This is a genomic window from Novosphingobium sp. BL-A-28-Hi1-0D (assembly GCF_055521755.1).
The window spans coordinates 339930-396203 of sequence record NZ_JBVFVV010000002.1; the positions used below are offsets into that span (position 1 = coordinate 339930).

Sequence of the window (56274 nt, forward strand, 5' to 3'; positions counted from 1 at the left end):
CTGGAAGGTTATGGCCTGAACATCGTGGGCGAGCGGGCAATTCCTTCGGCTTGAGCCGGGTGACCGGTACTGGTCGTCTTCAAGCACTTCGTCATTGCGAGCCCGCAAAGCGGAAGAAGCAATCCAGAGCGGCTTGGAGCAACCTCTGAATTGCTTCGCTCCGCTCGCAATGACGTCGGGAGGCGTTCAGCCGGTTGCGCTTGCTGTCATGACCTGACGCCCGTCCGAGGCGAAGGCGGCAAGGTCTATGGCTTCCCCTGCCCCGCGCATGACGAGATGGAGTGGTTCGCCGCAGATTGCAGGTGACAGGCCACGGAAGGCGAAGCTTTTCAGCGCCTTGTCGCCCCGCTCGCGCTGAGCGAGATCGAGCAGCAGCGTGGCGGTCAGCGGGCCGTGGACGACGAGGCCGCGATAGCCCTCTTGCTGCGTGGCATAGGGCTGATCGTAGTGGATGCGGTGGCTATTGAAGGTCAGCGCCGAGTAGCGGAACAGCAGGCGTTCATCAGGCACGATGGTGCGGTGGGCAGACCACGGTGCCGGATCGAAGGTGGCAGCGGCAGGCGGTGGCGGGACCGGCGGGCTTCCCGCTGGCGCGGCATCACGATAGACAACGGTCTGCACTTCCCGGACGGCAAGTTCACCGTCGCACAGCGTTTCATGCGCGATGTCGACGAAAACGAGATTGCCGCTTCCGCCCTCCTTCTCGCTGACCGCCACGACAGTCGACAGGCGTTCGACAGGGGCCGACAGCGTAAGCGGCGCAAGAAACTCGACCTTGCTTGAGGCCCACATGCGGCGCGGGAGCTGCACCGGGGGCAGGAAGCTGTCGGGGCTGTCATCGCGCCGGGGGTGACCGTCGGAGCCAAGCCGGGAGGTCGGCGCATCGGGCGTGCACAGGCACCAGTGGAAGCCTTGCGGCATGGTGTTGCTGGTCGGTGCTTCACGATCAAGCGTCGCGAGCCAGCGAATGGCGAGGCTGGCGTCCGCCCGCTCGGCGCGGCGCTCGGTTCGGCCGATCCATGCGTCCCACATGCCCGTCAATTGCGCCCCTCCAGCAGGCCCCGAGCGATCACTTGCGCCTGTATCTCGGCGGCGCCCTCGAAGATGTTGAGAATGCGCGCGTCGCACAGAACGCGGCTGATCTCGTATTCGAGCGCATAGCCGTTGCCGCCGTGGATCTGCAATGCGGCATCGGCGTTGGACCACGCAGCGCGGGCGGCGAGAAGCTTGGCCATGCCGGCCTCGATATCGCAGCGCTTGCCCGAATCCTTGGCGCGGGCGGCGGCATACGTGAGCTCGCGGGCCATGACGATATCGACGAGGCTCATTGCCAGCTTGTCGGCCACGCGGGGGAAATGGACGATGGCCTTGCCGAACTGCTTGCGGCTGCGCGCATAGTCGAGCCCGAGTTCCAATGCGCGGCGGGCAACGCCGACGGCGCGGGCGGCGGTCTGGATGCGGGCGCCTTCGAAGGTGCGCATCAGCTGCTTGAAGCCTTGCCCTTCCTCGCCGCCGAGCAAGGCATCGGCAGGCGCGGTCATGCCATCAAACTGCAGCGCGTATTCGCGCATGCCACGATAGCCGAGCACTTCGATCTCGCTGCCGGTCATCCCGTGGGCAGGAAAGGAATCGTCTTGAGTGCCGCGCGGCTTGGGAACGAGCAGCATCGAGAGGCCGGCATAGCCCTTCGCTTCCGGCAACGTGCGGGCGAGCAGAGTCATCATGTCCGACCGGGCGGCGTGGGTGATCCAGGTCTTGGCACCGTCGACCACCCATTCGCCAGACGCAGAACGACGCGCGCGGGTCTGGAGCGAGCCAAGGTCGGAGCCGGTATCGGGTTCGGTGAACACGGCGGTGGGCAGGACGTCTCCGCTGGCAATGGCGGGGAGCCACTTTGCTTTCTGGTCAGGCGTGCCGCCGAGTACGATCAGTTCGCCTGCAATCTCGGAGCGCGTACCCAGCGAGCCTGCGCCGATCCATCCGCGCGAAAGCTCCTCGGTGACGACGCACATGACCAGCTTCCCGAGGCCGAGGCCACCGAACTCTTCCGGAATGCAGACGCCGAAGGTGCCGAGATCGGCCATGGCGCGCACGGTCTCGTCCGGGATCAGCGCGTTGGCGAGGTGCCAATGATGCGCGTGGGGCAGGATCTGCGCGTCGGTGAAGCGGCGGAACTGGTCGCGGATGGTGTCGAGGTCGTCATCGCCGAAACTGTCAGACGGCCATAGGCCCGAGGCGAGCGCGGCGGCTATTTCGGCGCGGGTTTCCGCATGGTCGGCATCGATCAGGTGGACGCAGGCTTCGGCCAATATGCGTGCGGCCAGGCAGAGGTCGAGGTCTGCGGGGCGGACGATCTCGTTCTGGCCCATCGGCAATCCGCCGACGACCTGGGCCAGCGTCTCGGAAAAGGCGAGCCGGGCAACGGCGTGGTCGAGTGCTGAATCGCTGCGTGCGGCCCATGCCGATGTGGCCTCCAGCGCGGCGACGCTGGTAGCGATCCAGGCAAATCCGTGGGCGCCTCGCTGGTGCTCGTCGATGCGCGAGCCTTCCAGACGGGCAGCCAGCGCGGCCCTGGCCGCTGCCTGATAGTCTCGCGCCGCGGCCAGTTCGTTATTGAACATCCTGTTCTTTTTCCGGATTGAAGAATATAAGCATTGCTATTATCGCCACGGCATGAAAGTCAACGTGGCCTTCTTGTCATCTGACGTCGGACGTCTGTTCCGCAAGCGTTTTGCCGCGAGCGCGCAGCACTTTGGCGTGACAGGTCCGCAATGGCGGATGCTGGCAGCGATCCAGCGTGATCCCGGCACGAACCAGGGCGCCCTGGCAAGCTGGCTCGAAGTCGAGCCGATCACGGCGGGCCGCATGATCGACCGGCTGGAGAAGATGGACCTTGTCGAGCGGCGGCACGATCCCTCGGATCGCAGGTGCTGGTGCCTGCACCTGACGCCCAAGGGCGAGGATCTCGTCAGACACATGGCACCGTTCGCGCAGCAGGCAATCAGCGAGGCGGTCTCGGGACTTTCCGAAGAGGACCATGCCGTGCTGCTGGCTCTGCTCGAGCGGGTCCGATCCAACCTTTCCAACGATGCAACTCCTGAAGCGAACCTGATCCATGGCTGAGGCTGACCCCTTCCCTCCCGAGAATACGCCCGCCGCAGTATCTCCTGCAGCATTAGCTGCCAGCGAGCATGCCGGAGCGATGCGCTCCAGGCGGATGCGCACGGTACTGATGATCCTCGGGCCGGTTGCTGCCGTGGCAGGCGGCCTGTGGTACTGGTTCGGCAATCCCGGCGTGGTCGAGACCGACAACGCCTATATCAAGCAGGACATCGTTGCCGTGGCGGGCGAGGTCAGCGGGCTCATCACGCAGGTCAAGGTGCGCGACAACCAGCACGTCAAGGCGGGCGACGTGCTGTTCACGATCGATCCTTCGACCTTCACCGCAACCGTCCAGCAGGCCGACGCCCAGATCGCGACTGCGCAGGCCAGAGTGACCGCGCTCAACGCCGACGTTGCCGCCAAGGCTGCAGACCTTGCCGCGGCGGGCGACGATCTGGCACTGGCCCAGGCCAACTTCGCGCGCGAGAAGGCGCTGATGGACAAGGGCTTCAACACTCGCGCGCGGATGGATGCGGCAGAGCATGCCGTGGCGGTGGCGCGCGACAAGATCGTCTCGATCCGCGCCGAAGTGGAGCAGGCGCGGGCCGAACTGGCCAACGGGGCGCAAGTGCCTGGCGTCAATCCCGCCATCGCAGCAGCGCAGGCTAACCGGGCCAAAGCAACGCTCGACATCGAGCGCACGGTGGTACGCGCGCCCGCTGACGGGATCGTCACCCAGGTCTCGCGGCTGCAGGTGGGGCAGATGGTGTTCCCCGGCGTACCGATGCTGTCGATCGTGCGCGACGGCAGTGCGCGGGTGGAGGCGAACTTCAAGGAGACGGACCTGGGCCGCATGCGCCCGGGCCAGCCTGCCGAGATCGAGATCGACGCCTATCCGGGGCTGAAACTGAAAGGCCATGTCGATTCCATCGGTGCGGGCACGGGGTCGGAGTTCTCGGTGCTGCCGGCGCAGAACGCTACGGGCAACTGGGTCAAGGTGATCCAGCGCGTACCGGTGCGCATCGCCATCGACAGCAAGTCCGAGCGGCCGCTGATCGCGGGGCTGAGTTCCGACGTCACGGTTCATGTCGGCAAGTAGCGCGGAAAATCCGCCGCTCGTCTCGCGCAACCGACCGCTGATGCTGGTCGGCGCGATGGCGGCGATGGTCATGTACACCCTCGACACGACGATCGCGAACGTTGCCCTGCCGCACATGACCGCATCGCTCAGTGCCACGCAGGACACGATCACCTGGGTGCTCACAAGCTACGTGCTGGCATCGGCTGTTGCGCTGCCGCTGGCCGGATGGCTGGTCGACAAGTTCGGCATCCGCACGATGATGCTGGCCTCGGTCCTGCTGTTTACCGTTGCATCGATGCTGTGCGGCGCGGCGCAGAGCCTAGAGCAGATGGTGCTCTTCCGCATCCTGCAGGGGCTTGGCGGCGCATTCCTGTCACCACTGGCGCAGACGATAACGCTGGATTCCAGCACGGCGGAGGAGAGGCCCAGAATGATGGGCCTCTATACGCAGGGCGTGATGCTCGGACCGATCACCGGGCCGATCATCGGCGGATTCCTGACCGACAACTACAGCTGGCGCTGGGTGTTCTACGTGAACTTGCCAGTGGGCCTCATATGCTTCGTGCTGCTGCTGCTCTATCTGCCCAAGACACCGACGAAGCGGCGACGCGTGGACATTACCGGTTGGGTGCTGGTGGCGCTCACCGTTTCGGCCCTGCAGCTGATTCTCGACCGTGGGCTGACGCTCGACTGGTTTGCTTCGGCCGAGATCGTGACTTATGCCGTGGTGGCCTTGGCCTGTGCGTGGCTGGCCGTGTTCCACTTGTCGGGCACGGCACATCCGCTTTTTCCCGCCGGGCTGTTCCACGACCGCAATTTCACGGTGGGCCTTGCCTTCATGTTCCTGATCGGGCTCGTCATGATGTCGGTAATGGCGCTGCTGCCGGGGCTGCTCCAGCAGATCTACGGCTATACGCCGCTGCAATCGGGCATGTTGCTGGCGCCACGCGGAATCGGCATGCTGGCGTCGATCACGCTGTTCGGGCGCTTCATGACCAAAGTGGACGCGCGCGCGCTGCTGGCGCTGGGGCTGCTGCTGATGGGCGCATCCATGTGGATGATGACCGGGTGGTCGCTGGAAATGCCGCGCGGGCCGATCATCATGGCGGGGCTGCTCCAGGGGCTCGGCCTCAGCTTCACGTTCATGCCGATGAACCTGATCTCGTTTGCGACCCTGCCTCCGCAGTACCGCACCGATGCCTCGAGCCTTGGAAACCTGATGCGCAACCTTGGTTCCTCGATCGGGATTTCGGCGGCCTCGGTCGAGCTGGCGCGGAACATCCAGGTCAACCATGCCGAACTTGGCGCCCACGTGACGCGCACGCTTGTGCCCTTCGATCTGGACAGGATCACGGCCTATGGCGGGGTGGGCGACACGATGCTGCGGGTGATGGATGGGATGGTCAACCAGCAGGCGGCGATGATCGCCTATATCAATGACTTCTATGTCATGGCCCTGGCTTGCATCTGCGCGATCCCGCTGCTGTTGCTGGTACGCCCGGCCAAGCCGCAACCCAAGCCCCAAGACTGAGAATCGCGAAGGCAAAAAAGGGGGCTGACTTGCGCCAGCCCCTTGGAAAGTTTGGGAGAGGATGCCTGAAAGGCACCCCCTCTATCCACGTTGGCGCCTAATGCTGCAAGTGCGAACGGCGCTAAGTGAGTTGCAAATCATGCATACGATGCCTGTTTGGCTGCAAGCACCGTGTTGCTGAGCAGGCAGGCTATCGTCATTGGCCCCACGCCGCCGGGCACGGGCGTCACCGCCTTGGCGTGATCGAGTTCATGCGTGGCGCAATCACCAACGATCCTGGTGTTGCCATCGTGATCGACCACCCGGGTAATGCCGACATCGATGACCACCGCGCCGGGCTTGACCCAGTAACCGCGCACGAGGTGAGGCGCACCGGCGGCGGCGACGATGACATCGGCCTTGCGCGCGACATCGGGCAGGTCCTTGGTCTCGATGTGCGTGACGGTGACAGTCGCCTCGCGCTCGAGCAGGAGCATCGAGACGGGCTTGCCGACGATGTTCGACTTGCCGATGACCACGACGTTGAGGCCGCGATAATCGTCGATCACGCTGTCGAGCAGGAGCATGACGCCAAGCGGAGTGCAGGGAACGAGGCCTCCGGTGCCGGTGGACAGGCGGCCGACGTTGACCGGGTGGAAGCCGTCGACGTCCTTGCCGGGATCAATCCGGTCGAGCACAAGCGCGGCGTCGATGTGCTTGGGCAGCGGCAGCTGGACAAGGATGCCGTGGATCGCGGGATCGGCATTCAACTCGTCGATCAGGTCAAGCACGGTATCCTGCGGCGTATCGGCTGGCAGCCGGTGCTCGATCGAGCGGATGCCGGCCTTGCGGCACTGGCTGATCTTGCGACCGACATAGACTTCGCTTGCCGGATCGTTGCCGACGAGAATCACGGCAAGGCCGGGTGCCGTGCCGCCGCTGGCGACGATATCCGCCACCTCCTTTGCCGTGCGCGCCAGCACTTGCGCGGCGAGCGCCTTGCCATCGATAATCTGGGCCATTGCCTGTTCCTAAACCGCTAATATTGTATGTGTTGCATACAATATTAGCGGTGAGTGTCGCGGAAGGCAACCGCCTCCGGCACGACATCGGCCAACACATGCGCCAAGGCGCGCGCATTGAGGTCGCGCGCCTTCTCCTCGCTTTCCGCCTCGCTGTAGCAGCGCAGTTCAGGGGCGTTGCCCGAGGGTCGGAAATGGATGATCGCGCCATCGGCAAAGGTCATGCGATAGCCATCGGTCGTGTCGATGCCGGTGGGGAAGCCAGCAATATCGCCAAACAGGCGCGCGATCCGCGCGAGCTGTTCGTCTTCCGGACCGTGCGACAGGAAGGCAATGAGCGCAGCGCTGTTGTCCTGCGGGAAATCGGCGACACGGTCCGAAAAGGTGAAGCGCGGGGGCAGGTCGGCCACGGCATCGGCAAGCGGGCGGTCCTTGGCGTTCAGCACCACGGCGATGATCGGCAGCAGGGCATCGCGCGTCGGCAAGGCGGCCAGATCGCCAACCTTGCTGCCAAGGAGGAAGCCGCCATTGGCTTCATAGCCGCAGACGCGGGCGGCAGGGTCTGCCTCGGCAGCGTCCATCATCGCCCGGATCACATAGGGCGAGCCGATCCGGGTGCGCACCACGGACGGAACCGTGCCGCTGAGTTCCAGCACCCTGTTGGAGCTGACCGGCGTGACCACCACGTCCGCAGCCACGGCGCGGGCGCAGAGCAGGCCGACGATGTCGCCGCGCAGCCAGGTGCCTGCGGCATCGGCGACCAGCGGACGATCGGAATCGCCATCGGTGGAAATGATCGCGTCGACTTTGTTCTGCGCGGCCCACTGCGCGGCAAGATCGATGTCCTCCTGGCGAATGGCTTCGGTATCGACCGGCACGAAGACCGTCTCACGCCCGAAGGGGACGGCCTTGGCACCCAGAGCCTCGACCGCACGGACGAGGACGTCCCGGCCGACTGCAGTGTGCTGATAGACGCCGATCGTCAGCCCGGCGAGCGCATCGGCACCGAAGTGGCGCACGTAGCGCGCGATGTATTCGTCAACCACATCGGTGACGGGGGGCATTTCGACCGGGGCGAGCAGGCTGTCATCATTGCCGAAACGGGCCGGGTCCTGCGCCACGCGCTGGGAGACGATGCCGCCTTCGTCGCTCTTGAGCACTTCGCCATGGGGGCGATAGAACTTGATGCCGTTGCGGTCTGCCGGGATGTGGCTGCCGGTGACCATGATCGAAGGCATGCCTATACCCATGGCGTGGAAGGCCAGCGCGGGCGTCGGCGTGAGGCCGCAGAACACCACCTCGCCGCCGCAATCGCGCACGGCCGTGGCGCAAGCGGCGAGAATCCGGGGCGTGCTGGTGCGCAGGTCTCCCGCAAGGGCGACGCGGTCGCCGGAAGAGAACTCCCCGATCTGGCGAAGATATTGAAGAAACGCCGTTGCATAGGCATGGCAGAGCTTGTCGGTCATGGCCACGGCGAGTCCGCGCACGCCGCTGGTGCCGAACGGGACTCCGCTGTTTGCCATCAACTCGGCTACGGTAGCGCCGCTTTCGATCGACATATCATTCATAAGCAACTGTTTTCCACTTCAAAGTCGATCCGTACCGAGCACCTGCAGCACGAAACCACGATCTTGCTGACAACATCACGCCATAGCCGCTTCGGGACAGCCTTGGCAAAGAGGCGCTGCCCTGCGGACCGAACCGGATGCACCCTTGTCAGTTCCCCAAGTCACGATTTTGCCACTCTATTTCGGTTGTGTGGCACATCCGTGTCCGGGTGGGCCTCTTGCGGTTCAGCAAAAAAAGTTCACACATCATTGCCACAAAGACATCGAAGCGCCCCCACTTGTGCTGCACTTGCGAAGATTGGACTAAACCAAGATCATGGCCGTTGCCCACTCCGAAACGTCAACCGGGGCGAACCATCACCACGTACCGACGTTCCGCGACTTCTTTCGCTGGGCAATTCAGGTACTTGGCCCAGATGCGGCATTTATCCGGCTGGCGCTGCTGTTTGGCGCGGCGATATCGCTGCTGTCGCTGGCGACGCCGATTTCGGTCCAGTTGCTGATCAACTCGGTCGCCAACACTGCCCTGCCCGCTCCACTTCTCACGCTTGCGGCGATTCTCTTTTCTCTGCTCTTGCTGTCGGGCATCCTGAGTGCCTTCCGTGTCCATTTGCTCGCCAAGTTCGAGCGGCGCTTCTTCGCTCGGCTCGTTGCGGAGATCACTTTGCGCGCAGTTCATGCGCAGAACCCGTTCTTCGTCGATTCCCGGCGCGGAGACCTGTTCAACCGGTTCTTTGACATGGGCGTGGTGCAGAAGGCGCTGACAAGCCTGCTGATTGCCGGCTTTACCATTGTTCTGCAGAGCTTTGTCGGTCTGCTGGTGACGAGCTTCTACCACCCGTTCTTCCTGGCCTTCAATCTGGTGCTGGTCCTGCTGGTCCTGGTCATCTGGCGCATATGGGCCAACTCGTCGATCGCGAGCGCCGTGTCGAAGAGCCATGCCAAGCACGCCACTGCGCACTGGCTCGGTACGGTGGGCGGCTCTAACGGCGTCTACAAGTCGAGCCGGCACATGGCCTATGCCATCCGCCGGTCCGAGGACATGACCGCGAACTACGTCGCGGCTCATCGCCGCCACTTCCGCTACACCTTTGGCCAGACGCTGGCGCTGCTGCTGCTTTATGCGCTGGCCAGCGCGGGCCTGCTGGCACTGGGCGGGTGGCTGATCCTCGAAGGCGAGTTGTCGATTGGCCAGTTGGTGGCCGCCGAGCTGATCCTGTCGGGCGTGTTCTACGGCATTGCCCAGCTGGGCACCTATCTCGAGGTTTTCTATGAGCTCGCAGCGAGCCTCGAGGAGTTGAACCTGTTCTGGGAAGTGCCGCAGGAAGGTGCCCCTCTTGCCGGGACAGAAGGCGACGCTGCTCGCCTTGTCGACGGATCGATCCGCCTGCGTCAGGTGGAGCATGGCCCGCATCGCTTTGACTTTGCCGTGCCCGGTGGAGCGCAAGTTGGCGTCCTCGCCGCACCCGGCGTGGAACGTACGCTGGCGACGCTCCTCAAGCGCCTCGAAGTGCCGCGCAGCGGTTTCGTCTCGGTAGGCGGCGCGGACCTTGCAACGTTCGACATGTATCGCCTGCGTTCGGACGTGATCGTGCTGGACCGCCCGACCATCGTCGAGATGTCGGTGCGGGAGTATCTTGCCCTCAGTGCGCCTGACCGGCCCGACGCGATGATCCAGGCGCTGGAGCTGGTCGGTCTCGACCGCCGCGTAGGGGCGCTGGATGGTGGGCTCGACGCTCTGCTCTCAAGCACGGGCTTTCCGCTGACAGTGGGCGAGACGATGACGCTTAAACTGGCAGGCGCCGTGCTGGCGCATCCGCGTGTGCTTATGCTTTCGCCAATCTACGACATGCTGCCGCCCGAACGGCTCGATGGCGTATTCGCAGCGCTGCGCGAGCATGGCACGACGATCCTGCAGTTCACCGCACGACCCGAAGGACTGGTGCGCGACCGGTGGCTGTGGCTTGGCCCGAAGGAACAGCGCGAGGGTACTTGCCTTGAGGATATCGAGCCATTCGCCCGGGGCGATGTCACCGCCCAAGGGGAGCGCTGAGCCATGGCCATGACTCCTGGTAATTCCGTGCGGCACGACCTTTCCGCCTTCCCGACGCTGGCCAGCCTCAAAGTGCCGCGCACCACCCGCACGCTGGGGCGGATGATCGCGGTGACGATTCCACTGTTGCTGATCCTGCTCTTCGCGGTGAAGTGGGTGCAGACAGCGCCGGGCCGGGGCGAGGTGATTGCGCTCAATCCCGAGGACCGCGTCCAGCAGGTTACTGCGCTGGTACCCGGACGCGTCGAGCGCTGGTTCGTGGTCGATGGCCAGCAGGTCAAGAAGGGCGATCCGATCGCGCGGATCATCGACAACGACCCCGATCTGCTCGCCAGCCTCGGAGCCGAGCGGGCGCAGGTCGTTGCGCAGATTGCGGCTGCCGAACAGGCGCTGGCCACAGCGCGGCTGGACGTGACGCGTACCTCCCAGCTCTATGCCGACGGCCTAGCCGCTCGCCGCGACTACGAAAACACGCAGATCAAGGTTGCCGAAATGGAAGCCAAGCTCGCCGAGGCGCGGGCCAAGCTCAACAAGGCCAATATCGGTCTGAACCGCCAGTCGGCACAGCTGGTGCGCGCGCCGCACGACGGGCGCATTCAGCAGCTGAACACCGCAGCCGGTGCAACGCTGGTCAGCGCGGGCGACTGGCTGGCGACAATTGCGCCCGAGCGCCAGCAGCGCGTGGTCGAGCTCCTGGTCGACGGCCGCGACGTGGCGCTCGTCCGGCGTGGGCAGGCAGTGCGCCTGAATTTCGAGGGCTGGCCTGCAATCCAGTTCAGCGGCTGGCCGTCGGTGGCGATGGGCATGTTCGACGGACGCGTACTGGCGATTGACCCTTCGGCCCAGAACAGCGGGTTGTTCCGCGTGCTGGTCGAGCCGATGCCGGGGAAGCCCGCCTGGCCAGACGACAATTACGTTCGCCTGGGATCGAAGGTGCGTGGCTGGATCCAGATGGAGACGGTGACCATCGCCTACGAACTGTGGCGCCAGCTCAATGACTTCCCGCTGGAATTCCCGGTTCCGGTCGACACCGGCCCGCGTAAGGGAACCGCGCTCAAGGCCCTGACCGACAAGGAATCGACCAAGAGCAAGAGCGGCGGCAAGTCGGACGAGTATGACGGCGCAGGCTACGGCGGGGCTGGATACAGTGAGGGCGGGGAAGAGAAATGATCTTCCGGATCGTGGCCGCGATCCTCGCCTTCCTGTCGCTTGCGACCCCGGCAGCGGCGCAGGTGGCAAAGGCGCGCGAGCTGACCTTGCGCGAGGTATTGCAATCCTCGGCCACGCATGCCCCGCAGATCCTCGAGGCAATGGCGCGACAGCGGCAGGCCGATGCCCGCGCGCTCAGCGTGGAAGGACAGTTCGACCTCGTGTTCAACGCGGAGGCAACCACGCGGCCCCTCGGCTACTACAATGGTTCCACGGCCGAGGTTTCAGCATATCGCCCGCTCCAGAACAACGGTGGGCAGGTCTATGGCGGCTACCGCAAGTCGTTCGGTGACTTCGCGTCTTACGAAGGCAAGTCGATCACCAACGAATTCGGCGAGATCAAGGCGGGGATGCTGTTCTCGCTGCTGCGTGACCGCGTGATCGACGAACGTCGCGGGCGGCGCGAGCTGGCAGGCGCCGACATCGAGCTGGCCGAGCTGGACCGCGATCTGGTGGCCATCGGCGTGCAGCGTCGCGCCATCGAGGCCTATCAGCTGTGGGTGGCAGCGGGCATGCGCGTGCGCATCTATCGCGAAATCTACGATCTTGCCAAGGAACGGCAGGCCTCGATCGAGCGGCAGATCGAACTGGGTGCCCGTCCCTCGATCCTCGGCACCGAGAACCAGCAGAACATCGTGCGGCGCCAGGCGCTGCTGGTGCGCGCCGAGCAGGATCTGGAATTGCAGGCCAATGCGCTTTCGCTGTTCCTGCGCGATGGCCTGGGTCAGCCAGTCGTACCATCGGCCGAGCGGCTGCCTCCAAGACTGAGCGACGGTGTTACCCCTCGCCTTGTCGACCAGAGCGCAGCCATCGCGGCCCGGCCCGATCTTCAGGCGCTGCTCACACGGATCGAGCAGGCGGGCATCCGCGCGCGCCTTGCCGAAAACGATCTGAAGCCGCGCCTCGACGTGCGGGTGGAAGCCTCGAAGGATATCGGCGCGGGATCTCCCGTCCGCACGCCGACCGAGGGCATGGTGGGCCTGCGTTTCTCGGTGCCGCTCGAACAGCGCGCGGCCAAGGGCCGCATTGCAGAGGTTGCGGCCGAGCAGGATGCCCTGTCTCTGCGGCTGCGCCTGCTGGAGGAGCAGATCGGCGTGGAGATCGCCAACTTGCGTACGCAAGTGAAGGGCGCGGAGAAGCTGGCAGGGCTTGCCACCGCCGAAGCCGCCCTCGCCCGCAAGATGGCCGAAGCCGAGCGCCGCCGCTTCTCGTTGGGCGCGAGCGACTTCCTTGTGGTGAACCTGCGCGAGGAAGCGCTGGCCGATGCCACTGTGCGCGAAATCGACGCGAACTATCGCCACGCCGCCTCGCAGGCCGAACTCGTCGCCGCGCTGGCCGATCGCGAACAGCTCGGGCTCTGAGGTTGAGCGCTATCATGATCTGCAAGTGTGGATTTTGTGACGGCGGGTCTCCCCTTCCAGTACACGCCCTCGTATAGCCGCCCCAGCCTGGACCGGAGCCTACATGTCATTGCTTGCAGCAGGCCTTGTGGCCATGCTTCCATCGCCTACCGAGGCAGCGGCTCAGCCGCCCGTTGCCGACGTGGGCGCAGAAATCGTCGTGACCGCACAGAAGCGGGCCGAACGGGCTGGCGATGTGCCCCTGTCGCTTTCCGTTCTGGGCAGCGATGCCCTCGAGGCCGCGCGGCTCACGCAGGCAGACGATCTTGCCGCGCGCATCCCGAACCTGCGTTTCAGCGCGACAGTTGGAGAGAACACCCCGATCTTTGCCCTGCGCGGCGTTTCCATGTCGGATTTCAGCTTGAATCAGGCCGGACCGGTGGCGGCCTATTACGACGAGGTCTACAAGGGCAACTTCGCCTTCCTCGGGCTGCAACTCTATGATCTTGCCCGGATCGAAGTGCTGCGCGGGCCGCAGGGCACGCTCTACGGCAAGAACGCGACCGGCGGTGCGATCAACTACGTCTCGGCACGGCCGGTCTTTGCGAATGAGGGCTACCTCATGGCGGGCTTTGGCAACTTCGGCCGCATCGAAACGCAAGGCGCGGTCAATCTGGCCCTTACCCCGACACTGGCAGCCCGCGTCGCCTACACCGCCGCGCGAGCCGATGGCTGGTTCCGAAACAGACTGGCGGGCCAGCCTGATCTGTCCTCGACGCGCGAATATGGCGTGCGCGGAAGCGTGCTGTGGCAGCCGTCTGACAGTGTCGAGCTGATCCTGCGCCTCTCAACCAGTCTGCAGACGCCGCAGAATTACGGGAATTTCTCATCGCCCCGCTCCGATGGCATCGGATCGGGTGTCTATGAGGCTTACGGCCAGGGCAGCAGCTATTTCCGCACCGGTCTTGGCGTGCGGGAGATCGAGGCGAATTTCACGCCGCGCCGTCATGCCCGGACGTGGTCTGCGTCGCTCACGGGCACCTTCCGGCTTAGCGACACGCTTTCACTGATCTCGGTCACCGGATGGGACAAGGGCAGCCTTTACGTGCCTGAGGATACCGATGGCAGCCCCTTGCGCACGCTGGAGATACCCTACACCGATCGCGGCACGCAGTTCGGGCAGGAGCTGCGCCTTGTCTGGGAAGGCGATGGTCCGCTCAGCCTGATCGTTGGCGCGCATCACCACCGCGAAGACCTGTTCAACGCGACTGACCTCAATTTCTGGACTGATCTCGACGTCGATGGCAATGGCCGCGTCGATGTGAACGACTGCACCGCGAACGACAGCCTCTATGCCTGCGTCGTTTCGAACCGCTTCGATCAAGACAAGCGCAGCTGGGCGATCTTCGGTGACGCCAAACTGGCTCTTGGTGCGAGAACGACCTTGCGCGGAGGCCTGCGCTTCACCCGCGACACCGGACTGCAGGACGAGCTCACATCGCAGTTGCGCGGCTTCGATGGCGTGCTCGTTGCAACCCTGATCGAACCGCTTGACCGGCATTTTGCCAACAGCAACCTTTCAGGCAAGATCGCCATCGATCATCGTCTGCCAGACGGCACCTTGCTATTTGCGAGCCTTGCACACGGCTATCGCGCAAGCGGGTTCAATGCCCAGGCGTTCTTCAACGCCTCGGAGGCCGGTGTCGCGCGGCCAGAGACCATCGACGCCCTGGAAGCTGGAGCAAAGCTGAAACTGGCAGGAGGCGCGGTTTCCGCATCGCTGACCGGCTTTCATTACCTCTATCGCAACCAGCAGTTCCTTTCCGTGAACCCGGCGGACGCGACGCAGACCCTCGTCAACCTTGATCGATCGCGTATCTACGGTGCAGAACTCGAACTGGACGCCCGGCCGTTGCCCGACCTGTCGGTGCAGTTCGGGCTTGGCCTGCTGCATGCACGGGCAACGCGTGGGCTCGTCAGCGGCCTCGACGTGCGCGGGCATATCCTGTCAAACGCACCGTCACTGACAGCCAATGCAGGGTTTGACTGGACGGCCTGGAGCAACAGCACTGCCAGCGTCACGCTGCGCGGGGATGCAAGCTACGTCTCGTCGCAGTTCTTCGAGATCGTCAACATTCCTCGCCTGCGCCAAGGCGGCTACGCACTGCTCGGGGGTGGAATCGACTATCGGCGGGGCCCGTGGACGTTGTCGCTGTGGGGGCGCAACCTGACCGACAAGGTCTACTTCACCTCACGCATCGACCTTTCGGGCTTCGGGTTCGATTACAACCATGTCGGCACCCCGCGCACTTACGGCGCCTCGCTACGGCGCGAGTTCTGAGGCGGCGGCGATTACGCTCCTGATGGCCTGCGTTCAGCCGAATACGCTGGCTCTTACCCAGTCGACAGTGGAAACCGGATCGGCAAGGCGCGCTTCGCCAAGCACTTTGGCCCAGTAGCCTTCCGACCCATCCGCCAACCTCCATTCATGCAGGCGGCGGCTGAGCAATTGTAGATCGTATTCCTCGGCAATGCCAATGGCGCCGTGGACCGCGTGGACGGATGAAGCGATGCGGACGGCGGCGGTCGAGGTCGTGATCTTGGCGGTTGCGGCGGCTGCGAGCGCCACACCGATCCCTCCCGCACAGCCCAATTGCGCAGCGAGGCGGCAAGCGATCAGGTCTTCGGCGACAACGCTGAGCATCTGCTGAAGCGCCTGCTGGCGACCGATAGGCTTGCCGAACTGGACGCGCTCGGACGCGTGGGTGGTTGCCATCTGGCCAAGCCGCGCGGCAGCGCCTGCGATGAGGGCCGCGCGAAGCACGGCAGATATGGGCCGCAAGCCGTTCGCCGGTCGTGGCAATGCGGGACCCTGCGGTGGAAGCGTCGCCCTTGCGCCAAGCGCGCCGTGCACGCCGGTCTGCTCCAGCCCAAGCGCTGCGGCGGATGCGAGGATCAGCGCTTCGCCATTGTCGACCAGCACGTGCGAGGCCAGAAGCGCGCCGGGTATCGGCATGGCGACAGCCGTTGCCAGCGCGATCGGTCCATCAGGTGCGGCAAGGCCTGCTTCGGCAAGCAGCGCGCGGGCCACCATGGTTTCGGCGACCGGCAGCGGCAAGGCGTGGGCACCGATGGCTTCGACCAGCGGCTCGATGTCGCCGAGCGTCAACCCTGCGCCGCCATGTGCTTCACCCACCAGGGCGTCAAGGAAGCCCGAGGCAGCAAGTTCTGCCCAGATGACCTCGACCGACCCACCGCCTTCAAGCGCGCGGATGGCTGCAGGGGTGGCGATTTCGTCGAGCATGCGGACGAAGGGTTCAAGCAGTTCGTTCATGATGGTTCGTCCCTCCTCAACGCAGACCCATGCCGCGCGCGATGATCCCGCGCAGGATCTCGCGCGTGCCGCCGCGCAGGCTGAAGCTGGGGGCGATGTGGGTCACATACTGCAGGGTGCGGTATAGTTCGGCGCTGACGGGTTCATCCGGGTGCGCGGCAAGATCGTCGCCGATCACTTGCGGCAGTTCCTGTTCGAACCCGGTGCCGCGATCCTTGACAATGCTGGCCTCGACCACCGGGCTTTCGCCCGCTTCGAGCAGGGCGGTGCAGGCAATCGACATGGCGCGCAAGGTTGCCAGTTCGGCGGTCAGCCTGCCGACCAGCGTATTGGCATCGCTGCGTCCGACAGCCTGCAGATGCCGCACCCAGGCATCGAGCAGGACAACGCTGGAATAGATGCGCTCAGGGCCGGAGCGCTCAAACGCGAGTTCGGCGGTGCACTGCTTCCACCCGTCACCCTCATTGCCGACGAGCGCGTGCTCGTCGAGCATGACGTCTTCGAAGAACACTTCGGCAAAGTGTGCGTCGCCCGTCAGGTCAACGATGGGGCGGACGGTCACGCCGGGCGCCTTGAGATCGACGATCAGCTGCGACAGGCCGACATGGCGGTCCTCGGTCGTGCCGGAGGTACGGACAAGCGCGATCATGTAATCGGCGTGCATCGCGTTGGTGGTCCAGATCTTCTGGCCATTGAGCTTCCAGCCCGCGCCCACGCGTTCGGCACGTGTGCGAACGCCAGCGAGGTCAGAGCCTGCACCGGGCTCGCTCATGCCGATGCAGAACACCTGTTCGCCACGGCAGATCGCCGGGATATGGCGGGCACGCTGAACGTCGCTGCCATAGTTCAGCAGGAGCGGCGCGCTCTGCCGGTCGGCGATCCAGTGCGCGGCAACCGGGGCCCCGGCCTGAAGCAGTTCCTCGACCACGACGAAGCGCGCGAATGGCCCCCTGCCCTGCCCGCCATGTTCCTTCGGCAGGTTGAGACCGACGAACCCGGCGGCACCCAGCCTGCGGCTGAACCCGGCGTCGAAGCCTTGCCATGAACGCGCTCGACGATCGGAAGGCACGCCGTCCAGCTCCTTGGCGAGGAAGGCGCGGATTGCGGGGCGCAGCGCTTCGTCATCAGGCGGAAGGGTGGCTAGCGTCATGTTGTCGAACACGGATGGAGTCCTCTCTTGCGTTGCCCGTTCGCGCCGGACACGTTAGGGCTTAACCAAACAATTAAGCGATTGCCAAGAGGACCCGAAAGGCCATGTCAGACGAAACCGCCCCCTTCCTGCTGATCGAGCGCGATGGCCCTGTGGCAATCGTCACGCTCAACCGGCCCGATACGCGCAACGCGATCTCGGAAACCAGCCACAGCGAAGAGATTGCGGCGTTCTGCGCGGCTGCCACGCGCGATCCATCCATCCGTGCGGTGGTGCTGACCGGCGCGGGCAAGGCGTTCTGTGCAGGGGGCAATGTCAAGCACATGGCCGAGAAGACTGGCATGTTCGGCGGCTCTGCGTGGTCGATCCGCAACCAGTACCGTACCGGTATCCAGCTGATTCCGACCGCGCTCTACGATCTGGAAGTGCCGGTGGTCGCAGCGGTCAACGGTCCTGCCATTGGCGCGGGGCTCGATCTTGCCTGCATGGCCGACATCCGCATCGCATCGGACAAGGCGCTGTTCGCCGAGAGCTTCGTTAAGCTGGGCATCGTCCCAGGCGATGGCGGGGCATGGCTGCTGCCGCGCGTGATCGGCATGGCCCGCGCCAGCCTGATGACCCTTACCGGCGACACCATCGATGCAGCCAAGGCGTTGGAATACGGCCTCGTCAGCGAAGTCGTCGGCCCTGAGCGGGTGCTCCCGCGCGCGCTGGAAGTCGCCCATGCCATTGCCGCGAACCCCGGCCACGCCACGCGCATGGCCAAGCGCCTGCTGCGCGAAGGACAGGACATGAAGCTCGCGCCCCTGCTCGAACTCTCGGCGGCATATCAGGCGCTGGCCCACCACACTCAGGATCACCACGAGGCGGTCAGCGCCTTCCTCGAAAAGCGCAGGCCGGAGTTCACGAACAACTGAGCGATAAACACGGAAAGGCGGACGAGGCATTTGCCCCGCCCGCCCACTGTTTGCCGACCTGAACTCTATCTCGTTCAGGTTGGCGAGGGAGCCTGGATCAGAACTTGATGCCAGCGCGCACGCCGTAAGTACGCGGATCGGCGAGCTGGACAGTGCCGTTCGCACCCGAAGCGATGGACGAGACAGTCACGTTGTCTTCAAGGTTCTTCACGAAGAGCTGGAAGTAATAGTTCTTGTCAGGCGCGTTGTAGGTCAGGTTCGCGTCGGTCTTCGAGAAGCCCGGCTGCTTGAGCTGCTGGACGTTGGCAAGACCCGCCAGCTGGTAGCTGGTGCTGATACGAGTGCGGATCTGCGCATCGATGGTGCCAGCGCTGCCGATGTCGAAAGTGTGGACGTAGTTGAGGTTGACCGTCCAGCGCGGCGAACGGTCGAGGTCGAGGCCCTTCCAGTCCCGCTCGACGGTGGCACCGCTGATAATCAGGTTCGGCTTGAAATTGCCATAGCGGGCATTGAGCCAAGCCACGGCAACGTCAAAGTGATCGTTGTCGCCAGCCTGGATGTTGCTTTCGAGTTCGATGCCATCGACCTTGGCAGTCGCCGCGTTGGTCGTGACCTGGCACTGGCCACCTGCCGGGGTACACGTGGCGACCTGGCTGACCTGCAGGTTCTTGTAATCGTAGTGGAAGCCCGAGAGGTTTAGGCGGACGCCGCCGCCGAGGCGGGTCTTCAAGCCGGCTTCGTACGAGGTCAGCGTCTCCGGTTCGTAGTACAGCGCGCCAAGGGTGCGGTTCTGGTTGCACGCGGCGTTCTCGGCGGTGTTGCAGCCGTCATTGAAGCCGCCGGCCTTATAGCCCGTCGAGACGGTGGCGTAGAGCAGAGTCGTGGCGTTCACGTCATAATCGAGTCCGAGACGCCACGTGGTCTTGCTGAACGAGCGCGCAGCGTTGTTGTTGGCCTTGCTATCCGTCGGCAGGTTGCAGGCCACGGTCGAGCAGGTGACGGTGTTGCCGATGCGCGACTTGTCGTCGTGCGAATAGCGTATGCCGGCGGTGAAACGCAGCGAGTCCTGCAGGCTGTAGGTGGCTTGCGCGAAACCGGCGTAGGATTTGGCCTTGGTCGGATCCTGCGGGAAACCGAACACATAGCCCGGCGCGTTGGGAGTCGGGTTGAGCAGGCCGAGCAGGTAGAAGCCGATGCCCGACTTTTCCTCGAAGTAGTATCCGCCGATTTGTGCCTTGAGCGGGCCATCGCCGTTGGTGGCAAGGCGCAGTTCGTGGCTCTGCTGCCAGTATTCGCCGTCGAAGCGGGTGGCGATAGCACGTGCGCCCAGGCCACGGATGTTGATGCCGTCTTCGTGGCGTTCGAATTCGCGGTAGGAGCCCAGGTAGTTCACCGTAACCGGGCCCAGGTCGTAGCTGAAGTCAGCCATCACGCCCCAAGTGCTGTTGTTTCGGTCGGTGCCGAAGTTGGACGGCACGTTGAGCGTGCGAAGCTGGCTCGAGGACCGGTCACCGCCGATGTAGGTCGGATTGACGAAGTTGGTGGTGGCGTTCGAGTAGACGTTGCTCAGTGGCAGCGCATTGACGTTCTGGCCATCGATGCTGGAATAGTCGGCCCGGACGACAAGTTCTCCGCCGCCCAGATCAAAAAGGGCCGAACCGCGGAGCGACAGGTTCTCTTTGAACGGGCTGAGCTTGGAAGTGAAGCCGGTACCCGCCTTTAGGTAACTGTCGCGACGGTCGTAGTTCACCGCACCGCGCAGGGCGATCTTTTCGCTGACGGGGACGTTGATGACGCCGGTCGCCTGGAAGGTGTTGTAGTTGCCGTAGTTGAGGTCGACCGAACCTTCGAACTTGTCGAGCTTGGGCTTGGCCGAGATGACGTTGACGACGCCGGCCGTGGTATTGCGACCATAGAGTGTGCCTTGCGGGCCACGAAGCACTTCGACGCGGCCGACATCGAAGAACGACACTTCCTGGACCTGCGGACGGGCGATGTAGATGCCGTCGAGCATGAACGCGGCGGAAGGGTCGCCCTTTTCGGTGCCGTCCGTGCTGGTCACGCCGCGGATCGTGATCTGCAGGCCGTTTGCACGGTCGATCGAAAGGTTAGGGACGGTCTCGGCAAGGGCAGTCGGGTTAGTGATCCCCTGGCTGACGAGGGCCGTACCGGCAACGGCCGTGAGCGCCACCGGCGTCTTGGAAGCAAGCGACTCGGTGCGGTTGGCGGTGACGACAATGTCGCCATTGTCCACGGGTTGATCGGCTGCTTCCTGCGCGGAGGCCGATGTAGCACATAGCACCAATACCGAGGCCAGGCCGGTTAGTTGCAGTCTTTTCATTAACTTCCTCCCTTGAGACAACGCTGTCATACGAGGGGGTGTTCGAACTCTTTTCTGTCCGAACGATCTGCTTCAGGCCTCCCCTCGCGTTACAGTGTGTCTGCACGCGATGTTATGACCCCTGCCTTGCACAGCAGATTTGACAGCGCAAGTCAAAAATGCATGTTATCGAGGATATCGATATTGTGCATGCCAATGTACCATAAAAACAGCCTTGTGCATGCAAGGAGGGTTACTCGACTTTCTTGTCCAACTGCCGAGCAAAGCCCTCAAGCGCACTTGATGCATTGAACATGTGCGCACGCATGAGTTTGGCGGCTTCCTCACCATCACCGCGCATCACGGATTCGACAAGTTCACCATGCTCGTGCCGGGACCGTTCAGGGCGCCCGCTTTTGCGGAGCTGTGCACGACGGAAAGCAGCCATGCGCTCGCGCAGCGCCTTGGCCTGCTCGACCATGAAGGCATTGTGCGTTCCTTCGTAGATCGCGTCGTGAAAGCGCCAGTTGAGCCGATCGTATTCATCGACATCCCCGCGTGCGACGGCGAATGCTGAATCCTCGTGAATACTGCGCAATGCACTACGTTCGGCCGGCGTCATCCGCCATGCTGCAAGCCGTACGCACATCGCCTCGATCTCGGCGGAAAGCTCGAACATCTCGAATATGCGTTCCGTGGTCATTGCTGCGACGACCGCACCGCGGCGCGGCCGCATTTCAACGAGGCCCGCTGCTGCCAACTGGCGCAGCGCTTCGCGAACCGGGGTGCGCGAAGCGCCGAAGCGATCACCGAGCAGCTGTTCGTCCAACTGGGCCCCAGAGGGAAGCGCGCCGGTCGTGATCTCATCCGCCAAGGCCAGGCGGATGCGATCGGATAAGAGCATACCGGCTGCTGAGTCAGGATCGAATTTCATATTGCTGCATGCTCATGAATGTGATTATTGGAATCTTGCATACACATATGCCGGAAATAACAGCATCTGGCAAAATGTCTCAAGGACCCTACTTTTGGCCCAATCAGCCGAGCAGAGCATTCTGTCCCTTTTCCTTGCCAGTTCTGATGCGACGCCAGACGCTCCGTTCCTGATCTCGCCTGACGGAGCCGTCCTCAGTTATGCTGCAGCACGTGCGCGGTCAGCCCAACTGGCGCATGCGTTTCGCCAAGCCGGCGTCGAGCCCGGTGACCGGGTGGCGATACAGGTGGAGAAATCTCAAACTGCCTTGCTGACGTGGTTGGCGGCGCTGCAGGCGGGCGCGGTCTATCTGCCGCTGAACACCAGCTATACCGTGGGCGAATTGCGGTATTTCCTTGGCGATGCCAGCCCGGCGCTGGTCCTCTGCCGGACCGAGGACGAGGCGGCAATGGCGGCGCTGTGCAAGGAACTGGGCGTTCCTGAACTGCTGACGCTTGATGACGCAGGCACCGCCGGTTCGCTGGTCGATGCTGCTGCAGACCGACCGGAGCACTTTGATGCCGTGACGCGCGGACCTGACGATCTGGCCGCAATTCTCTACACCTCGGGCACGACCGGACGCTCGAAGGGGGCGATGCTCAGCCACGCCAACCTGGCCTCCAACGCGCTGACGCTGCTGGATTACTGGCGCTTCACCAGCGCGGACCGGCTGCTCCATGCATTGCCGATCTTCCACACGCATGGCCTGTTCGTCGCCACCAACCTGACCATTGCAGCAGGCTCTGCGATGATCTTCGTCGAGCGGTTCGATGCCGGGGAACTGGTCCGCCTGATGCCGCAAGCCTCGGTGCTGATGGGCGTGCCGACGTTCTATTCGCGCCTGCTCGCCCAACCCGGATTCACCCGCGAACTTGCGCAGGCGATGCGCCTGTTCATCTCGGGCTCGGCCCCGCTTTCGGCCGAAGTGCACAAGGAATTCAGCGCCCTGACCGGCCATGCCATTCTTGAACGCTATGGCATGACCGAAACCAACATGAACACCTCGAACCCTTATGAAGGCACGCGCAAGCCCGGCAGCGTCGGCTTCCCCTTGCCAGGGGTGCACTTGCGCATTGCCGATCCGGAAAGCGGAACGGCGCTGGCGCAGGGCGAGATCGGGGTGATCGAGGTGAAAGGCCCCAACGTGTTCGGCGGCTATTGGCAGATGCCGGAGAAGACCGCCGAGGAGTTCCGCGCAGACGGATACTTCATCACCGGGGACCTCGGGTTCATCGATGCAGAGGGCTATGTCCATATCGTCGGGCGGGCCAAGGACCTGATCATTGCAGGCGGCTTCAACATCTACCCTGCCGAAGTCGAAGCCGCGCTCGACGAGATTCCCGGCGTTGCCGAAAGCGCGGTGATCGGCGTGCCCCATGCGGATCTGGGCGAAGCGGTCGTTGCCGTGGTCAAGGCGACCGATCCTGCACTGGATCAAACGGCGGTTACCACTGCTCTGGCTGACCGACTGGCCCGCTTCAAGCAACCGCGTGCGGTGGTGTTCGTTGACGAATTGCCGCGCAACACGATGGGCAAGGTGCAGAAAGCACTGCTGCGCGAGGCCCACGCGGGCCTGTTCGCGGGTTGAGCGTAACGCGATGATTCTTCTGTCCATCGCGATCCTTGTCGCCATCTTTGCGGCGGCAGTGTGGCTACCGGTCAACATGGGCCTCATCGGCCTTGCCGCGGCGCTGGGCCTTGGGGTGTTCGGCGCAGGCCTTCCGGTCAAGGATGTGCTGGCGGGCTTTCCCGCCGACCTGTTCCTGACCCTGCTGGGCATCACTTACCTGTTCGGTATCGCCAGTCGGAATGGCGCGATTGACTGGCTGGTCGCGCGGGCCGCAGTATTGCTCGGACGCCATACGGCCCTGGTGCCGCTGCTGGTGTTCATGGTGGCGGGTATCCTGACCGGCCTTGGCGCGATGGGGCCTGCTGCCGTTGCCATTGTCGCCCCTGTGGCGATGCGGCTTGCCCGAAGTCACGGCTTTTCGCCACTGATGATGGGCCTGCTCGTGGTGCATGGCGCGCAGGCGGGCAGCTTTTCGCCCATCTCGATCTATGGCGGGATCACCGCCAAGGTGCTCGGGCAGAGCGGCATTGCCGCAGATGCACAATACCTGTTCCTTGCCAGCGCCGCGTTCAACGCCGCGATTGCCCTGCTCGTCTGGGCATTCTTCATCCGGCGTGAATCGGTCGCCGGTGTCGGTCATGAAGCGCGGCTCGAACCTGTGGTGCTTGACCGCAATGGCGCCTGGACGCTCGCCGGTCTTGCCGCGCTGGCAACTGGCGCGCTACTGTTCAAGATCGACATCGGCTTCATGGCGCTGCTGGTGATCCTCGCCCTCGCCGTGGTTGCACCACGCACGCAGGACGGCGCACTCAAGCAGGTCGATTGGTCGACGATCCTGCTGATTTCGGGGATTGTGATCTACGTCAGCCTGCTCGACCGGATCGGCACGCTCGACGCGATCAGCGCGATGATCGGGCGCGTCGGCTCACCGATGCTGGCAGTGCTTCTGCTGTGCTATCTGGCGGGCGTGGTCTCGGCCTTTGCGTCCTCGACAGCCCTGCTCGGCGTAATCGTTCCGCTCAGCCTTCCGATCCTTGCCGCAGGACAGTTGCCGGTCATGCCCGTCGTGGCCGCGATCTGCATCGCGAATACCATCGTCGATACCTCACCCTTCTCGACCAACGGCGCGCTGATCGTCGGCAATGCGCCGGAGGACGAGCGGCCTGCGATGCTGCGCAAATTGCTGGGCTATGCGGCAATCATCGTCGGCGTGGGGCCGTTGCTGGCCTGGGCGGCATTCGTGGGCTTGCCGATCCTCTAGAGCTTCACAACGCGCATCGTGGGCACGATGTTTTCCGCCGCATTGATCCAGCGCCACAGGCCTGTGCCGGAACGATGGCCGGCAAGATCGACCCAGTTGCCGAAACCGGGGTCCGCATCGGCGCAGACCACGACCACGCTCCCGTCCGCCTCGTACTTTGCCATCGAGTTGTTGAGCCAGACCTTCTGGTGCACATGGTCGAGCGACTCCATCCACCAGTTGTCGATCTGCAGGTTCCACATGCGGCAATCGGGCACAGGAGACTCGATCACGAGAGCCTCGCCGGGCTTCAGATCGTAGTAGAAGTGCCCGTACCAGATGTTGGGATCGCCGCCTGCCTTCCAGAATATCTCCTGCGGGGCATCGTAGAACTGGTTGGGGTGCGCCTTGAACCATTCGGACCAGTTGGCGAAAGTATTGGCCGTTCCCTTGGCCCATGCGGCCGACGCCATGAGTTGCTGTTCGATCAGCTCTGGCGTGAGCAATGCGGGGACTGCGGGCCCGGCACTGATCCGCTCGACCGTGATGTCGGCAGGGACTTGGGTCTTCTTGTCGTCGAAGGTCTGGCGGACGATCAGCAGGGTGGTGTCGTCGGCCATCGGCAGCCAGTTGCCCGGTTGCGGATCGCGGCTGACCACGATCTCGAACGTGCCATCGGGACCGAACTCCATCTGCGCGAACTCGATCTCGCCGGTCGAGGCCATGGTGCCGTCGATGGCATAGCGGTTCGCCTTGCTGCCGATCGAGAAGTAGGGGACCGAGTTGCGCTTGCCGGTGATGCGATAGGTGCGGTCACCGCGCACGACGCATTGCTGGTAGAGGTTGTCCGGATTGTCCGCGCCAATCTTGATCTTGTCGTCGCACAGCAGGAACAGGCGCGGGAAATCGGGATCGGCGCTGTCGACCAGCATGTTGAGCGCAGTGCGCGCGAGGCGGCTGAGGTAGCGCAGGCCCTCTGCCTGATCGAGCGCAGTCGTCGGCGTGGACGGCCGGGCGAGAACGTCACCTGCTTCGGCCAATTGTGCGCAGAACTTGCGCCAGACTTGGTCTAGGGTGCCGACATCGGACTGGGGATCGGTCATCGGGGCTGGCCTTTCGCAGGAGGAGTGAGTCTATGTCGCTGGATATCGCAACGCTCGCCGCGCGGCTTCAGGCGCTTGAAGACCGCGAGACGATCCGTTCGCTGATCGCAAGCTATGGTCCGCTGGCCGATTGCGGCAATGCGCAGGCTCTTGCGGCGCTGTGGTGCGATGATGGGACCTATGAGGTCGTCGGGTTTGCCACGGCGCGCGGCCACGAGGAGATCGCGGCCATGATCGACGGCGCGGTGCACCGGCAACTGATGGCCGACGGCTGCGCGCACGTGCTTGGGCCGGTTGCAGTGGACCTTGACGGCGACACGGCTACCGCGCGCGGGCACTCCGTGGTGTTCCGCCACGCCGATGGTGATTTCGAAGCCGTGCGGGTTTCTGCCAACCGGTGGACGTTGGTGCGCACCGAAGAAGGCTGGCGCGTATCTCACCGCGCCAATGCCCTGCTGGACGGGGAAGAGGCGGCTCGCATCCTGCTTTCCCCGAACAGGCCTCAGCCGGCCAGCTGACCGCCGTCGACTGTAAACAGCGAGCCGGTGATCTTGCGCGCCTTGTCGCTGGCAAGGAACGCGAACATCTCGGCGATGTCCTCGGGCGCGCAGGAGCCGTCGAGCAGCTTGGGCGCATTGCGCATCATCAGCGCCCAGTCGACGCCTTCGGGCGGCGGCGTGTTCTCGGTCATCGGCGTGATGACGTGGCCGGGACAGATCGCGTTGATGCGCACGCCTGCGGCCGCATACTCGATGGCGAGGCCCTTGGTGATCGCTGCCACTGCGTGCTTCGAGGCCGAGTATGCTGCGTTGTAGGGCTGGCCCTGCAGCGCGGCGGTCGAGGCGGTGTTGACGATGTTGCCCTTGCTCTTGAGCAGGTGCGGCATCGCGGCCTGGCAGATCACGAAGACGCTGGTGGCGTTGACGTGCATCAGCAGGTCAAAGTCTTCGGCAGCGAAGGTTTCGGAACGACCCCACCTCAGCAGGCCGGCGATATTGCAGACGATATCGAGCCCGTCGCGCGCGGCGGTGTCGACCAGCGCGTGGCACGAGGCATAATCGGTTGCATCATATGCCTGGACGACCGGGGCGTTGTGGCCAGCGGCGGCAATCATCGCCGCCGTTTCCTCAAGCCCTGCAAGGTTGCGATCGCCGATGGTCAGCGTCGCCCCCTCGGCGGCAAAGCGGATGGCGGTGGCGCGGCCTATTCCCGAGGCCGCGCCGGTCACCAATGCTCTCTTGCCTGCGAACAGCATCAGAACTTCACGCCCAGCGTGAGGCCGTAGGTGCGTGGATCGGGGAAGTACCCGACCGTCAGGCCACCGAAGCCCGGACCGAAGTCGATGAAGTTCGAAGGATCGCGCTCCTTGGTGAGGTTCTTGACCCAAAATGCAAGCTCGGCCGTGGCACCGCCCAGCGGCACTTCCGACACCGCAGCGCGCAGGTTCACGATCGTGCGACCCTTCGACTTGGTGTTGTTCGCGTTCTGCGCCGAAGCGTTCGGCGTCACCAGCGCATAGGGGAAGGTGTAGTAGCTGGAGACATAGTTGATATCGCCGTTGACGTTCAGGCGACCCCAATTGCCCTGCGCCACGCGAAGATCGACGCCTGCCGCAGCCGTGGTCTTGGGCGTATGCGGGAAGGCGCGGTTCTTGGCGACGTTGGTATCGACGCCGTTCACCGCCTCGATGTAGTTCTTGTACTGCGGATCAAGGAAAGCGAGCGATCCGTTGATCGTCAGCACATCGACCGGACGGATCACCGTCTCGATTTCAAGACCGCGAATGCGCGCCGAGGCGGCGTTCCTGACGATCGAGGAAGCAGCGCCATTGGCGGTGAACACCGAGAGCTGGATGTCCTTGTGCTCGTCCCAGAAGCCCGCGACGTTCAGGATCACCTTGCCATCGGCAAGGCGCGTCTTCACGCCAACTTCATAGCTGTCGACCGTTTCCGGACGGTAGGGGTTGCACAACTCGAACGCACCCGAAGGGCAGTCTGCAGTCGGCGCACGGAAGTCGTTGGTCTCACCGTTGAACCCGCCCGACTTGAAACCCTGCGCGAAGCGGGCGTAGAGATTGATGTTCTGGTTCGCCTGATACGCAAGGGTAATGGCCGGGTTGAAGCGGTTGTACTTGGCATCCGGAACGCCGCCGTAAGGAATGTTAGCGACGACCAGCGGAGACGTGATGCCATTGGCGGCATCATAATTGATCCGCAGGAAGCGGCGCACGTCCTTCTTCTCGTGCGTATAACGCCCACCGAGCGTCAGCTTGAGCGCATCGGTGAAGTTGTAGTCAAGCTGGGCGAACACCGCGAAAGCTTCAGTGTTGGAGCCATAGTCGGACTGATACGAGGCACCGCCACCGAAGAAGCTTTGCGGCCCGAGCGTCTCGGCCTTTTCCTTGTAGTAGAACACACCCGCGACATACTTGAGCTTGTCGCTCATGGTCTGGCCGGAAACCTGCAGTTCCTGGCTCCAGCTGTGGAAGCTGGTGTCGCGACCGGTGAAGGCCACCGGCAGCGGCGAGCCGTCGAGGTCGAGAGAGTCCGCCCACTTCAGATTGCGATAGGCCGTGATCGACTTGACGGTTGCACCGCCCAGATCGAGCGCAAGCGTCAGCGCGTGGCCATAGGTGCGCGAACGTTCATAGAGCGGGTTGGCATCCAGCGATGCGGTCGACTGGCGGTCGGCCCGGTCATAGAGGTTGAGCGGGAAGAACGCGCCTGCGAACGGATAGCTGGGCGAGTTGGGATCGAAGATGTCTTCCGGGCGGCCATTGCGGTTCACGCGAATGAGCTGGGCATAGTCTGGACGCTGGTCGAACTTCGAATAGTCGAACATGTAGTCGGCTGTGAAGTTGCTGCCTTCAGGCTTGAAACGCAGCTGGACCATGCCGCTCTTGCCATCGAGGTCGTTGGTGCGACCTGTGCGTGCAGGTCCGGCCAGGAACGCCTGCGGATAGGGATTCGGCGTCAGCTTGATGAAGCCATCGCGCTTCTGGATCTGGCCGGAAAGCTTCAGCGAGAACGGGCCCATTGCCGGAAGGTCGAGCACGGCGCGGCCCTTCCAGTAGTTGAAGTTGCCATGGGTCAGCTCGCCCCTGAAACCGAGTTCGCCAGTCGGCATCTTGGGCACGAGGTTGACCGCGCCCGCCAGCGCGTTGCGGCCATAGAGCGTGCCCTGAGGCCCGCGCAGGATTTCGACGCGCTCAAGATCGGCAACGTCGAAGATGGAGCCCTGTGCCTTGGCGATATAGACGCCGTTCAGGTACAGGCCGACCGCCGGTTCCCAGGTTACCGCCGGGTTGATCGTGACCGAGCCGCGGATGGCGATCTGGGAGATCGTCTTGTTCGACGGCGCGCGTTCGAACTTCACGTTCGGGGCGATCGAGCCGAGGCTGTCGATCGAGGTTATGCCGCGGGTTTCGAGGAACTGGCTGCTGACCGCCGAGATGGCGATCGGCACGTTCTGGATGTTCTCCGAACGCTTCTGCGCAGTGACGACGATTTCGCCGATGCCAGAATCGTTCTGGGCTGCACTATCCCGCGCAGCGTCCTGCGGTGCAGCCTGTGCGAAGGCGGGGCCTGCAATGAAGGCAAGCGAGCTCAATGCCGTGGCGGCAAGTAGATTCCTCACGATGTCCTCTCCCTCTCGTGGATTCGTTCAGATACGCTCTTGCGTATTCCAATTCGGTCCAAAGTCTATGATTTTGAAACGAGATTGACAAGCATTTCTTGCAAAATGTAGCTGAATGCGTTTTTTGAGTAGCAGTTGGCTGCGCACAATGGTCATCGCGGCGAGGAGAGAGACCCATGGAGCAGGCACACGGCAAGGCGGGGCCGCTTCATCCGGAAAGCGTCTGGCGCACAGGCACTTGCGCAGCATTGCCGCCACCCGGCTCTGCCATACGGGATTGGGGCCTTGCCATCGACGCGCCGCTGCGTCTCGCCGATGCCGATGCGCACAACTGGGCTGGCGAGGCCGACATGGTCGTCGTCGGTCTGGGCGGCGCCGGGGTTTCCGCAGCGCTTGAGGGACTCGAGCAGGGCCTCTCGGTCATCGCGCTCGATCATTACGACGGCGGCGGCTCCTCGGCGGCGAATGGCGGGGTCTATTACGCAGGCGGCGGCACCTCGATCCAGCGCGAGGCCGGGGTCGAGGATGATGCCGGGAGGATGGAAGCCTACTTGCGCACCGAAGTGGGCGACGTGGTGCCCGAACATGCGCTCAAGGATTTCTGCGCGCGCAGCGTCGAGACGTTCGAGTGGCTGCGCGGACACGGCGCACCGTTCAGCGCCACGCTTTACAGCAAGAAGACGTCCTATCCTCCGCTCGACCGGTTCCTCTACCACCCCGACAGCAGCCTTGCCGAACCGTTCCGCAGCCATACCCCGCCCGCCGCGCGCGGCCATCGCACGGTGCGGCGCAATGGCAAGAAGCCGTGGGGCCTGGGCGCCGGGATATGGGAGCCGCTACGCGATTCAGCGCTTCGGCGCGGTTTGCAGCTCCACACCCAGGCCGAAGCACGTCAGCTTGCACTGGACGAGGCCGGACGGGTCATTGGCGTGCGCGTGGAAATGTTCCGCGATCCTGAAGTCCGGGCGAAGCATTCGCGGCTCGTGGCAAAGGCAAACGCCTGGATGGCGATGTTGCCGCCGACCTTCCCCGGCGCGCGCTTCACTTACGCGCGCGGTTTCAAGTTCCTCGCCAGGGCGCGCGCACTCGAGGCGACGAGCCGCAGCAGTGCGTGGTTCCGGGCGCGACGCGGCGTTGTGCTGAGCGCGGGCGGGTTCATCTGCAATTCCGACATGGTCCGCCATTTCGCGGCGCCCTATGCCGCAGGTCTTCCCAACGGCACGCTGGGAGACAACGGCAGCGGCATCATGCTCGGCGTCACGGCCGGGGCGGCAACCGGTCTGATGGAGCGCGTTTCGGCATGGCGATTTCTCTCGCCCCCCGCCTCGTGGGGACGCGGCATGCTGGTCGATGGAACCGGCGCACGCTACGTCAACGAGACATGGTATGGCGCAAGGATCGGTGACGCGATGGTCGAGCGCCACGGCGGCCGGGGCTGGATCGTGCTGGACCGCAAGCTCTATCGCCAGTCGCTGCGCGATGCCTTCGCACCCGAGACGCTCGCCTTCCAGCGCGACATCACGCTGGTCAACGCGCTGTTCGCGGCCGTGAAGGCCCCTTCCCCCGCCGCGCTTGCCGCAAAGCTCGGCTTCGACCAGGCGGTATTTGCGCAGACGCTGGAGACCTACAACCGTGCCGCGCTGGGCGAAATGACCGATCCCCTGTTCAAGACCGGGGCAGACCTCGCCGTGCTGGACGAGGGTCCGTTCTATGCCATCGACGCCTCGGTCGATGCCCGCATGTTCCCCATCGCCTGCATGACAGTCGGTGGATTGCTGGTGGACGCGCGGACCGGCGCGGTCAAAGCGCTCGATGGGGGGCGCGTCGAAGGGCTTTACGCGGCGGGGCGAAATGCGGTCGGCATCTGTTCCAACCTCTATGTCAGCGGCCTGTCCTACGCCGATTGCGTGTGGTCAGGCAGGCGTGCGGCCCGGACGATGGCGAGCCTGGCCGATATGTGATGCTCAGCCGTCGTCGCCAAAGTCCGGCACCCACGGAACGCCGTTGATGTGGCCGCCGCCGTCCACGAAAAGCGTGTTGCCGGTCAGATAGCGGGCGTCTTCGCTGGCAAGGAACAGTGCCACGCCACCGATGTCCGCTTCTGGATCACCCATGCGGCCCATCGGGTTGGAAGCCGCGCTTGCAGCCGCCACGTCGGGCGCCATTTCGGCAAAGCGGCGGTATGCTGCCGAGACCGCTGCCGGACAAATCACGTTGACGCAGATGCCCCAGGGCGCCCATTCGCGTGCGGCAGTCCGCGAATAGGCGCGCACCGCCTCCTTGGCTGCGTTGTAATCGGCCGTTCCCATGTGGGCATTCACGCCATTGAGCGAGGCCATGTTCACGACCCTGCCCCACTTACGCGCCTTCATGTGCGGGAGGGCGCGCTCCATCGCCCACTTGGTGGCGTAGAGGCACATCCTGAGCGCATCTTCGAAACGTTCGTCGGTCTTGCGCTCGATGCGGATCGGGCCTTCACCGCGATAGGCATTGTTGACCAGGATATCGACCGAACCGAAACGGTCGGCGCATAGATCAACCGCCGCAAAGACGTCATCGCGGCGCGACACGTCGCAACGGATGAATTCGGCACTTGCACCAAGCCCGCGCAGTTCTTTGGCCACCGATGGGCCTCGCTCGGCGTCAAAGTCGGCAACGATGACACTCGCGCCTTCGCGGGCAAAACGCCGCGCGATGCCATGCCCGATCCCGTCCGCAGCCCCGGTGATGACTGCGGCGCGTCCTTCAAGCCTGGTACCCATCGATTGTCCCCTTGGGCAAGAAACCGAAAGAGGCCGGGCAATCATGCCCGGCCTCCTTCAATGATCCGCTTCGATCAGTTGCCGAAGCTGTAGCGCAGGCGAACGCCGAACATGCGCGGTTCGCCGTAGATCACGCTCTGCGCACCGATGGTCTGGAAGATGCCGGTGTTCGAGATGATGTAGTTCTTCTTGGTGATGTTGGTGGCAAACAGGCTGAGGTCGACCGGTGCGCCCATCACGCCCTTCCAGTCGAGCGTCGCATTGAGCAGGCCATAGCTCGGCAGCAGCACGCCTGGCTCGTTGATCGTGCCGTCCGGGAAGCGTTCGGTCGAGAACGGCGCGGTCGGCTGCTTGTCGGTCCAGTTGTAGCTGAGGAACAGGCTCAGGTTGCCGACATCCTCCGAAACCGGCAGCGTGAACCGCCCATAGACCGACACAATGTTTGGCGAGAGATACTGCAGCGGACGGCAGGTCATGTCTGCGCCGGCAAAGACCTTGGGCGAGGTGATCGACTGCGCGGTGCAATCCCACACACCCGAACTCGAATCGAACTTGAACGACTTGTACTTGGCGTTGAGGTGGCTGTAGTTGCCGCCCAGTTCGATGTTCTGCGTCGGTTGGATCATCGCCTCGACTTCGACGCCCTTGATCACTGCCGAAGCGTTGTTCAGCGTGATCGCGCCATTGCCGCCGGTTGCACGGTTGAAGTCACCGGCAGCGCGCTGGATGTTCTTGTAGTCCAGCCAGAAGCCGTTGACGTTGAACCGGCCGCGCATGCCTCCGGCATTGAAGTCGGTCTTGAAGCCGGCTTCGTAATCGGTGACGGTTTCCGGCCCGAAGGTTCGTGTGTTTTCGAACACGGCGTAGCTGTTGAAGCCGCCGGCCTTGTAGCCGCGGGTCACCTTGCCATAGACCATGATGTTGTCGTTCGGACGGTAGTCGAGCCCGATGGTCCAGTTGGGCGAGGAGCTCTTGAGCTTGGCGCCGAACAGGCAGGTGTTCAGCGGATCGGCAATGGGCTGCCCGGGATTGGGATTGGATTTCCACGAGCAGGCCGTGACAAACTTCGCGCCGCCCGGCAGCGGGACATAGCTGAACGACGTGGTTGAACCCTCCACGGTGTCCCACGTGTAGCGATAGCCCGCAGTCAACCGCAGACGGTCGAGCGCCGATGAGAAAGCGCCGAAGTCCAGTGAGCCCTGTGCATAGAGCGCCTTGGATTCATTGGTTACGCGGATCCGGCTTTCGCCGATGGAACATCCGGTGGTCGTCTGCAGCGCGCAGACGTTGATCGAATAGGACTCCATCGTCCCGCGCGGGCTCTGCTTGTAGTAGAAGCCCCCGACGGTGTAGGTCAGCTTGTCGTCCAGACCCGTGCCCTGCAGCTGCAGTTCCTCCGTCACCTGCTTGTACCAGTCGCGCGGCGCAGTGCGGCTTTCGACCGTGGTGCCGGTGTCATAGACGGGAGCGATCGTGCCGTCCTGATCGTTGGCGTAATAGGACTTCAGTTCCGAGTAGCTGAGGATGTTGCGCAGCTTGAGCGTGTCGGTCAGCTCGACGTCGGTAGTGTTGCTGATGCTCCATGATTCCAGCTTGGCAAAGCTGTCCATGCCGTGCGCGGTCTGACGGATGCCGCGTGCGTTCTGCTGGTTCAGCAGGTTGGTGTAGAAGCTGCAGTTCGCAGGGCCGGTGCCAGCGCCGCAGAAGTTGAAGGTGGGGGCGATGGCGCCGAGCGGGAACGATACCCCGGGTGCCACCGGAATCGGGCGCGTGGCGAGGCCGACGAAATAGTTGGTGTTGAAGTTCTTGGCGATCGAACCGGTGCCGTTGCTGTGCGACTTGCCGTAGTAGGCCAAGGTGTAGTTGGTGACGCCTTCGAATGGCTCGAGCCACAGACCGACGCGGCCCATGCGCCAGTGCTGGTCGTCGCGATCCTTATTCCAGTTCACGTCTTGGGTGAAGCCGTCGCGATCGCGCGAGGCGCCAACGAGGCGCAGGCGGACCTTGTCCGAGATCGGCAGGTTCAGCACGGCCTCGGCCTCGATCATGCTGTAGTTGCCGGCGCCGACCTGTACATAGCCCTCAAGCTTGTCGGTGGGCTTGGCAGGAGTCAGCAGGATCGCGCCGCCCGTCGTGTTGCGGCCGAACAGGGTACCCTGCGCACCGGCCAGCACCTGCACGTTCTGGAGATCCACGAAACTGCCCGGGCCGCCTTGGCCCGACAGCGTGATCGCCGAAACGAGCGGCACTTCGTTCATGTACACGACGACGGCCGGAGAACCCTGAAACGAGGCGCTCTGCCCACGGATCGAGGGTGACATGACGTCGCGCGAGGCCTGGCCGTTCGGGCCGACCACGAGCGATGGCACCGAAGCCTGAAGGTCCTGAAGCTGCGTCAGCCCGCGTTCGCGGATGCTCTCGGCGCTGATCGCGGTGATCGAGATCGGCACGTCCTGCGCGCGTTCCTCGCGACGGTTGGCCGTGACGATGATTTCCGTGTTGCTGGGCTGGTTGCCTTCGCTGGCCTGTTCTTCTGCAGCGGCCTCTGCAGCATAAGCAAGCTGCGGCAGCGCGATGCAGGACATGGCAACGCCGGCCATCAGACCCGCGCCACAGCGGCGAAGCGTTACCGACTTAAGATATCGTTCCTCAGGCATAACTCTCTCCCTCCAAGCGCAAACGGCGTCACGACCCGCAATGATTCGCGGGTCACGGAACGAGAGAAGTGCACCAAGCTGTCATAGCCAGGTCGCCCCAAGCCGACCCGCCACAGGCGGGCGTACACCCCTCATCCCGGATTCTGTTCTGTTGTTGAGTCGAAACTAACAACTACGCAAAAAGACTGCAACACCCAATTTTCATTCGTGCTTTGCGTAGCGAATTCGGAATTGAGCTGCCGATTTCCCGAACAGCGCCCAGCTCAGGCGGCGCAACAACCGACCTTGCCAACATCCGGGCGATCATCTACGAAATGTAAGCAAATACACACTTTTCTGGTTCGGCGGCCATGTTCGGACCGTGCCGAGGGAGTCCCCATGTCAACTGCTTCGATCTTCCGCCCCGTCGCGCCACCCCGCGTCATCGAGGACGCATACACGTCGGACCAGCACGCCCGCATGCTCGATCTGGTGCGTCGCAATGGTCCGTGGTCACTGATTCTTGCGCAGCATTTCAAATCGCCGGAGGAAGTCATCGCGACGACCTCCGGTTCCATCCCGCCGGGCTTCACGCCAACCTGGGACATGTTCCTTTCTCCGGTCTTCCGGGGCTACTTCGGCACCGGCGCCACGCCGTTCTATCCGGAGATCGAAGACTGCTTCTACAACAGCAAGTTCCTCGCTCTGGTGCGCGACTACTGGGGCGCAAAGTACGCCACTGCCGAGAACATGCTGTTCAACATCCAGGGCCCCTGCTCGGGCGGTGGCAGTCCGCATGTCGACGCCACTCGCTTCCGAGGCGCATCGATGGGCAACACTCCGATCTGGCTCATGAACACCATGGTCAAGACCGGCCTGTTCGAGCGCTGGCGCGCCAAGAAAGCCCAAGTCATCGCCTGGTATTACAAGGGGCGCACCGGAGGCGGATTCACTTATTGGCCTGATGGTCCGCCCGAAGCCCCGCAGCAGATCGAAGCGCCGATGTGGGGCCGGGCCGTGGTCGTCGAGAATGAGAAGATGTTTCACACGGCGCAAACCAACGGCCCCGCCGCGATGCGCCGTCCCGAAGGCCTTGCGATCAATTCGTTGATGGAGGCCGACCCCGAAGACCCCAACGGCTGGCAGATCACCACCGACGGCAAGGTCATCCAGAAGATCCCGGAAGAGGAATTCCGCTTCCTCGTCCACTGGGGCGCCGACATCTACATGGACATGGCCGAACTGAAGCGTGCGCTCGACCATACCGACGATCTGACGCACGATATGATCTTCGACATCATCATCGCGGACCTGCGCAAGCGCGGCGAATCGTTCCAGGTGCCCAACGATCCGCTGACCGATACCGCCTTCATCGGCATGCTCACGCGGGTCTATGACCCCGGCCAGCCTTCAATCTTTCCGCCAGAGCCCGAAGAGCGTCAAGCGGCCTGATGGGGCAAGCCGCCACCCTTCTCAGCCGCCAAGCCCGTTGAGAAACAGCTTGGCGACGCGCAAAGCGTGCCGCGAAAGCGCATCGCCTGTCGGCCCCCGTCCTGCTGCAAAGGCCCGGTTGCCCTGCATGGCAAGGACCAGGCCCTGCGACGCCAGCCAATCGGCATCGGGATGGCCGGAGATGCGCGCTATCCAATCGGACAGCGGAGCCACCCACGGCGCGCGCACCGCATCATGTACCGCGCGAGCAAGCGCCGGGCTGCGGCGCGATGCCGAAATTGCCACGCGGTGCAGCGCGACCGAAGCGGGGCCAGTCAGATGCACTGTCGCCCGTGCAAGGTAATCGGCCAGATTTGCCGCTGCCGCACTATCAGCCAGCCTGGGAGGCTGCGCCGTCACTGCGACCTGCGCCGCAAGATTGCGCAGCACGGCGTCGAACAGGCCTGCCTTGCTCTCGAAATGGCGATAGAGCGTGCCCCGCCCGACTTTGGCCTCCGCACCGATTTCGCCCAGACTCGCCGCCTCGAAGCCCTCGTGCAGAAAGTGTTCGGCCGCCACGTCGAGCAGGCGACGCAAGTGTGGCAGATACTCTTCCACGCCAGCGGGAATGCTTGCCGCCTGGTCCGGCCGTTCCGGCATTGGCCTTCCGGCAGGCATGCCCAGCACGCCATGCTCGAACAGCGCTGCGACTTTTGCCGCAAGGACCCTGCGCCTGCCGCCGGACGGCGGAGCAAAGCCCATCAGCAGCGCGGAGCCTTCCACCGAGAGCGATCCGAAATCCAGCGCATCCTCGATGGAGATTGCCCGGCTCAGTCCCTTGGCGCGGGCGATTTCCGCAATCGCCTCGCGCACCGGCTCCATCCGTGCCGCCTGCGCCGCCTGAAGTTCGGCGGCGAAGGCAGGCATGCGGTTGCCCAGGCCCGCAGCGAGCCACGCAGGGCTGAGCAGCCCGCCACCGGAAGCTGCGTCGAGAATGGCCTCGGCAAGACCGCCCAGTTCCTCGGCGATCGGCATGGCCGAATCCCGCGCTATGGCTTTGGCTTTCGCCACGAAGCGGTCGGCCATTTCCTCGAGCGCGGCGGTGAACAGAGCCTGCTTGTCCGGAAAGTGGCGGTAGATCGTTTCCTTGCTGACACCTGCCTTGCGGGCGATGGCGTCGATGCTAACCCCGTCGAAGCCTTCGGCGACGAATTCAGCGCGCGCAACCTCCAGCAGATGCAGCACACGCGGCGGCACGCGTTGCTCGGTCCGGTTCTGCAGGGCGGTGTCCATCGCCTGCCTATAGCATCAAGCCGATCGCATGCATCCTCTCCGAAGATGTCGCATACACAACTTGCTACTAGGCGAACGGTCCGATACCGTTCGGACCAGAATCGTTAACCGGAAGGACAGCACTGATGGCCGATATGCCTTACCTCGCGCGTGGCGTGATGCCTGTAGAAACGCCCTCGAGCGTGCTCGTCTCGTCCTCGAAGTACCTCAACAACCCTCGCCTGCGCGAATGGCTGGCGATGATCTTGCTGCGCCGCAACGGGCCGGACCTGCCACCGCCGGCCGAGATGTACGAGTTCCTGCCGATTCTCGAGGAATTGCGCGACCACGCCGCCATCGAGGACATGTTCACCGCCGAGCGCCGGATCAATCCCGAACTCGACGCCTGGCTTTCGGAAGGGTTCTACTCGACCTACACCATCGAGGATTTCGCGCAGTACGCCCCCGGATCGCTCGGCGGTATCTTCTACCAGTGGATCACCGAAGGAAACTACGAGATCCAGATCACGCCCTGGCGCGAACCGAAGAGCCAGCTGGAGTTCTACAACCTGCGCTCCGGCCAGACCCACGATTTCGAGCACATCCTGTGCGGTGGCGGCTTCAACTTCATGGGCGAGCTCGTCCCCTACTGGTATCGCCTGACCAACGTGTTCAAGCACATCCGCAACCCAGAGCTTGCCGCTGAACTGAGCGTCATCCAGATATTCGGGTCCCTGCGCTACACCGTCCGCACCATCCTCCACTACCCGCAAGTATGGGACACATGCACCGATGCGATCCAGCGCGGGATGACGGTGGGCAAGGCAAGCGACGCGCTGTTCATGAAGAAGCTTGAACCCTGTTTCCACCTGCCACTGGACGAGGCCCGCGCTGCGCTAGGTGTGCGCGGGGCCGTCGATGTCGACACCGAACTGGAGGGTGCATATTGGGCCGGGCGCATCCCGCTCTCCGATCTGGAACAGCGGATAGCGGCAGAGTAGAGGAGCGCGATGCATGGCTGACGAACCGACGCAGACAGCCATGAAGCGCACGCTTCAGGCCTATGTCGACCTGATCAACGCAGGCGATGCAGCCGGCGTTACCGCCCTTTTCGCGCCAGACGCCGTGATCGAAGACCCCATCGGATCGAAACCGCGATCAGGCGCTGCCATTGCTGCATGGTTTGCCGACACCGTCGCCTTCAAGACCAGGATAACGCCGGTCGCGCCACATCGCGGTTCGCACGGGCGCGAGGCTCTGCTCATTTTCGATGTAGAGTTCACGCCGCCGGGTGGTGAACGTATGCGCATCCGGTCTGCAGATGCCTGCACGTTCGACGCCTCAGGCAAGATCACGAGCTTGCGCGCGTTCTGGGGTCCGGACGACATCGGACCGGAGACCTTACAGCCGACCGCATGAACAGGGAAACGTCGATCATGATTTCAAGACTGCTGGACCGTGCCGTGATCCTCGTCGGGGCAGGCACCGGGATCGGCGCGGCAACGGTTGAACGCCTTTGCGCCGAGGGCGCACGGGTCTGCATTGCAGATGTGAACCTTGCCGCCGCGCAAGCCGTTGCGAACCGGATGAACGAGGCAGGGTACGAAGCGCACGCCCTTGAAGTCGACATCACCGACGAGGACGCCGTCAAATGCTGCTTTGCCGATGCCGTTCGAAAACTTGGACGCCTCGATGGGGCGCACATCAACGCGGCGGACTTGCGCACGATCTTCCTCGATTCCGATGCGCTGTCGCTGGATCTCGCAACGTTCGACCGCACTTTGGCGGTGAACCTTCGCGGCCATCTGCTCTGCACGCGCGCCGCACTTCCGCACCTGCTGAAGAGCGAGCATGGCGCGATCGTCTATACGAGTTCGGATGCCTCGATCTCGGGCGAGCCGGAGCGACCCTCATATGCCGCTTCGAAAAGCGGGCTCAACGCGCTCATGCGGCACGTGGCGAGCAAGTGGGGCAAGCATGGGCTCACCGCCAACTGTGTCGCCCCGGGATTCGTGATGACGCCCGAGATGATCGCAGGCGGAACGGTGCCGCCGGACTGGATCGACCACTGCATTGCCCAGACCCGCAGCACGCGCCTCGGCAAGGTGGAGGACATCGCGGCGATGGTGGCTTTGCTGTTGTCGGAGGACGGGCGCTGGATCAACGGACAGGTCATCCACGTCAACGGCGGCGCACTGCTGACCTGACCTCGCCAGGCTCAGCCCAGCCCGGCAAAGTACTCCGCGATCTTGGCGTCGGGCATGCCAATGCCGCGCAGGCAGAACCATGTTGCCTGGCGCACGAGTTCCTCCGCCTCGATGCCATAGGGTCGGGCGGCCGGGGGCAGCCCGCCAATCGCCGCAATCATCGTGCCGACGTGTTCGATGAACATTGCGGCTGCCGGAACGTGCAGCGCTTCGCCGGTCAACCCGCCCTCGGCCCGCGCCGAGGCATAGGCTGCATCCATGCTGGCGGCGTTGCGGCGCTGCGAACGGCGATAGATCAGGCTGGCATAGGACCCATCGCCCGCCAGACTGGCCAATGTCATCCGATGCGTATCGTAGCGCTCGGGATCGCCCGCATCGGTAACGCTTGCGGCGACGAAGCTGTGGATCGCTTCGGCCAAGCCGAGCGACCCTTCGGCATGGATGCCCTGCTCGCGCCAGCGCTCGTCCTGTTCGAGAAACACCTGCCGCAGGACTGCGCGATAGAGCGCCAGCTTGCTGGGGAAATGCCGATAGACCAGCGCTTCGGAAATCTTGGCTTCCCGCGCGATCTGCAGCGTCTTGGCGCCGTCGTAACCATACTGCGAAAAGACCCGCCGCGCCGCCGAAACGATCTGGCTGCGACGCTCGGCGCCGGGAATGCGTGTTCTAGCCATGAACACTCACTTACTTCCGGGATGCCTCGTGTCAACCGCACCAATGCGCGCATATGCGCAGCGCATGGCGCACCGCGCGCACTCACCACGTTTCGACGGGTTCAGGGACCGACGGGCAGCATCACCGGAGCAAAGGTCGAAAGCAGCGCCGCGTCGAGCACCTGCGCCTGCCCGGTAATGAACCCGGCAGCCGGGCTCGACAGCCACAGCGCGACTTCGGCCACGTGCTGGGCACTGCCCATGCCGCGCAACGGTACGCGCGGTAGTGCCAGCGGATCGACCATGGCAACATCGGCCGCGCCGATCAGCGGGGTTTCGACGCCACCCGGGCAGATCGCGTTGATCCGCGCCCCACGCGCGGCAAATGCATCGACGCAGGACTTCACCAGCCCGACGATGCCGTGCTTGGCCGCACTGTAGGCCGGATTGGCTGGATGGCCGACCACGCCTGCCGCCGATGCCGTGACGACAACCGCCCCACCTTGCGCGATCACCGGCTGCACCGCCTTGATCCCGCCAAACGTGCCCTTGAGGTTGATCGCGACGACCTTGTTGAAGAACGCCTCGTCAACGGTGTCGAGCCCTTCGGCCGCGCCATAGAAGCCTGCGTTGAGGAACGCGATGTCAAGCTGCCCGGCCTGCGCCATGACCGTATCGACCATCGCCTGGTTGCTGGCATAGCTCGCAACGTCGACCTGCACCGCACTGGCATTGCCTCCGATCTCGGCCGCAACCGCTTCGGCACCTGCCAGGTTCAGGTCCGCGCAGAACACTCGCGCACCCTCCTGCGCAAAACGGATCGCCGCCGCACGGCCGATGCCCGATGCTGCACCGGTTACCAGCGCGACCTTGCCTGCGAATGTTCCGGCCATCCTCGTCTTCTCCCTATTGGCTGCGCAGTTCGGTCTTGAGCACCTTGCCCGCCGCATTGCGCGGCAGGTCCTCGACCAGCACGAAGCTGCGCGGCACCTTGTAGTTCGCCATGTTCTCGCGTGACCAGACGATCAGCTCTGCCTCGGTCGCAACCGCGCCGGGACGCAAGACCACGTAAGCGCGGCCCACCTCGCCAAGCCGTTCGTCCGGCACGCCGACGACTGCTGCCATGCCGATCGCGGGGTGCTCGGCGAGCAGCTTCTCGACTTCCGCCGGATAGACGTTGAAGCCGCCCGAGATGTAGAGGTCCTTCATCCGGTCGGTGATCCGCACATAGCCGCGCTCGTCCATCGTCCCGACATCGCCGGTATGGAGCCAGCCATCGGCGTCGATCGTCTCTGCCGTCGCTTCCGGGTTGTCGAGGTAACCGAGCATCACGCCCTGACCGCGCACCTGCACTTCGCCGGTCTCGCCGCGCGGAACCTCGTTGCCGTCGGCGTCGGCTATGCGCACCTCGTTTCCGGGAAAGGCCTTGCCGCAGGTGCGGGCGATGGTTTCGGCATCGTCACCCGGCACGCAAGTGGTGATATTGACGCACTCGGTCATGCCATAGGCGGTGATCAGGTCCACCATGCCAAGGTCGTTGCGGATGCGTTCGACCAGCGCGGGCGGCACGCTGGCCGCTCCAGTCGTCCCGCCGCGCAAGGACGAGCAGTCCCACTGCCGCTTGTCGAGTTCGGCCAGCAGCATCTGGAAGATCGTCGGCGGCCCGGGCATGAAGGTGATCCGCTCGCGCTCGATAAGGTCTATGGCCTGCGCCACATCGAACTGCGGCATCGGCACGGCGACGGCGCCCGACAGGATGCACGCCACCCAGCCCACCTTCATCCCGAAGGAATGGAAGAAGGGGTTGACGATCAGGTAGCGGTCACCCTCGCGCAGGCCGGTATTGGCGCACCAGATCGCGGCCTGAGGCAGAACGCGACCATACGTCATCAGCACACCCTTGGGGCTGCCGGTGGTACCGCTGGTGAACAGGATGTCCGAGACAGTATCGGCATCGATGCCCGTCAACGCGGCGTCCACGGCGGGATCATCCGCGCCCTGCCCGCCCTGCGTCAGATCGTGTTCCAGCAGCAGCGTGGCCTCGAGCGCAGGCAGGTCCTCGTCCGCGATCAGCGCGCGATAGTCGATGCCGAGGAAGCCCTCGACCGTGAACAGCAGCTTCGCATTCGTGCGCCGCAGGATGTCGCCCGCCTCACGCCCTTTCAGCCGCGTGTTGAGCGTGACCACGGCCGCACCGCAGGTCATCACTGCAATTGCAGCAACGATCCACTCGCGCGAATTGGGCGCCCAGATCGCCACGCGATCCCCTGCCCCCACACCACGCGCCAGCAAGGCCGAAGCCGCAGCCCGGCTGCGCTGCCACAGCTCGGCAAAAGTCCAGACCTGCCCGTTCTCCAGCACCGCCGGAGCATCGGGCCAGGTCTGCGCCGCTGCCTGTGCAGCGTGGGGTATCGTCAGCGGAAGCGGATCGAGCACGGCGCGTCAGGCCACTTCGAACAGACCGGCGGCACCCATGCCGCCCGCCACGCACATCGAGACGACGACGTACTTCACACCCCGCCGCTTGCCCTCGATCAGCGCGTGCCCGACAAGGCGCGATCCGGTCATGCCGAAGGGATGCCCGATAGCAATGCCGCCGCCGTTGACGTTGAGCTTGTCGGGATCGATCTCCAGCTTCTTCTGGCAATAGACCGCCTGTGAAGCGAACGCCTCGTTGATCTCGAACAGGCCGATGTCGTCGATCTTGAGGCCCGCCCGGTCGAGCAGCTTGGGGATCGCGAAGACCGGCCCGATGCCCATTTCCTCGGCGCCGCAACCCGCCACCTGGAACCCGCGATAGATGCCCAGAACGGGCCGCCCTTCGGCCTTCGCGGTATCGAGGTCCATCAGCACCTGCGCCGAAGCGCCGTCCGAAAGCTGGCTGGCGTTGCCTGCGGTAACGTGCTTGCCCTCGGCAATCACCTGTCCGTTCTTGAACACCGGCTTGAGCCCCGCCAGCGCTTCGTAAGTCGTGCCTGCACGCACGCCTTCGTCCTTAGCGAGCGTGACCTCTTCCTTTCCGGTCTCGTTGCCTTCCTTGTCGAACAGGGCCTTGGTGACGGTAATCGGCACGATCTCGTCATCGAACTTGCCCGCGGCCTGCGCGGCGGAAGCGCGCTGCTGCGAGATGGCAGCGAACCGATCCTGCTCCTCGCGGGTCACGCCATAGCGTTCGGCCACGATCTCGGCGGTCTCGATCATCGCCATGTAGGCATGCGGGTCCGCCGCCTTGATGAATTCCGAACGGTTGCGGAAGGCAGGCGTGTGCTTGTTGAGCGTCAGCGAGATGCTCTCCATGCCGCCCGCAACGGCCACGTCGATCTCGTTGCACATGATCCCGCGCGCAGCCAGCGCGATGGCATTGAGGCCGGAAGAGCACTTGCGATCCAGCGTGAAACCGCCGGTCGTATCGGGCAGGACCGATCCGTGTACGGTCAGCCGGCCAAGGTTGTAGCTCTGCGTGTTCCAGTGGTTGCCGACGCCGAGGTAGACGTCGTCCACCCGCGCAGGGTCGATGCCTGCCCGTGCGATGGCGGCATTGACCACGTGCGACGACAGGACCGGAGCTTCGGTGTCGTTGAAGGCCCCGCGATAGGCCTTGCCCACGCCGGTGCGGGCGGTCGAAACGATGGCGGCTTCACGCATCTCAAATCCTCTCAGGCAAAACCGTGCATGTTGGTCGGCCCGAAATAGGCCCGCATCTCGACGACCTTGCCGTCGTCATTGAACTTGAACGTATCGATCACGTCGACGTGCATGTCCTTGCCGCCAAGGTTCAGCAGGACCGAGAACGCGAAGGCAGCATAGGGTCCGCACACGCGGATCGGCCCCTCCAGCTTCAGCTTCGCTCCGGTCTGCATCGAGGCAGTGTAGAATTCGAGGATCGCCGCCTGCCCCACCTTGGGCTCGGTCCCGACCGGGTCTTCCACGCTGGCGTCGTCGGAAAAAAGCGCGGCCACGCGCTCGGGAGAACCGGCGTCGAACGCCGCGACATATTCGTGGACGGCGGCTTCCATGGTCTTGGCATCGGTCATCGCACTTACTCCGGAAAATAGCGGCTGATGGTATCGAGCACGCAGGCGGGCTTGTCCTGCCCCTCGATCTCGACGGTCACGCGCACGACCGACTGGATCGCGCCCTTCACTTCCTCGACCGAGACGATTTCCCCCACACCGCGAATGCGGCTGCCGACCTTTACCGGCGACAGGAACCGCAAGCGGTCAGCCCCGACGTTCACCGCATGGGCAAAGCCGCGCACCTCGATAAGCTGCGGCAGGAAGAAGTTGACGAGGCTCATCGTCAGGTAGCCATGCACGATGGTCCCGCCGAACGGCCCGGCCTTGGCGCGCTCGACATCGACGTGGATCCACTGGTGATCGCCGGTCACATCGGCAAAGCCGTTGACGCGCTCCTGATCGACCAGCAGCCAGTCGGTCGGCCCCAGCCTGGTCCCTTCGCTGCCGATCAGGTCGGCGGGCTTGTCGAACACCTTGGCCATTGCCTCAGGCCCTCTGGCTGGAAACCGGGACGATCTCGCCGGTCATGTAGGAGGACAGGTCAGAGGCGAGGAACAGCATGACGTTGGCCACTTCCCACACCTCGGCAGGGCGGCCGTAAGCCTCGGTCTTGACCAGTTGCGCCAGCATTTCCTCGGTAGTCACCTTGGCAAGGAACGGGTGCATCGCAAGGCTGGGCGCGACCGCATTGATGCGCACGCCATGTTCGGCAGCTTCCAGCGCGGAACAGCGGGTGAAGGCCATCACGCCCGCCTTGGCCGCCGCATAATGCGCCTGTCCCTTCTGCGCGCGCCAGCCCAGCACCGAAGCGTTATTGACCATCACGCCCTTCTTCGCCGCATACATCGAGGGCAGGAAGGCGCGTGTCATGCGGAACAGGCTTGTCAGCGTGACATCGAGCACGCGGCCCCACTGCTCGTCGGTCATGTCCACGACCGGCACTTCGCCGCCCAACCCTGCATTGTTGATGAGGACGTCGACGGTGCCGAACGCCTCGAGCGATGCATCGCGCAAGTCCTGTACCTGCGCTTCGCTGGTCACGTCGCAGACCTGCGTCAGCGGGCGCTCGCAGCCCACTTCTGCCGCGATGCGGTCCGCCGCCTCGCCCAGGCGGCGTTCGTGGAAATCGCTGATGAGAACGCGCGCGCCCTCTTCGGCGGCACGCTTGGCAACTGCGAAGCCGATGCCGGTCCCGGCGGCGGCGGTGACGACCACCGACTTGCCCTTCAGCATGCCCAATGGCGTCGGATAAGAAGGAACAGGAACGCTCATGCTTGGCCTCTCGGTTCGCGCGGCAGTCCCAGACCGCGCTCGGCGATCAGGTTGCGCTGGATCTGGTTGGTGCCGCCGTAAATCGTGTCGGCACGGGCATAGAGGAACAGGTTGGGCAGTTGTGGCCACTCGTAGTGCGCGCTTGGCGAGACTTCTCCAGCCTGACCCAGAACCTCCATGCCCAGCTCGCCAATACTGCGCCGCCACGTCGCCCACTGAATCTTGTAGGTCAGCGCCGCGCCGTCGATGGCGGCAAGGTCAGTGCCCGAAAGCATTCGCAGCGCGCCATAGCGCATCAGGCGCAGCCCAATCTCGGCTTGCGCGATCTTCTGCCGCAGGACCGGATCGGAAGCCTTGCCATTGGCCTTGGCCGCATCGATCACCGCGTCGAGCTCGTTGCGGAACTGCATCTGCTGGCCCAGCGTGGAAACCCCGCGCTCGAACGCCAGCAGCGCCATCGCCACTTTCCAGCCCTCGCCTGCTGCGCCCAGCATGGCATCGGCGGCACAGCGTGCGTCGGTGAGAAACGTCTCGTTGAACTCGGCCTCGCCATTGATCTGGCGGATCGGACGCACCTCAATGCCGGGCTGGTCCATGTCCATCAACAGGAACGACAGGCCCTTCGGCCCCGCCGAGCCTTCTTCGCTGCGCGCCACGACGAAGATCATGTCCGAATAATGCGCAAGGCTGGTCCAGACCTTCTGGCCGTTGACCACCCACTGCCCATCTTCCAACCGCGCCTTGGTCTTCACATTGGCAAGGTCGGAACCGGCATTGGGCTCCGAATAGCCCTGGCACCAGATCTGCCGCCCTGCCGCGATCTCGGGCAGGTATCTGGCTTTCTGCTCCTCGGACCCGAAGGCAAGGATCGTCGGCCCGGCCAGTTCCACGCCGATGTGGTTGATCCGGTTGGGAGCACCCGCCCGCGCGTATTCCTCGGCGAAGATCACCTGCTGCGCGATGGTCGCGTCCTTGCCGCCCCATGCGCGAGGCCAACCGATGCAGCCCCAGCCGGCCTCACCCAAGCGTTGCTCCCATTCCTTGCGGCGCGGGATCGCATCGCACAGGTTGGTGATGCCGCGAATGTCGGCAAAATCCCCTGCCATTTCCGCCTGCAGCCAAGCCGCGCACTCGGCGCGGAAGGCTTCTTCTTCAGGCGAGAAGCCAAGCTTCATGCAGCCGCTCCCAGAACAGCCGAGGCAACCTGCTCACGGTGCCACTGCCCGTCGCCCAACAGCGTCTGGATCGACCGCGCGCGCTTGAAGAACAGGTGCGCGTCATGCTCCCAGGTGAAGCCGATCCCGCCATGCAGCTGGATCATGTTGCCCGCGCACATGAAGTAGGTGTCCGCGCAGAACGCCTTGGCCGAATGCAGCGCCACCTGCGCCTCGTCCGATCCTTCATCCACCGCACAGGCCGCCCAATAGACCGCCGAACGCGCCTGTTCGATCTCGATCATCATGTCGGCAAGGCGATGCTTGTAGGCCTGGAACGATCCGATCTGCCGCCCGAACTGCACACGTTCCTTGGAATAGGCCACGGTCCGATCCAGCGTTGCCTGCGCCCCGCCCAGAGCTTCGGCGGAAAGGCAGATCCACCCGGCCGCCAGCGCGCCCGCAATCGCGGCATCGCCATCGGCCAACTGCTCGCCCTGCGCGCCGTCGAGTGTCGCGGTGGCAAACGGACGCGTCTGGTCCATCGTGACATGCGCCTGCACGCTCACGCCCGCCCCCTTGAGGTCGACGATCCACGCCTCGCTGCCCGAATGCACCAGCAGCAAGTCAGCCGAAGCGCCATGCGGCAGGAACGGGAAGGTGCCCGAGATACGGCCATCCTTCACGCTGAGCTGCGGCGCCCACGCCGCCGTCGCGATAAGTTCGCCCGCAGCAAGACGCGGCAACCACTCGGCCTTCTGCGCTTCGGACCCACCGCGCGCGATGGCCTGCCCGATCATCACGTGGCCCAGCAACGGCAGCGCCGCAACCTGTGCGCCCGCAGCCTCGGCCACCTGCGCCATCTCGACCATGCCGAGCCCTGCGCCGCCATGCTCTTCAGGCAGGCCGATCCCGGCAAGGCCGAGTTCCGTCGCGAATGCAGTCCATAGCTCCCGGTCGATCCCGTCAGCCGCCATGGCCTTGCGCGTGCGCTCGCTCGTCGCGTTCTCGGCAAAGAAGCCGCGCACGGTCTCGGCGATCATCGCCTGTTCGTCGGTGAAGGCAAATTCCATTGTCTCTATCTCCGTCCGGGCTCTCAGGCCGTGCCCCATACCTTGCGCGGCGGCACGCGCGCTTCGATCAGCTTCGCGACCGCATCGCCCACTTCGGCAGGCTCCCACTTCGCGCCCTTGTCCACCACCGGACCCTCGCGCCAGCCATCCTCGAGCATGATCTTGCCGCCTTCGAGTTCGAAAACGCAGCCCGTCACGTCGCGGCTCGCGCTGCTGCCCAGCCACACCACCGTCGGTGCCACATTGGCCGGGTCCATGACGTCGAAGGCCTCGCCCTCAGTCGCCATCTTCTCGGCAAAGGCCTGCTCGGTCATCCGCGTGCGGGCCGATGGAGCGAGTGCGTTTGCGGTGATCCCATAGCGGCCAAGCTCGGCTGCCTGCACCAGCGTCAGCGAGGCAATGCCGCCCTTCGCCGTCGAATAGGCCGCCTGCGCAATGGAACCCTGAAGGCCCGCGCCGCTCGACGTATTGATGATCCGCGCATCGGGATCGCGCCCGTCCTTCTGCTTGGCCCGCCAGTAGTTTACGGCGTGGCGGGCCAGGCAGAAGTGGCCGCGCAGATGGACGTGCATCGTCGCATCCCATTCCTCGAGCGTGGCCGAAACGAACATGCGGTCGCGCACGATACCGGCATTGTTCACCACCACGTGGAGGTCGCCAAAGGTATCGAGGGCAGCCTGCACGATACGGCCCGCCGCATCCCAGTCGGTGATGTCCTCGTAATTCGCCACGGCCTTGCCACCTGCCGCAACGATCTCGGCCACAACGCCATCGGCGGCGCTGGTATCGCGGCCCTCGCCGCCCAGCGACGTGCCGATATCGTTGACCACCACGTTCGCGCCCTCTGCGGCAAAGGCCAGCGCATAGGCCCGGCCCAACCCGCGTGCGGCTCCGGTAATGATGACGGTGCGGTTCTCGCAAATGCCCAAGGCAATTCTCCCGTAAGGTTCATCAGCCGACCGGCAGCAGCAGGTGCTGCGAGAGGTCGCCAATGTAATCGAGCATGGAATAGTCGCGCGTGGCGAAGCGCCAGGTGCTTCCCACGCGTTCGAACGTGTCGTGATAGCGCCCCGAAGCAATCGCCTGCAGCGGCAGCTCCGGCGTCTGCTGGAACACGGTATAGACCGAGCGGCAGCTCGCCGTTCCCGCCGCCTCGTCGAACTCGAGGATCGGGTTGGTGATGACGTGCCGCGTGCGCGGCGTGCCGCAAGGGTGGATGCGCACGAACGCCCGCCACTGCTCCAGCATCGCCGCACTGCCTTCCACCACGCGCCCCCCGCCAAGAGTGACGCGCGCGTGGCTGAACATCGCCGCGACCTCCTCGAGCTGGCCTGCGTCCATCAGTTCCGCATAGCGGTAGAGCAGGTTGGTGATGGCGGTGGCGGCGTGCATCGTCAGAGCCGCTCGATGATCGTGACGTTGGCCTGGCCACCACCTTCGCACATCGTCTGCAGGCCATAGCGGCCGCCAGTGCGCTCCAGCGCGTTGAGCAGCGTCGTCATCAACCGCGCGCCCGAGGCGCCCAGCGGATGGCCCAGCGCAATCGCGCCGCCGTGGATGTTCACCTTGTCGTGCGGAATGCCCAGTTCCTGCATCCATGCCATCGGAACAGAGGCGAATGCCTCGTTGCATTCGAACAGGTCGATGTCGTCAACCGTCATCCCCGCCTTGGCCAGCGCATATTGCGTCGCCGGGATCGGCGCGGTCAACATCCACACGGGATCATCGGCGCGGACCGAAATGTGGTGGATGCGCGCGCGGGGCTTCAGGCCGTGTTCCTTCACCGCGCGTTCGCTGGCCACCAGCAGGGCTGCAGCGCTGTCGCAGTTCTGGCTGGCCACGCCTGCGGTGATGACCCCGCCTTCCTGCACGGTCCGCAAGGCGGCAAGGCCTTCCAGCGTGGTGCCGGGGCGGATGGTCTCGTCATGGGCAAGATCGCCCAGCGGTGCGATTTCGTTCGCAAACCAGCCTGCGTCGGTGGCGGCCTGAGCGCGCTGGTGGCTGGCGACGGCAAACTCTTCCATGGCGGCGCGGGTGATGCCCCACTTGGCGGCAATCATCTCGGCTGAATTGATCTGGTTGAGCAGCCCATCGCCATAGCGTTCGCGCCAACCGGCCGAGCCGGTGAACGGATCGCCAAAGCCATAGGCCTCTCCGGCATACATCGCGGCGGAAATGGGAATGGCATTCATGGCCTGACTGCCACCTGCCACCACCAGATCCTGCGTCCCGCTCATCACGCCTTGCGCGGCAAAGTGCAGCGCTTGCTGGGAGGAACCGCACTGCCGGTCAATCGTGGTGCCAGGCACATGCTGTGGCAGGCCCGCCACCAGCCACGCGGTGCGGCCGATATCGCCCGCCTGTGGCCCGATGGTATCGCAGCAGCCCCACACCACATCGTCCACCAGATTGGCATCAATCCCGGTCCGGGTGATCAACGCCTTGATGGGATGCGCGGCAAGGTCGGCCGGGTGGATATGGGCAAGGCTGCCCTTCTTGCGCCCGACAGGCGCGCGCACGGCATCGACGATATAGGCTTCAGGCATGTTCGGTCTCGCGTGCAAAGGTCTGGTCGGCGCCAAGCGGCTGGGTGAAGATGCGCGTGGCGATGCGGCTGCGATGGAACGCGGGCGTGCCCCACGCCGCCTTCAGCGCCAGCGCGCGCTTGAGGAAAAGGTGGACGTCCACTTCCCACGAATACCCCATCGCGCCATGCACCTGGATCGAAGCCCGCGCGGCCTTCTCGGCCGCTTCAAGCGCCACGATCTTGGCCTCGGACACCCGCGCCCGCGAATGGACATCGCAATGTCCAATCTCCGCCGCAGCGGCCAGCACCACCGGCCGTGCAAATTCGATGGCGGTCTGCGCGCTGGCAAGGTGATGCTTGACCGCCTGATACGATCCGATCGGCTTGCCGAACTGCATGCGGTCCTTGGCATAAGCCACCGCCAGATCGACCGCCCGCTGCGCCAGCCCCAACCCTTGCGCCGCCGCAAACAGTGAAGCGCGGTCAAGCGCCAGCGTCCAGTCGGCGGCGCCAAGGTCTTCGGCCTTGCTTTCGTCCCATTCGATGCGGAACAGGCGGCGGAAGGGATCAATGGTTTCGGCAGGCGTCAGCTTCACCTGATCCGGCTTGGCGAGGAAAGCCCGCCCATCCTTCTCGATCAGGATCGCCGCAGCAATATCGGCATTGGCGACGACCGGATTGATCGCCGGAGCCACTGCGATGATCGCCACAGGATCTGCCAGCGCAGGATGATCCGGGGCAAGGCTCGCCAGCAGCGGTGCGCCAATGCCGGCGCTCTCGGCCAGCGGTTCGGGCAGCGCGACATAGCCTGCCTCGATGGCGATCAGGGCGAGGTCCAGCTCGGTCAGCCCCATGCCGCCCGCCGCTTCGGGCAGGAGCAGCAGGGTAAAGCCGTTCTCGACGATCTGCGCCCAGCGCGCGGCGTCGAACGCCACGCCCTGTTCCATCATCTTGTGCCAGTGATCCGGCGTGCAGGTATCGCCCAGCAGCGTCCGCGCCGTCTCGGCAAACATCAGCTGTTCGTCGTTGAGGGTGAAGTCCATGTGCCCGTCCCTCCTCAGCGCGGCAGGCCGAGCATGCGCTCGGCAATGATGTTGCGCTGGATCTCGTTCGACCCGGCATAGATCGGCCCGGCCAGCGAGAAGATGTAGTCGTCGAGCCACTCGTGCTCCCCAGTGGGCGGCAGCAGCTCTGCCTCCGCGCCCAGGATCGCCAGCGCTGTTTCGTGGAGGTGGATGTCCATCTCAGACCAGAAGATCTTGTTGGTCGAAGCCTCCGGCCCGATCTTCGCACCCGCCATCAGCCGCGATGCGGTCTGGTAGATGTTGAGCGCATAGGCCTCGGCATTCATGTGCGCGCGCACCACATCGGCCTCGAGCGCCGGATCGCAGCTGTCCTTGCGGCTCTGCCACAGAGCGGCAAGAGCGGCGGCGGCTTCCTGGAAGCGCGCCGGGCTGCGCAGCATCAGCCCGCGCTCGAACCCTGCCGTCGCCATGCAGATGTGCCAGCCCTGCCCTTCGTCACCGAGGCGGTTGAAGGCAGGCACGCGCACGTTGTCGAGGAAGATCTCGGCAAAGCCGACATGGCCATTGATCTTGCGGATCGGGTTGCGCGTCACGCCTTCCTGATCGAGCCGGAAGAAGATCAGGCTCATGCCCTTGTGGCGTTCGCTGCCCGGTTCACGGAACAGACCGAAAGCCCAGTCGGCAAAGGCGGCGCGGCTCGACCAGATCTTGTGGCCGTTGAGCACGTATTCGTCGCCCTCAAGCACGGCAGTGGCACGCACCCCGGCAAGGTCCGATCCCGCCTGCGGTTCGGACCATGCCTGCGCCCAGATTTCCTCGCCGCTTGCCATCGGTGGCAGGAAGCGCTGCTTCTGTTCGTGCGTGCCGAATTCCATCAGCGTCGGGCCGAGCAGGAAGATGCCGTTCTGGTTGACGCGGCCCGGCGCGCCGGCACGATAGTACTCTTCCTCGAAGATCAGCCACTGGATCAGGTCGAGCCCGCGCCCGCCATATTCCTTGGGCCATGTCACCATGCCCCAGTCGCCGCTCTTGAGCGTCGCTTCCCACTGGCGATGCGCTTCGAAGCCCTCACGCGTCGCGTCGTAATGTTCGAGCGGCGCCTTGGGCACATGCGCTTCCAGCCATGCGCGAACTTCTGCGCGGAAAGCCTGCTGTTCGGGAGTGTACGTCAGGTTCATCAGAACTTCGCCGCCTTGCCGGTTTCGACAAAGGCATCGCGCGCCTTCTGGCTGTCTTCGTGCATGTACATTTCCAGCGTGAAGCCCTGCTCCCAGCGGTAGCCGCGATCGACGTCGCGCGGTTCAAGGCCGTTTAGCGCTTCCTTGGCGATGACCAGCGCCTTGCGGCTCTTGGACGCGATCACGGCGCAGAACGATCGCGCTTCCTCGACCAGCGTGTCTCGCGGCACGACCTTTTCCACCGCGCCAAGCCGGTACGCTTCTGCCGCCGGAATGTTGCCACCGGTAAAGAACGCCGCACGCACCTTGTGCAGCGGCAGCATGCGCGAAAGATGGCTGGCCCCGCCCATCGCGCCGCGATCGACTTCCGGCAGCGAGAAGAACGCGTCGTCCGCCGCAATGATCGTGTCGCTCGCCCCGCAGATGCCGATGCCTCCGCCGATCACGAACTTGTGCGCAGCCACTACCACCGGCACTTCGGCGTCACGGATCGCCTTGAAGGTCAGATAGTTGCCGCGATTGAGCACGGTGATGCGCTCGGGATGCGCCTGCATCTCCTTGATGTCGACCCCGCCGCAGAAGCCGCGTGACGTCTCTGCCGCACGGATCAGCACGACGTTGACCTCAGGATTGCTCGCCGCGGCCGTGATGATCGCCGGGAGCGACATCCAGGTCTCGCTGTCGAAGGCATTGACCGGGGGCACGTCGAAGACAATCTCGGCTATCCGGTCACGGATTTCGGTGGTAATGGGCATGGGTCAGTTCCCGTTACAGAGCGCGGAAATGCGCGCGCGCGCTTCGGTTTCGATCTCGTTCATCAGGTCGGCGCACGTCGGCAGGTCTTTCAGCCGCCCGGCCACGACGCCGGTCGCCATAAGCCCGTTCTCGGCATCGCCCGACACCACGGCGCGCATGATCATCATCGGTGCAGCCGCCGCCATGATGGCCTGTGCCAGAGGCATCTCGCCATGCGCGGTCATGGCGCGGGCGGTTGAAATCACCTGCCCCCAACTCATGCCGTTCTGGCGCTTCATCTCAAGCCCCGCTTCCATCGCGCGAGCCCACATCGCCAGCTTGCCCGATCCTTCGATCCGCCGCAGCAAGGGGTTCAGGATCATGCGCTGCGGAATACCATCGACCTTGGTCGAGACCGCAATATCGCCGGTCCCAGCCTTGACATAGGCTGCCTTCGGACCTTGCGGCACCGGGCTTTCCGCCGTCATCAGGAACCGCGTGCCCATGGCAATGCCAACCGCGCCATAGGCAAGCGCCGCCGCCAGCCCGCGCCCGTCGCCAAAGCCACCAGCGGCCACCACCGGTACGCCAACGGCATCCAGCACTTGCGGCAAAAGCACTGTCGTCGGCACCGCGCCGGTATGCCCGCCACCCTCGCCGCCCTGCACGGTCACCATCTCGCAGCCGAGCTGGACCATCTTCTCGGCATGCTTCACCGCGCCCACGGTGGGGATGCACAGGATGCCGGCATCGCGGAACGCGCCGATCATCTTCGCATCCGGCCCGCGCCCGAAGCTCACCGCACGCACCCGATCCTTGTTGGCAAGGATCAGCTGGACGATCTCGTCGGCGCCGGGCTGGAAGCTGTGGAAGTTCACCCCGAAATTGTGCGGCGTCAGGTCTCGCAACCGGGCGATTTCCTCGGCGGCTTCCTTGGGCGTCATCACAGCCGCTGCCAGAAACCCGAAGGCCCCGGCGTTGCTCGATGCCGCAACCAGCTCCGGCTTGGCGACCCAGCCCATTGCGGTCTGGATCACCGGCAGCCGGCAGCCAAGCCGCTCGGTCAGGACAGTGGCAAGCGGATCGGCCATCAGGACTTGTCGGCCTCGCCAGAGTCACTCTTATTCGCCGCCGCCGCCGATTTGCCGCTCACCCCGGCAATCGAATTGCCGGTGACGAGATCGTTCTGGGCATGGGCGAAGTGATGCATGTGATAGACCGCGTCCATCGCCGCACGCTTGCCGCGCAATTCTTCCACGTGGTTAACGGACTGCTTGGTCAGCCAGTTGCCCAGCCGCCCCTGCTTGGCCAGCTTGTTCGCCCACGCCGCAGTCGCCTCGCGCAGTTCCTCGCGCGGCACCACCTTGTTGACCATGCCGAAGCTGTAGGCCCGCGCTGCCGGCATGCGTTCGCCCAGCAGCAGGAATTCCTTGGCCACGCGCGGCGGCAGTTCATAGGCATGGGCGAAGTATTCAACACCCGGAATGCCCATCAGCGGGTTCACCGGGTCCTGAAAGAACGCATCTTCCGATGCCACGATCAAGTCGCAGACCCACGCCAGCATCAGCCCGCCCGCAACGCAGGCGCCCTGCACCATGGCGATGGTCGGCTTGGAAATGTCGCGCCAGCGGCGGCACATGCCGAGGTACTGTTCCTGCTCACGGGTATAGAGCAATTCGGCGCCCGGCTTGTTGGTGTGCGGCGGGAACATCAGCCGCTTGTCGAACTCATGGTGCAAGTCGCGCCCGGGCGTGCCGATGTCGTGCCCTGCCGAGAAGTGCTTGCCCTCGCCCGCCAGCACGATGGCGCGGACATTGTCGTCCTGCACCGCGCGGTTGAATGCATCGTCGAGCGCGTAAGTCATCTGCCCGTTCTGGGCATTGTTGAACTGCGGCCGGTTCATCGTGATCCAGGCCACGGCGTCGATCACCTCGTAACGGACGGGCTCTTCCGTCTCGTAGACGATGTCGACTTTCTTCGGCTCGACGAGGTCGGTCATGCTGTCATCTCCCTCAGGCAGCGGCGCGAACGGCGGGCGGGTTGTCCTTGAGAACGCTGGCGCGGACATTGTGCGGGTCGAGGCTGGCAATCACCGCCAGTTCTTCCGCCGTCGGCAGCCGCGTCACTTCGACGTTGTCGGCTTGGCAAAGCTCGAATCCCGTCGCGGCCTGCACTTCCTCGAACGTCACGCCGGGGTGCAGCGAGATCACTCGGATGGCGTTTTCCGGCCCGCCGAAGTCCATCACGCACAGGTTGGTCACGATCCGGCGCAGGTTCACGCCCGAGAAGTTGCCGCCCGCAACGCGCTTGGCCGGATTGTACCCCACGCCCGAGATCATATCGACCTGAGGCACAAAGACGCGCGGCCCATGCGCGGGGAAGAAGAACGAATTGGGGTGGTAGATCGTGTTCCCCGGAAACCCGCGCACGCCCAGCATCTGGGTCTTGGGCTTGTCGTAAGTGCCGCCCATGTACGAGAGGTTGATCTGGCCGAATCGGTCAAGCTGCGTCGGCGTGACCATGGCATGACGCCGCCCGGACCACACCGCACTGTCGAAGAAACGCGAGAACGGCAGGTATCCCGCCGGCTTGCGATCGTCGTACTTGCGCGGCCCCAGCGGCACCGGCTGCTCGACCAGGTAAGCCTCGCCATCGGTCATCATCAGTTCGGGCGTGTGGGTCAGCTTGGCAAGGCCAGCCGCAAGGCGCGGCACAGGGCCGACGCCGGTTGCGACGATTTCGCCATTGCCCCGGAAAGCTTCCGCACAGGCGACGATGCACAGGTCTACAAGAGTGATGTCGCTCATCAGAAAATCGGCAGCGAGAGAGCCGCTACCGCCTCCTTTCCGCCAATGGATTCAAGATAGACGGCTTCCGAAGCGCCGACGAAACGGTCTGCTACTGCCGACCATTCGCCCGGGTCTTTCGCACTGTCAGCGTAAGCCTTGAACGCTTTCATGTCCCAGCCATAGTGCGGCGGCATCGAGCTCGGATGTGCGCCACAGGGCATTTCGACCACGCCCGAAACGAAGCAGCGCTCGAAGATGTTGTCCTGCGCACCTTCGGGATAATGGTCCTCCATGCGGTCGACCAGCTCCTCGCACGAAACGTAAGTCTTCGCGGCGGCCTTGGCGAACCACTCGTCATAATAGACATCCGGCCCGAACACCTGCACGTTGCCACGCCAGTCGCTGCGGTTGACGTG

General features: G+C 64.2%; 50 protein-coding genes (2 of these 50 running past the window's edge). 17 read left to right on the forward strand and 33 right to left on the reverse strand.

The window, feature by feature from the left end:
* Positions 1–54, forward strand: partial view of a 3,4-dihydroxy-2-butanone-4-phosphate synthase gene (ribB, locus tag ACZ1JW_RS19195; protein ID WP_465142930.1) — the final stretch only. It extends 1221 nt beyond the left edge of the window; 54 of the gene's 1275 nt are visible here — the last part of the coding sequence; its start codon lies off the left edge, out of view; it ends in the stop codon at positions 52–54.
* Positions 55–186: 132 nt separating this feature from the next.
* Here ribB and ACZ1JW_RS19200 read toward each other — a convergent pair whose 3' ends face one another.
* Positions 187–1032 carry an HTD2 family dehydratase gene (locus ACZ1JW_RS19200; protein WP_465143117.1) on the reverse strand — a complete coding sequence of 282 codons (846 nt, stop codon included), beginning with the start codon at positions 1030–1032 and terminating at the stop codon, positions 187–189.
* A 5-nt stretch (positions 1033–1037) separates the two neighbouring features.
* A complete protein-coding gene (locus tag ACZ1JW_RS19205; RefSeq protein ID WP_465142931.1) occupies positions 1038–2621 on the reverse strand; it encodes an acyl-CoA dehydrogenase family protein in 1584 nt (527 codons plus the stop codon).
* 52 nt (positions 2622–2673) lie between these two features.
* Here ACZ1JW_RS19205 and ACZ1JW_RS19210 point away from each other — a divergent pair, with 52 nt between their 5' ends.
* Genes ACZ1JW_RS19210 through ACZ1JW_RS19220 form a run of 3 tightly spaced genes read left to right on the forward strand, consistent with a single transcriptional unit; the run spans position 2674 to position 5714 of the window.
* The gene (locus tag ACZ1JW_RS19210) at positions 2674–3123 is read left to right on the forward strand and encodes a MarR family winged helix-turn-helix transcriptional regulator (RefSeq protein ID WP_465126540.1); all 450 of its coding nucleotides are present in this window, start codon (positions 2674–2676) and stop codon (positions 3121–3123) included.
* Complete coding sequence (locus tag ACZ1JW_RS19215; protein ID WP_465142932.1) at positions 3116–4201, forward strand: HlyD family secretion protein; 1086 nt, start codon at positions 3116–3118, stop codon at positions 4199–4201. The genes ACZ1JW_RS19210 and ACZ1JW_RS19215 overlap by 8 nt, the downstream gene beginning before the upstream one ends.
* The gene (locus ACZ1JW_RS19220; RefSeq protein WP_465142933.1) at positions 4188–5714 is read left to right on the forward strand and encodes a DHA2 family efflux MFS transporter permease subunit; all 1527 of its coding nucleotides are present in this window, start codon (positions 4188–4190) and stop codon (positions 5712–5714) included. Before ACZ1JW_RS19215 ends, ACZ1JW_RS19220 begins: the two co-directional genes overlap by 14 nt.
* A gap of 137 nt (positions 5715–5851) precedes the next feature.
* Here ACZ1JW_RS19220 and folD read toward each other — a convergent pair whose 3' ends face one another.
* Positions 5852–6715 carry a bifunctional methylenetetrahydrofolate dehydrogenase/methenyltetrahydrofolate cyclohydrolase FolD gene (gene folD / locus ACZ1JW_RS19225; protein WP_465126543.1) on the reverse strand — a complete coding sequence of 288 codons (864 nt, stop codon included), beginning with the start codon at positions 6713–6715 and terminating at the stop codon, positions 5852–5854.
* 44 nt (positions 6716–6759) lie between these two features.
* A complete protein-coding gene (locus ACZ1JW_RS19230) occupies positions 6760–8274 on the reverse strand; it encodes a phosphomannomutase (RefSeq protein WP_465142934.1) in 1515 nt (504 codons plus the stop codon).
* A gap of 325 nt (positions 8275–8599) precedes the next feature.
* Here ACZ1JW_RS19230 and ACZ1JW_RS19235 point away from each other — a divergent pair, with 325 nt between their 5' ends.
* The 4 genes from ACZ1JW_RS19235 (at position 8600) to ACZ1JW_RS19250 (ending at position 15226) form a co-directional block, all read left to right on the forward strand.
* Positions 8600–10336: an ABC transporter transmembrane domain-containing protein gene (locus tag ACZ1JW_RS19235; protein ID WP_465142935.1), complete on the forward strand. Its 1737-nt coding sequence runs from the start codon at positions 8600–8602 to the stop codon at positions 10334–10336.
* Positions 10337–10438: 102 nt separating this feature from the next.
* On the forward strand, positions 10439–11506 hold the full coding sequence (locus ACZ1JW_RS19240; RefSeq protein ID WP_465143118.1) for an HlyD family secretion protein: 1068 nt from the start codon (positions 10439–10441) through the stop codon (positions 11504–11506).
* Positions 11503–12906, forward strand: coding sequence for a TolC family protein (locus tag ACZ1JW_RS19245; RefSeq protein WP_465142936.1), 1404 nt, complete (start codon positions 11503–11505; stop codon positions 12904–12906). The genes ACZ1JW_RS19240 and ACZ1JW_RS19245 overlap by 4 nt, the downstream gene beginning before the upstream one ends.
* A 133-nt stretch (positions 12907–13039) precedes the next feature.
* Positions 13040–15226: a TonB-dependent receptor gene (locus ACZ1JW_RS19250; RefSeq protein ID WP_465142937.1), complete on the forward strand. Its 2187-nt coding sequence runs from the start codon at positions 13040–13042 to the stop codon at positions 15224–15226.
* A 33-nt stretch (positions 15227–15259) separates the two neighbouring features.
* Here ACZ1JW_RS19250 and ACZ1JW_RS19255 read toward each other — a convergent pair whose 3' ends face one another.
* Together ACZ1JW_RS19255 and ACZ1JW_RS19260 are read right to left on the reverse strand one after the other, a co-directional pair.
* Positions 15260–16219 carry an acyl-CoA dehydrogenase family protein gene (locus ACZ1JW_RS19255; protein ID WP_465142938.1) on the reverse strand — a complete coding sequence of 320 codons (960 nt, stop codon included), beginning with the start codon at positions 16217–16219 and terminating at the stop codon, positions 15260–15262.
* 16 nt (positions 16220–16235) lie between these two features.
* Positions 16236–17381, reverse strand: a complete 1146-nt coding sequence (locus ACZ1JW_RS19260; protein WP_465142939.1) for an acyl-CoA dehydrogenase family protein — start codon at positions 17379–17381, stop codon at positions 16236–16238.
* 92 nt (positions 17382–17473) lie between these two features.
* On the opposite strand from ACZ1JW_RS19260, the gene ACZ1JW_RS19265 reads away from it, so the two are divergent.
* Complete coding sequence (locus tag ACZ1JW_RS19265) at positions 17474–18286, forward strand: crotonase/enoyl-CoA hydratase family protein (RefSeq protein WP_465142940.1); 813 nt, start codon at positions 17474–17476, stop codon at positions 18284–18286.
* Positions 18287–18383: 97 nt separating this feature from the next.
* On the opposite strand, the gene ACZ1JW_RS19270 is transcribed toward ACZ1JW_RS19265, so the two are convergent.
* Positions 18384–20627 carry a TonB-dependent receptor gene (locus ACZ1JW_RS19270; protein WP_465142941.1) on the reverse strand — a complete coding sequence of 748 codons (2244 nt, stop codon included), beginning with the start codon at positions 20625–20627 and terminating at the stop codon, positions 18384–18386.
* A gap of 232 nt (positions 20628–20859) precedes the next feature.
* Positions 20860–21540: a GntR family transcriptional regulator gene (locus tag ACZ1JW_RS19275; protein WP_465126552.1), complete on the reverse strand. Its 681-nt coding sequence runs from the start codon at positions 21538–21540 to the stop codon at positions 20860–20862.
* Positions 21541–21634: 94 nt separating this feature from the next.
* Between ACZ1JW_RS19275 and ACZ1JW_RS19280 the strand changes: the two genes are divergently transcribed.
* Together ACZ1JW_RS19280 and ACZ1JW_RS19285 are read left to right on the forward strand one after the other, a co-directional pair.
* Positions 21635–23167 carry a malonate--CoA ligase gene (locus ACZ1JW_RS19280; protein WP_465142942.1) on the forward strand — a complete coding sequence of 511 codons (1533 nt, stop codon included), beginning with the start codon at positions 21635–21637 and terminating at the stop codon, positions 23165–23167.
* Positions 23168–23177: 10 nt separating this feature from the next.
* Positions 23178–24410 carry an SLC13 family permease gene (locus tag ACZ1JW_RS19285; protein ID WP_465142943.1) on the forward strand — a complete coding sequence of 411 codons (1233 nt, stop codon included), beginning with the start codon at positions 23178–23180 and terminating at the stop codon, positions 24408–24410.
* On the opposite strand, the gene ACZ1JW_RS19290 is transcribed toward ACZ1JW_RS19285, so the two are convergent.
* Complete coding sequence (locus tag ACZ1JW_RS19290) at positions 24407–25492, reverse strand: DUF1214 domain-containing protein (protein WP_465142944.1); 1086 nt, start codon at positions 25490–25492, stop codon at positions 24407–24409. The two genes, ACZ1JW_RS19285 and ACZ1JW_RS19290, sit on opposite strands and share 4 nt — an antisense overlap.
* A gap of 32 nt (positions 25493–25524) precedes the next feature.
* On the opposite strand from ACZ1JW_RS19290, the gene ACZ1JW_RS19295 reads away from it, so the two are divergent.
* The gene (locus tag ACZ1JW_RS19295) at positions 25525–26010 is read left to right on the forward strand and encodes a nuclear transport factor 2 family protein (protein ID WP_465142945.1); all 486 of its coding nucleotides are present in this window, start codon (positions 25525–25527) and stop codon (positions 26008–26010) included.
* On the opposite strand, the gene ACZ1JW_RS19300 is transcribed toward ACZ1JW_RS19295, so the two are convergent.
* Complete coding sequence (locus ACZ1JW_RS19300; RefSeq protein WP_465142946.1) at positions 25995–26720, reverse strand: SDR family NAD(P)-dependent oxidoreductase; 726 nt, start codon at positions 26718–26720, stop codon at positions 25995–25997. The genes ACZ1JW_RS19295 and ACZ1JW_RS19300 overlap by 16 nt on opposite strands.
* A 26-nt stretch (positions 26721–26746) precedes the next feature.
* A complete protein-coding gene (locus ACZ1JW_RS19305) occupies positions 26747–29128 on the reverse strand; it encodes a TonB-dependent receptor (protein ID WP_465142947.1) in 2382 nt (793 codons plus the stop codon).
* Between the two features lie 176 nt (positions 29129–29304).
* On the opposite strand from ACZ1JW_RS19305, the gene ACZ1JW_RS19310 reads away from it, so the two are divergent.
* Positions 29305–31089 carry an FAD-binding protein gene (locus tag ACZ1JW_RS19310; protein ID WP_465142948.1) on the forward strand — a complete coding sequence of 595 codons (1785 nt, stop codon included), beginning with the start codon at positions 29305–29307 and terminating at the stop codon, positions 31087–31089.
* Positions 31090–31092: 3 nt separating this feature from the next.
* Here ACZ1JW_RS19310 and ACZ1JW_RS19315 read toward each other — a convergent pair whose 3' ends face one another.
* Together ACZ1JW_RS19315 and ACZ1JW_RS19320 are read right to left on the reverse strand one after the other, a co-directional pair.
* Complete coding sequence (locus ACZ1JW_RS19315; RefSeq protein WP_465142949.1) at positions 31093–31890, reverse strand: SDR family NAD(P)-dependent oxidoreductase; 798 nt, start codon at positions 31888–31890, stop codon at positions 31093–31095.
* Between the two features lie 74 nt (positions 31891–31964).
* Positions 31965–34490 (reverse strand): TonB-dependent receptor, encoded by a 2526-nt coding sequence (locus tag ACZ1JW_RS19320; protein WP_465142950.1) that lies wholly within the window; start codon positions 34488–34490, stop codon positions 31965–31967.
* 435 nt (positions 34491–34925) lie between these two features.
* On the opposite strand from ACZ1JW_RS19320, the gene ACZ1JW_RS19325 reads away from it, so the two are divergent.
* A complete protein-coding gene (locus ACZ1JW_RS19325) occupies positions 34926–35978 on the forward strand; it encodes a hypothetical protein (RefSeq protein WP_465142951.1) in 1053 nt (350 codons plus the stop codon).
* A gap of 21 nt (positions 35979–35999) precedes the next feature.
* Here the strand turns inward: ACZ1JW_RS19325 and ACZ1JW_RS19330 are convergent, their stop codons facing one another.
* Positions 36000–37250 (reverse strand): TetR/AcrR family transcriptional regulator, encoded by a 1251-nt coding sequence (locus tag ACZ1JW_RS19330; protein ID WP_465142952.1) that lies wholly within the window; start codon positions 37248–37250, stop codon positions 36000–36002.
* A gap of 125 nt (positions 37251–37375) precedes the next feature.
* On the opposite strand from ACZ1JW_RS19330, the gene ACZ1JW_RS19335 reads away from it, so the two are divergent.
* Genes ACZ1JW_RS19335 through ACZ1JW_RS19345 form a run of 3 tightly spaced genes read left to right on the forward strand, consistent with a single transcriptional unit; the run spans position 37376 to position 39436 of the window.
* Entirely contained in the window at positions 37376–38230 is an 855-nt protein-coding gene (locus ACZ1JW_RS19335; protein ID WP_465126564.1) for a hypothetical protein, read from the forward strand.
* A gap of 13 nt (positions 38231–38243) precedes the next feature.
* Positions 38244–38648, forward strand: a complete 405-nt coding sequence (locus tag ACZ1JW_RS19340) for a steroid Delta-isomerase (RefSeq protein WP_465142953.1) — start codon at positions 38244–38246, stop codon at positions 38646–38648.
* A gap of 17 nt (positions 38649–38665) precedes the next feature.
* Positions 38666–39436, forward strand: a complete 771-nt coding sequence (locus ACZ1JW_RS19345) for an SDR family NAD(P)-dependent oxidoreductase (protein WP_465142954.1) — start codon at positions 38666–38668, stop codon at positions 39434–39436.
* 11 nt (positions 39437–39447) lie between these two features.
* Here ACZ1JW_RS19345 and ACZ1JW_RS19350 read toward each other — a convergent pair whose 3' ends face one another.
* The 19 genes from ACZ1JW_RS19350 to ACZ1JW_RS19440 form a co-directional block, all read right to left on the reverse strand.
* Positions 39448–40110, reverse strand: a complete 663-nt coding sequence (locus ACZ1JW_RS19350; RefSeq protein WP_465126567.1) for a TetR/AcrR family transcriptional regulator — start codon at positions 40108–40110, stop codon at positions 39448–39450.
* Positions 40111–40211: 101 nt separating this feature from the next.
* The gene (locus tag ACZ1JW_RS19355) at positions 40212–40982 is read right to left on the reverse strand and encodes an SDR family NAD(P)-dependent oxidoreductase (protein WP_465142955.1); all 771 of its coding nucleotides are present in this window, start codon (positions 40980–40982) and stop codon (positions 40212–40214) included.
* Positions 40983–40995: 13 nt separating this feature from the next.
* On the reverse strand, positions 40996–42525 hold the full coding sequence (locus tag ACZ1JW_RS19360) for a FadD3 family acyl-CoA ligase (RefSeq protein ID WP_465142956.1): 1530 nt from the start codon (positions 42523–42525) through the stop codon (positions 40996–40998).
* A gap of 6 nt (positions 42526–42531) precedes the next feature.
* On the reverse strand, positions 42532–43734 hold the full coding sequence (locus ACZ1JW_RS19365; protein ID WP_465126570.1) for an acetyl-CoA C-acyltransferase: 1203 nt from the start codon (positions 43732–43734) through the stop codon (positions 42532–42534).
* 11 nt (positions 43735–43745) lie between these two features.
* Positions 43746–44123, reverse strand: a complete 378-nt coding sequence (locus ACZ1JW_RS19370; RefSeq protein WP_465126571.1) for a steroid Delta-isomerase — start codon at positions 44121–44123, stop codon at positions 43746–43748.
* A 5-nt stretch (positions 44124–44128) separates the two neighbouring features.
* Positions 44129–44587, reverse strand: a complete 459-nt coding sequence (locus ACZ1JW_RS19375) for a MaoC family dehydratase (RefSeq protein ID WP_465126572.1) — start codon at positions 44585–44587, stop codon at positions 44129–44131.
* 4 nt (positions 44588–44591) lie between these two features.
* A complete protein-coding gene (locus ACZ1JW_RS19380) occupies positions 44592–45377 on the reverse strand; it encodes an SDR family oxidoreductase (protein WP_465126573.1) in 786 nt (261 codons plus the stop codon).
* Positions 45374–46552, reverse strand: coding sequence for an acyl-CoA dehydrogenase family protein (locus ACZ1JW_RS19385; protein WP_465142957.1), 1179 nt, complete (start codon positions 46550–46552; stop codon positions 45374–45376). Before ACZ1JW_RS19385 ends, ACZ1JW_RS19380 begins: the two co-directional genes overlap by 4 nt.
* Positions 46549–47604, reverse strand: a complete 1056-nt coding sequence (locus ACZ1JW_RS19390; protein WP_465142958.1) for an acyl-CoA dehydrogenase family protein — start codon at positions 47602–47604, stop codon at positions 46549–46551. The genes ACZ1JW_RS19385 and ACZ1JW_RS19390 overlap by 4 nt, the downstream gene beginning before the upstream one ends.
* 23 nt (positions 47605–47627) lie before the next feature.
* Complete coding sequence (locus tag ACZ1JW_RS19395) at positions 47628–48533, reverse strand: SDR family oxidoreductase (RefSeq protein ID WP_465142959.1); 906 nt, start codon at positions 48531–48533, stop codon at positions 47628–47630.
* A gap of 22 nt (positions 48534–48555) precedes the next feature.
* Complete coding sequence (locus tag ACZ1JW_RS19400) at positions 48556–48996, reverse strand: nuclear transport factor 2 family protein (protein ID WP_465142960.1); 441 nt, start codon at positions 48994–48996, stop codon at positions 48556–48558.
* 2 nt (positions 48997–48998) lie between these two features.
* Positions 48999–50150 (reverse strand): acetyl-CoA C-acetyltransferase, encoded by a 1152-nt coding sequence (locus ACZ1JW_RS19405; protein ID WP_465142961.1) that lies wholly within the window; start codon positions 50148–50150, stop codon positions 48999–49001.
* On the reverse strand, positions 50143–51174 hold the full coding sequence (locus ACZ1JW_RS19410; RefSeq protein ID WP_465142962.1) for an acyl-CoA dehydrogenase family protein: 1032 nt from the start codon (positions 51172–51174) through the stop codon (positions 50143–50145). The genes ACZ1JW_RS19405 and ACZ1JW_RS19410 overlap by 8 nt, the downstream gene beginning before the upstream one ends.
* Positions 51175–51188: 14 nt before the next feature.
* Positions 51189–52334, reverse strand: coding sequence for an acyl-CoA dehydrogenase (locus ACZ1JW_RS19415; protein WP_465126580.1), 1146 nt, complete (start codon positions 52332–52334; stop codon positions 51189–51191).
* Positions 52334–53089 (reverse strand): enoyl-CoA hydratase family protein, encoded by a 756-nt coding sequence (locus ACZ1JW_RS19420; protein WP_465126581.1) that lies wholly within the window; start codon positions 53087–53089, stop codon positions 52334–52336. The genes ACZ1JW_RS19415 and ACZ1JW_RS19420 overlap by 1 nt, the downstream gene beginning before the upstream one ends.
* 3 nt (positions 53090–53092) lie before the next feature.
* On the reverse strand, positions 53093–54160 hold the full coding sequence (locus ACZ1JW_RS19425) for an NAD(P)H-dependent flavin oxidoreductase (protein ID WP_465142963.1): 1068 nt from the start codon (positions 54158–54160) through the stop codon (positions 53093–53095).
* Positions 54160–55068, reverse strand: coding sequence for an enoyl-CoA hydratase (locus ACZ1JW_RS19430; protein WP_465142964.1), 909 nt, complete (start codon positions 55066–55068; stop codon positions 54160–54162). The genes ACZ1JW_RS19425 and ACZ1JW_RS19430 overlap by 1 nt, the downstream gene beginning before the upstream one ends.
* Positions 55069–55081: 13 nt before the next feature.
* Positions 55082–55876: a CoA-transferase subunit beta gene (locus ACZ1JW_RS19435; protein ID WP_465126584.1), complete on the reverse strand. Its 795-nt coding sequence runs from the start codon at positions 55874–55876 to the stop codon at positions 55082–55084.
* Positions 55876–56274: the final stretch of a CoA transferase subunit A gene (locus ACZ1JW_RS19440; RefSeq protein WP_465142965.1), read on the reverse strand. It continues 528 nt past the right edge of the window; only the last 399 of its 927 coding nucleotides appear in the window; its start codon lies beyond the right edge, outside the window; the stop codon is at positions 55876–55878. The genes ACZ1JW_RS19435 and ACZ1JW_RS19440 overlap by 1 nt, the downstream gene beginning before the upstream one ends.

What these genes read in the sequence shown, in the direction of transcription:
- ACZ1JW_RS19200 (WP_465143117.1), bottom strand. Translation starts at nt 1,032, where the DNA reads ATGTGGGACGCATGGATCGGCCGAACCGAGCGCCGCGCCGAGCGGGCG.
- ACZ1JW_RS19205 (WP_465142931.1), bottom strand. Translation starts at nt 2,621, where the DNA reads ATGTTCAATAACGAACTGGCCGCGGCGCGAGACTATCAGGCAGCGGCC.
- ACZ1JW_RS19210 (WP_465126540.1), top strand. Translation starts at nt 2,674, where the DNA reads ATGAAAGTCAACGTGGCCTTCTTGTCATCTGACGTCGGACGTCTGTTC.
- ACZ1JW_RS19215 (WP_465142932.1), top strand. Translation starts at nt 3,116, where the DNA reads ATGGCTGAGGCTGACCCCTTCCCTCCCGAGAATACGCCCGCCGCAGTA.
- ACZ1JW_RS19220 (WP_465142933.1), top strand. Translation starts at nt 4,188, where the DNA reads ATGTCGGCAAGTAGCGCGGAAAATCCGCCGCTCGTCTCGCGCAACCGA.
- folD (WP_465126543.1), bottom strand. Translation starts at nt 6,715, where the DNA reads ATGGCCCAGATTATCGATGGCAAGGCGCTCGCCGCGCAAGTGCTGGCG.
- ACZ1JW_RS19230 (WP_465142934.1), bottom strand. Translation starts at nt 8,274, where the DNA reads ATGTCGATCGAAAGCGGCGCTACCGTAGCCGAGTTGATGGCAAACAGC.
- ACZ1JW_RS19235 (WP_465142935.1), top strand. Translation starts at nt 8,600, where the DNA reads ATGGCCGTTGCCCACTCCGAAACGTCAACCGGGGCGAACCATCACCAC.
- ACZ1JW_RS19240 (WP_465143118.1), top strand. Translation starts at nt 10,439, where the DNA reads ATGATCGCGGTGACGATTCCACTGTTGCTGATCCTGCTCTTCGCGGTG.
- ACZ1JW_RS19245 (WP_465142936.1), top strand. Translation starts at nt 11,503, where the DNA reads ATGATCTTCCGGATCGTGGCCGCGATCCTCGCCTTCCTGTCGCTTGCG.
- ACZ1JW_RS19250 (WP_465142937.1), top strand. Translation starts at nt 13,040, where the DNA reads ATGCTTCCATCGCCTACCGAGGCAGCGGCTCAGCCGCCCGTTGCCGAC.
- ACZ1JW_RS19255 (WP_465142938.1), bottom strand. Translation starts at nt 16,219, where the DNA reads ATGAACGAACTGCTTGAACCCTTCGTCCGCATGCTCGACGAAATCGCC.
- ACZ1JW_RS19265 (WP_465142940.1), top strand. Translation starts at nt 17,474, where the DNA reads ATGTCAGACGAAACCGCCCCCTTCCTGCTGATCGAGCGCGATGGCCCT.
- ACZ1JW_RS19270 (WP_465142941.1), bottom strand. Translation starts at nt 20,627, where the DNA reads ATGAAAAGACTGCAACTAACCGGCCTGGCCTCGGTATTGGTGCTATGT.
- ACZ1JW_RS19275 (WP_465126552.1), bottom strand. Translation starts at nt 21,540, where the DNA reads ATGAAATTCGATCCTGACTCAGCAGCCGGTATGCTCTTATCCGATCGC.
- ACZ1JW_RS19285 (WP_465142943.1), top strand. Translation starts at nt 23,178, where the DNA reads ATGATTCTTCTGTCCATCGCGATCCTTGTCGCCATCTTTGCGGCGGCA.
- ACZ1JW_RS19290 (WP_465142944.1), bottom strand. Translation starts at nt 25,492, where the DNA reads ATGACCGATCCCCAGTCCGATGTCGGCACCCTAGACCAAGTCTGGCGC.
- ACZ1JW_RS19295 (WP_465142945.1), top strand. Translation starts at nt 25,525, where the DNA reads ATGTCGCTGGATATCGCAACGCTCGCCGCGCGGCTTCAGGCGCTTGAA.
- ACZ1JW_RS19310 (WP_465142948.1), top strand. Translation starts at nt 29,305, where the DNA reads ATGGAGCAGGCACACGGCAAGGCGGGGCCGCTTCATCCGGAAAGCGTC.
- ACZ1JW_RS19315 (WP_465142949.1), bottom strand. Translation starts at nt 31,890, where the DNA reads ATGGGTACCAGGCTTGAAGGACGCGCCGCAGTCATCACCGGGGCTGCG.
- ACZ1JW_RS19320 (WP_465142950.1), bottom strand. Translation starts at nt 34,490, where the DNA reads ATGGCCGGCGTTGCCATGTCCTGCATCGCGCTGCCGCAGCTTGCTTAT.
- ACZ1JW_RS19325 (WP_465142951.1), top strand. Translation starts at nt 34,926, where the DNA reads ATGTCAACTGCTTCGATCTTCCGCCCCGTCGCGCCACCCCGCGTCATC.
- ACZ1JW_RS19330 (WP_465142952.1), bottom strand. Translation starts at nt 37,250, where the DNA reads ATGGACACCGCCCTGCAGAACCGGACCGAGCAACGCGTGCCGCCGCGT.
- ACZ1JW_RS19335 (WP_465126564.1), top strand. Translation starts at nt 37,376, where the DNA reads ATGGCCGATATGCCTTACCTCGCGCGTGGCGTGATGCCTGTAGAAACG.
- ACZ1JW_RS19340 (WP_465142953.1), top strand. Translation starts at nt 38,244, where the DNA reads ATGGCTGACGAACCGACGCAGACAGCCATGAAGCGCACGCTTCAGGCC.
- ACZ1JW_RS19345 (WP_465142954.1), top strand. Translation starts at nt 38,666, where the DNA reads ATGATTTCAAGACTGCTGGACCGTGCCGTGATCCTCGTCGGGGCAGGC.
- ACZ1JW_RS19350 (WP_465126567.1), bottom strand. Translation starts at nt 40,110, where the DNA reads ATGGCTAGAACACGCATTCCCGGCGCCGAGCGTCGCAGCCAGATCGTT.
- ACZ1JW_RS19355 (WP_465142955.1), bottom strand. Translation starts at nt 40,982, where the DNA reads ATGGCCGGAACATTCGCAGGCAAGGTCGCGCTGGTAACCGGTGCAGCA.
- ACZ1JW_RS19365 (WP_465126570.1), bottom strand. Translation starts at nt 43,734, where the DNA reads ATGCGTGAAGCCGCCATCGTTTCGACCGCCCGCACCGGCGTGGGCAAG.
- ACZ1JW_RS19370 (WP_465126571.1), bottom strand. Translation starts at nt 44,123, where the DNA reads ATGACCGATGCCAAGACCATGGAAGCCGCCGTCCACGAATATGTCGCG.
- ACZ1JW_RS19375 (WP_465126572.1), bottom strand. Translation starts at nt 44,587, where the DNA reads ATGGCCAAGGTGTTCGACAAGCCCGCCGACCTGATCGGCAGCGAAGGG.
- ACZ1JW_RS19380 (WP_465126573.1), bottom strand. Translation starts at nt 45,377, where the DNA reads ATGAGCGTTCCTGTTCCTTCTTATCCGACGCCATTGGGCATGCTGAAG.
- ACZ1JW_RS19385 (WP_465142957.1), bottom strand. Translation starts at nt 46,552, where the DNA reads ATGAAGCTTGGCTTCTCGCCTGAAGAAGAAGCCTTCCGCGCCGAGTGC.
- ACZ1JW_RS19390 (WP_465142958.1), bottom strand. Translation starts at nt 47,604, where the DNA reads ATGGAATTTGCCTTCACCGACGAACAGGCGATGATCGCCGAGACCGTG.
- ACZ1JW_RS19400 (WP_465142960.1), bottom strand. Translation starts at nt 48,996, where the DNA reads ATGCACGCCGCCACCGCCATCACCAACCTGCTCTACCGCTATGCGGAA.
- ACZ1JW_RS19405 (WP_465142961.1), bottom strand. Translation starts at nt 50,150, where the DNA reads ATGCCTGAAGCCTATATCGTCGATGCCGTGCGCGCGCCTGTCGGGCGC.
- ACZ1JW_RS19410 (WP_465142962.1), bottom strand. Translation starts at nt 51,174, where the DNA reads ATGGACTTCACCCTCAACGACGAACAGCTGATGTTTGCCGAGACGGCG.
- ACZ1JW_RS19415 (WP_465126580.1), bottom strand. Translation starts at nt 52,334, where the DNA reads ATGAACCTGACGTACACTCCCGAACAGCAGGCTTTCCGCGCAGAAGTT.
- ACZ1JW_RS19420 (WP_465126581.1), bottom strand. Translation starts at nt 53,089, where the DNA reads ATGCCCATTACCACCGAAATCCGTGACCGGATAGCCGAGATTGTCTTC.
- ACZ1JW_RS19425 (WP_465142963.1), bottom strand. Translation starts at nt 54,160, where the DNA reads ATGGCCGATCCGCTTGCCACTGTCCTGACCGAGCGGCTTGGCTGCCGG.
- ACZ1JW_RS19430 (WP_465142964.1), bottom strand. Translation starts at nt 55,068, where the DNA reads ATGACCGACCTCGTCGAGCCGAAGAAAGTCGACATCGTCTACGAGACG.
- ACZ1JW_RS19435 (WP_465126584.1), bottom strand. Translation starts at nt 55,876, where the DNA reads ATGAGCGACATCACTCTTGTAGACCTGTGCATCGTCGCCTGTGCGGAA.